Annotated in this window: 48 protein-coding genes, 2 tRNA genes and 3 rRNA genes (2 of these 53 cut by a window edge); 20 read left to right on the top strand and 33 right to left on the bottom strand. The window is 66.7% G+C overall.

The genetic code is table 11. The features are described from left to right. Nucleotides 1-994, bottom strand: the 5' portion of a protein-coding gene (locus FFF93_RS02930; RefSeq protein ID WP_138770237.1) for a maltose ABC transporter substrate-binding protein. 305 nt of this gene lie to the left of the window's left edge; 994 of the gene's 1299 nt are visible here — the first part of the coding sequence; its start codon is at nt 992-994; its stop codon lies beyond the left edge, outside the window. A 324-nt stretch (nt 995-1318) separates the two neighbouring features. On the opposite strand from FFF93_RS02930, the gene FFF93_RS02925 reads away from it, so the two are divergent. Together FFF93_RS02925 and FFF93_RS02920 are read left to right on the top strand one after the other, a co-directional pair. After that, entirely contained in the window at nt 1319-3055 is a 1737-nt protein-coding gene (locus FFF93_RS02925) for an alpha-amylase family glycosyl hydrolase (RefSeq protein ID WP_138770238.1), read from the top strand. A 2-nt stretch (nt 3056-3057) separates the two neighbouring features. Beyond that, nucleotides 3058-4089: a LacI family DNA-binding transcriptional regulator gene (locus FFF93_RS02920; RefSeq protein WP_138770239.1), complete on the top strand. Its 1032-nt coding sequence runs from the start codon at nt 3058-3060 to the stop codon at nt 4087-4089. Between the two features lie 159 nt (nt 4090-4248). Here FFF93_RS02920 and FFF93_RS02915 read toward each other — a convergent pair whose 3' ends face one another. The 7 genes from FFF93_RS02915 to FFF93_RS02885 all read right to left on the bottom strand — a co-directional run bounded on the left by FFF93_RS02915 (nt 4249) and on the right by FFF93_RS02885 (nt 18508). Continuing rightward, nucleotides 4249-4746 (bottom strand): hypothetical protein, encoded by a 498-nt coding sequence (locus FFF93_RS02915; RefSeq protein ID WP_138770240.1) that lies wholly within the window; start codon nt 4744-4746, stop codon nt 4249-4251. Nucleotides 4747-4891: 145 nt separating this feature from the next. Beyond that, nucleotides 4892-5008 (bottom strand): 5S ribosomal RNA (gene rrf / locus FFF93_RS02910). Between the two features lie 228 nt (nt 5009-5236). Further along, nucleotides 5237-8360 (bottom strand): 23S ribosomal RNA (locus FFF93_RS02905). A 493-nt stretch (nt 8361-8853) separates the two neighbouring features. Beyond that, nucleotides 8854-10380 (bottom strand): 16S ribosomal RNA (locus FFF93_RS02900). The 16S, 23S and 5S rRNA genes sit together here, the layout of an rRNA operon. Nucleotides 10381-10909: 529 nt before the next feature. Further along, nucleotides 10910-14632: a 1,4-alpha-glucan branching enzyme gene (locus FFF93_RS02895; protein ID WP_138767406.1), complete on the bottom strand. Its 3723-nt coding sequence runs from the start codon at nt 14630-14632 to the stop codon at nt 10910-10912. Between the two features lies 1 nt (nt 14633). Further along, nucleotides 14634-16430 (bottom strand): maltose alpha-D-glucosyltransferase, encoded by a 1797-nt coding sequence (gene treS, locus FFF93_RS02890; protein ID WP_138767407.1) that lies wholly within the window; start codon nt 16428-16430, stop codon nt 14634-14636. Then, nucleotides 16427-18508: an alpha-1,4-glucan--maltose-1-phosphate maltosyltransferase gene (locus FFF93_RS02885; protein WP_315851470.1), complete on the bottom strand. Its 2082-nt coding sequence runs from the start codon at nt 18506-18508 to the stop codon at nt 16427-16429. The genes treS and FFF93_RS02885 overlap by 4 nt, the downstream gene beginning before the upstream one ends. A 141-nt stretch (nt 18509-18649) precedes the next feature. Between FFF93_RS02885 and glgP the strand changes: the two genes are divergently transcribed. Then, entirely contained in the window at nt 18650-21268 is a 2619-nt protein-coding gene (gene glgP / locus FFF93_RS02880; RefSeq protein WP_186372216.1) for an alpha-glucan family phosphorylase, read from the top strand. Here glgP and FFF93_RS02875 read toward each other — a convergent pair. From FFF93_RS02875 to glgX, 3 genes are read right to left on the bottom strand one after another with little or no spacing between them, the layout of a single operon-like run. After that, the gene (locus FFF93_RS02875) at nt 21265-21621 is read right to left on the bottom strand and encodes a barstar family protein (protein WP_138767410.1); all 357 of its coding nucleotides are present in this window, start codon (nt 21619-21621) and stop codon (nt 21265-21267) included. The genes glgP and FFF93_RS02875 overlap by 4 nt on opposite strands. 6 nt (nt 21622-21627) lie before the next feature. Further along, the gene (locus tag FFF93_RS02870) at nt 21628-22089 is read right to left on the bottom strand and encodes a ribonuclease domain-containing protein (protein WP_138767411.1); all 462 of its coding nucleotides are present in this window, start codon (nt 22087-22089) and stop codon (nt 21628-21630) included. A gap of 36 nt (nt 22090-22125) precedes the next feature. Then, nucleotides 22126-24234 carry a glycogen debranching protein GlgX gene (gene glgX / locus FFF93_RS02865; protein ID WP_138767412.1) on the bottom strand — a complete coding sequence of 703 codons (2109 nt, stop codon included), beginning with the start codon at nt 24232-24234 and terminating at the stop codon, nt 22126-22128. Nucleotides 24235-24347: 113 nt separating this feature from the next. On the opposite strand from glgX, the gene FFF93_RS02860 reads away from it, so the two are divergent. Continuing rightward, entirely contained in the window at nt 24348-25145 is a 798-nt protein-coding gene (locus FFF93_RS02860; protein WP_138767413.1) for a carbon-nitrogen hydrolase family protein, read from the top strand. Nucleotides 25146-25272: 127 nt separating this feature from the next. On the opposite strand, the gene rlmB is transcribed toward FFF93_RS02860, so the two are convergent. The 6 genes from rlmB to FFF93_RS02830 form a co-directional block, all read right to left on the bottom strand. Further along, entirely contained in the window at nt 25273-26265 is a 993-nt protein-coding gene (gene rlmB, locus FFF93_RS02855; protein ID WP_138767414.1) for a 23S rRNA (guanosine(2251)-2'-O)-methyltransferase RlmB, read from the bottom strand. 123 nt (nt 26266-26388) lie between these two features. Continuing rightward, nucleotides 26389-27846: a cysteine--tRNA ligase gene (gene cysS, locus FFF93_RS02850; RefSeq protein ID WP_138767415.1), complete on the bottom strand. Its 1458-nt coding sequence runs from the start codon at nt 27844-27846 to the stop codon at nt 26389-26391. Between the two features lie 43 nt (nt 27847-27889). After that, entirely contained in the window at nt 27890-28237 is a 348-nt protein-coding gene (locus FFF93_RS02845) for a hypothetical protein (protein ID WP_138767416.1), read from the bottom strand. A 66-nt stretch (nt 28238-28303) separates the two neighbouring features. Then, nucleotides 28304-28789: a 2-C-methyl-D-erythritol 2,4-cyclodiphosphate synthase gene (gene ispF / locus FFF93_RS02840; RefSeq protein ID WP_138770241.1), complete on the bottom strand. Its 486-nt coding sequence runs from the start codon at nt 28787-28789 to the stop codon at nt 28304-28306. Between the two features lie 24 nt (nt 28790-28813). Beyond that, entirely contained in the window at nt 28814-29632 is an 819-nt protein-coding gene (ispD, locus tag FFF93_RS02835) for a 2-C-methyl-D-erythritol 4-phosphate cytidylyltransferase (protein WP_138767417.1), read from the bottom strand. A 114-nt stretch (nt 29633-29746) separates the two neighbouring features. After that, nucleotides 29747-30229 carry a CarD family transcriptional regulator gene (locus tag FFF93_RS02830; RefSeq protein WP_026266570.1) on the bottom strand — a complete coding sequence of 161 codons (483 nt, stop codon included), beginning with the start codon at nt 30227-30229 and terminating at the stop codon, nt 29747-29749. A 267-nt stretch (nt 30230-30496) separates the two neighbouring features. On the opposite strand from FFF93_RS02830, the gene FFF93_RS02825 reads away from it, so the two are divergent. Beyond that, the gene (locus tag FFF93_RS02825) at nt 30497-31093 is read left to right on the top strand and encodes a hypothetical protein (RefSeq protein WP_395858408.1); all 597 of its coding nucleotides are present in this window, start codon (nt 30497-30499) and stop codon (nt 31091-31093) included. A 100-nt stretch (nt 31094-31193) separates the two neighbouring features. On the opposite strand, the gene FFF93_RS02820 is transcribed toward FFF93_RS02825, so the two are convergent. After that, nucleotides 31194-31874: a response regulator transcription factor gene (locus FFF93_RS02820; protein ID WP_138767418.1), complete on the bottom strand. Its 681-nt coding sequence runs from the start codon at nt 31872-31874 to the stop codon at nt 31194-31196. Next, nucleotides 31871-33085, bottom strand: a complete 1215-nt coding sequence (locus tag FFF93_RS02815) for a cell wall metabolism sensor histidine kinase WalK (RefSeq protein ID WP_138770243.1) — start codon at nt 33083-33085, stop codon at nt 31871-31873. The genes FFF93_RS02820 and FFF93_RS02815 overlap by 4 nt, the downstream gene beginning before the upstream one ends. A gap of 206 nt (nt 33086-33291) precedes the next feature. Between FFF93_RS02815 and phoU the strand changes: the two genes are divergently transcribed. Continuing rightward, entirely contained in the window at nt 33292-33954 is a 663-nt protein-coding gene (gene phoU / locus FFF93_RS02810) for a phosphate signaling complex protein PhoU (protein ID WP_138767419.1), read from the top strand. A gap of 93 nt (nt 33955-34047) precedes the next feature. Here phoU and FFF93_RS02805 read toward each other — a convergent pair whose 3' ends face one another. After that, entirely contained in the window at nt 34048-34794 is a 747-nt protein-coding gene (locus FFF93_RS02805) for a phosphoglyceromutase (protein ID WP_138767420.1), read from the bottom strand. A gap of 86 nt (nt 34795-34880) precedes the next feature. Here FFF93_RS02805 and FFF93_RS02800 point away from each other — a divergent pair, with 86 nt between their 5' ends. Beyond that, complete coding sequence (locus FFF93_RS02800) at nt 34881-35717, top strand: class I SAM-dependent methyltransferase (RefSeq protein WP_186372215.1); 837 nt, start codon at nt 34881-34883, stop codon at nt 35715-35717. 81 nt (nt 35718-35798) lie between these two features. Here the strand turns inward: FFF93_RS02800 and FFF93_RS02795 are convergent, their stop codons facing one another. Continuing rightward, nucleotides 35799-36152 (bottom strand): DUF2516 family protein, encoded by a 354-nt coding sequence (locus tag FFF93_RS02795; RefSeq protein WP_138767421.1) that lies wholly within the window; start codon nt 36150-36152, stop codon nt 35799-35801. 9 nt (nt 36153-36161) lie between these two features. Beyond that, nucleotides 36162-37352, bottom strand: a complete 1191-nt coding sequence (locus FFF93_RS02790; RefSeq protein WP_138767422.1) for a PLP-dependent aspartate aminotransferase family protein — start codon at nt 37350-37352, stop codon at nt 36162-36164. Between the two features lie 89 nt (nt 37353-37441). Here FFF93_RS02790 and tmk point away from each other — a divergent pair, with 89 nt between their 5' ends. The 4 genes from tmk (at nt 37442) to FFF93_RS02770 (ending at nt 41079) form a co-directional block, all read left to right on the top strand. Continuing rightward, nucleotides 37442-38110, top strand: a complete 669-nt coding sequence (gene tmk / locus FFF93_RS02785) for a dTMP kinase (protein ID WP_138767423.1) — start codon at nt 37442-37444, stop codon at nt 38108-38110. Further along, complete coding sequence (locus FFF93_RS02780; protein WP_138767424.1) at nt 38107-39249, top strand: DNA polymerase III subunit delta'; 1143 nt, start codon at nt 38107-38109, stop codon at nt 39247-39249. Before tmk ends, FFF93_RS02780 begins: the two co-directional genes overlap by 4 nt. A gap of 60 nt (nt 39250-39309) precedes the next feature. Then, a complete protein-coding gene (locus FFF93_RS02775) occupies nt 39310-40893 on the top strand; it encodes an alpha/beta hydrolase (RefSeq protein ID WP_138767425.1) in 1584 nt (527 codons plus the stop codon). A gap of 113 nt (nt 40894-41006) precedes the next feature. Next, nucleotides 41007-41079, top strand: a tRNA-Thr gene (locus FFF93_RS02770). 125 nt (nt 41080-41204) lie between these two features. On the opposite strand, the gene FFF93_RS02765 is transcribed toward FFF93_RS02770, so the two are convergent. Then, on the bottom strand, nt 41205-41711 hold the full coding sequence (locus FFF93_RS02765) for a hypothetical protein (protein WP_138767426.1): 507 nt from the start codon (nt 41709-41711) through the stop codon (nt 41205-41207). A gap of 316 nt (nt 41712-42027) precedes the next feature. Between FFF93_RS02765 and FFF93_RS02760 the strand changes: the two genes are divergently transcribed. Continuing rightward, nucleotides 42028-43395, top strand: coding sequence for an MFS transporter (locus FFF93_RS02760; RefSeq protein ID WP_138767427.1), 1368 nt, complete (start codon nt 42028-42030; stop codon nt 43393-43395). Here FFF93_RS02760 and FFF93_RS02755 read toward each other — a convergent pair. After that, on the bottom strand, nt 43392-43865 hold the full coding sequence (locus FFF93_RS02755; RefSeq protein ID WP_138767428.1) for a DUF2231 domain-containing protein: 474 nt from the start codon (nt 43863-43865) through the stop codon (nt 43392-43394). The genes FFF93_RS02760 and FFF93_RS02755 overlap by 4 nt on opposite strands. A 70-nt stretch (nt 43866-43935) precedes the next feature. On the opposite strand from FFF93_RS02755, the gene FFF93_RS02750 reads away from it, so the two are divergent. Both FFF93_RS02750 and FFF93_RS02745 read left to right on the top strand, forming a co-directional pair. Beyond that, entirely contained in the window at nt 43936-44919 is a 984-nt protein-coding gene (locus tag FFF93_RS02750; RefSeq protein WP_138767429.1) for a hypothetical protein, read from the top strand. 36 nt (nt 44920-44955) lie between these two features. Beyond that, entirely contained in the window at nt 44956-45228 is a 273-nt protein-coding gene (locus tag FFF93_RS02745) for a hypothetical protein (RefSeq protein ID WP_138767430.1), read from the top strand. Nucleotides 45229-45282: 54 nt separating this feature from the next. Here FFF93_RS02745 and FFF93_RS02740 read toward each other — a convergent pair whose 3' ends face one another. The 7 genes from FFF93_RS02740 to FFF93_RS02710 all read right to left on the bottom strand — a co-directional run bounded on the left by FFF93_RS02740 (nt 45283) and on the right by FFF93_RS02710 (nt 51880). Further along, entirely contained in the window at nt 45283-46128 is an 846-nt protein-coding gene (locus FFF93_RS02740) for an aldo/keto reductase (RefSeq protein WP_138767431.1), read from the bottom strand. A gap of 83 nt (nt 46129-46211) precedes the next feature. Beyond that, nucleotides 46212-46667 (bottom strand): hypothetical protein, encoded by a 456-nt coding sequence (locus tag FFF93_RS02735; RefSeq protein ID WP_138767432.1) that lies wholly within the window; start codon nt 46665-46667, stop codon nt 46212-46214. Between the two features lie 7 nt (nt 46668-46674). After that, nucleotides 46675-47352, bottom strand: a complete 678-nt coding sequence (locus FFF93_RS02730) for a bacterial proteasome activator family protein (protein ID WP_138767433.1) — start codon at nt 47350-47352, stop codon at nt 46675-46677. Nucleotides 47353-47528: 176 nt separating this feature from the next. Then, nucleotides 47529-47720 carry a YbdD/YjiX family protein gene (locus FFF93_RS02725; RefSeq protein WP_138767434.1) on the bottom strand — a complete coding sequence of 64 codons (192 nt, stop codon included), beginning with the start codon at nt 47718-47720 and terminating at the stop codon, nt 47529-47531. Nucleotides 47721-47731: 11 nt separating this feature from the next. Next, the gene (locus tag FFF93_RS02720; RefSeq protein WP_138767435.1) at nt 47732-50041 is read right to left on the bottom strand and encodes a carbon starvation CstA family protein; all 2310 of its coding nucleotides are present in this window, start codon (nt 50039-50041) and stop codon (nt 47732-47734) included. Nucleotides 50042-50206: 165 nt separating this feature from the next. Beyond that, a complete protein-coding gene (locus FFF93_RS02715) occupies nt 50207-50740 on the bottom strand; it encodes a PadR family transcriptional regulator (RefSeq protein WP_138767436.1) in 534 nt (177 codons plus the stop codon). A gap of 156 nt (nt 50741-50896) precedes the next feature. Then, nucleotides 50897-51880: an NAD(P)H-quinone oxidoreductase gene (locus FFF93_RS02710; protein WP_138767437.1), complete on the bottom strand. Its 984-nt coding sequence runs from the start codon at nt 51878-51880 to the stop codon at nt 50897-50899. Between the two features lie 161 nt (nt 51881-52041). Here FFF93_RS02710 and FFF93_RS02705 point away from each other — a divergent pair. After that, nucleotides 52042-52129: transfer RNA gene (locus FFF93_RS02705), tRNA-Ser, on the top strand. Nucleotides 52130-52195: 66 nt separating this feature from the next. Here the strand turns inward: FFF93_RS02705 and FFF93_RS02700 are convergent. Together FFF93_RS02700 and FFF93_RS02695 are read right to left on the bottom strand one after the other, a co-directional pair. Then, nucleotides 52196-52459 (bottom strand): hypothetical protein, encoded by a 264-nt coding sequence (locus FFF93_RS02700; protein ID WP_138767438.1) that lies wholly within the window; start codon nt 52457-52459, stop codon nt 52196-52198. 5 nt (nt 52460-52464) lie between these two features. Continuing rightward, entirely contained in the window at nt 52465-52722 is a 258-nt protein-coding gene (locus FFF93_RS02695; protein ID WP_138767439.1) for a hypothetical protein, read from the bottom strand. 262 nt (nt 52723-52984) lie between these two features. On the opposite strand from FFF93_RS02695, the gene FFF93_RS02690 reads away from it, so the two are divergent. The 5 genes from FFF93_RS02690 to FFF93_RS02670 form a co-directional block, all read left to right on the top strand. Next, nucleotides 52985-53716 (top strand): TetR/AcrR family transcriptional regulator C-terminal domain-containing protein, encoded by a 732-nt coding sequence (locus tag FFF93_RS02690; protein WP_138767440.1) that lies wholly within the window; start codon nt 52985-52987, stop codon nt 53714-53716. A 104-nt stretch (nt 53717-53820) separates the two neighbouring features. After that, nucleotides 53821-54282, top strand: a complete 462-nt coding sequence (locus tag FFF93_RS02685) for a universal stress protein (RefSeq protein WP_138767441.1) — start codon at nt 53821-53823, stop codon at nt 54280-54282. An 83-nt stretch (nt 54283-54365) separates the two neighbouring features. Continuing rightward, nucleotides 54366-54803 (top strand): helix-turn-helix transcriptional regulator, encoded by a 438-nt coding sequence (locus tag FFF93_RS02680; protein WP_138767442.1) that lies wholly within the window; start codon nt 54366-54368, stop codon nt 54801-54803. A 10-nt stretch (nt 54804-54813) separates the two neighbouring features. Further along, nucleotides 54814-55215 (top strand): VOC family protein, encoded by a 402-nt coding sequence (locus FFF93_RS02675; RefSeq protein WP_138767443.1) that lies wholly within the window; start codon nt 54814-54816, stop codon nt 55213-55215. Between the two features lie 413 nt (nt 55216-55628). Next, nucleotides 55629-57671, top strand: partial view of an ExeM/NucH family extracellular endonuclease gene (locus FFF93_RS02670; protein ID WP_138767444.1) — the beginning only. It continues 2499 nt past the right edge of the window; 2043 of the gene's 4542 nt are visible here — the first part of the coding sequence; it begins with the start codon at nt 55629-55631; its stop codon lies beyond the right edge, outside the window.

Genomic DNA, 57671 nt, shown 5'->3' with positions numbered 1-57671 from the left:
CGTTGGCGCTCTTGGCACTGATGAAGAAGCCGTTGACACCGATGAACGGCTGCGCCGGCTGGCTGCCCGTGGTGGGCAGTGCGTCGACGGCGAACTTGATGCCCTTCTTCTGCACGTCCGGGACATTCCACGGGCCGGTCAGGAAGTACGGGGACTCGCCGGCCAGGAACTTCTCCTTGGCGATGTCACCGGTGATGTTGGAGTTGATGATCTTCTCGCCGGCGTCGCCCCAGGCGGCCAGCTTCTTGGCGAACTCAACGCCGGCGGCATCGCCGATGAGGAGCTGCTTCGGATCGTAGCCGCCGTCGGAAGCCTTGCCGAAGACCTGCGAGCCCATCGAGGACTGCAACGGATACAGGTGGTAGGGGTCGCCCTGCTTCGGGTCCATACCGACGAGGAACGGGAACTTGGCCTTGCCATCGGCGACGGCCTTCTTGCCGTTGGCGATGACCTCGTCCATGGTCTTGGCCGCGTCGGACACGATCGCGGTGTTGCGCAGCAGCGCGATGTTCTCGATCGCGTAGGGAACGCCGTAGACCGAACCGTTGTAGGTCATGGCCTTGATGGAGGAATCCTGGAAGGCGGCCTTCTTGTCGCCGAGTTCGACGGGGGCGATCACGCCGTTCTGGACGAACTTGCCTACCCAGTCGTGCGGGCCGACGATGAGGTCCGGGCCCTTGCCGGTGGGGACCTGGGTGATGAAGTCGTCGCGGACTGCCGCGAAGTCCTTGACCACGAGCTTTACTTCGATTCCGGTGTCAGCCTGGAACTTGGCGGTGATGTCCTTCAGCGCGGGCGAGCGCTCGGCGTCGACCCACATGGTGATCGTGGCTGCGCCGGCGGACTTGAGATCCGGCTTCGCGGTGGCCGTGGCCGGGGCGGTGGCTGCCGCGCCGCCGCAGGCACTCAGTGCCAGCGCCGCGGCCACGGAGAGCGCGCCGGCCGTGAAGACCCGGCGGCTGGTCCCGGTTGTGAGGGTGTTCTGCACCTTCATTGGTGTCCCTTTCATGAAATCCTGCATCCACGCGTTGGGCCCGATCGGTTGGATTCGGGCCCGGTGGCATCGTCGGTGATGTGGCTCACAGCTGCAAGCGCTTCCAAGCTACACGGTGATGCACGCTTTGGAAAGTCATTCTAGCGGGGCGTGTCGCCCCCTGCCGACCACGACCGCGTTCCCAAAGATTCCGAGAACCCGCGCAGACAGGGACCGGATGCCGTCTTTGGCCGGGGATTCGGCGGGGAGCGTGAATTCGGCACGGCGGCGCGCGGCAACTGGAAGCGTTTTCAATTTCGGCGTGCGGGCCTTACGATTACCGGCATGTCCGTTGATTCAGTCCTCTCCGCCCTGGCCAGCCCCTTGACCCTGGTGCATGCCGCAGACCACACCCCCGGGTGGTGGCGTTCCGCCGTCATTTACCAGGTGTACCCGCGTTCGTTCCGGGACCTGAACGGCGACGGCGTCGGCGACCTTGCCGGCATCACCGCCGAACTGCCCCAGCTCGCGGAGCTGGACATCGACGCCGTCTGGCTCTCGCCGTTCTACCGCTCCCCGCAGCGCGACGCCGGCTACGACGTCAGCGACTACTGCGACGTCGATCCGCTGTTTGGCACCCTGGCCGACTTCGACGCGATGATGGCCGAGGCCACCCGCCTCGGCCTGCGGCTGATCGTGGACCTGGTGCCCAACCACTGCTCGGACCAGCACACCGCGTTCCAGGCGGCGCTGGCCGCCCCCGCGGGCAGCCCGGAACGGGACATGTTCATCTTCCGTGACGGCCGCGGCGAGTCCGGCGACGAGCCGCCGAACAACTGGCAGTCACACTTCGGCGGACCGGCCTGGACCCGGATCACCGAACCGGACGGAACCCCCGGCCAGTGGTACCTGCACCTGTTCGACACCTCCCAGCCGGACTTCAACTGGGACAACGACGCCGTCCACGCCGAGTTCGAGCGCGTCCTGCGTTTCTGGCTGGACCGCGGGGTCTCCGGCTTCCGCGTCGACGTGGCGCACGCGCTCGTCAAGGCCCCGGGCCTGCCGGAGTGGGGCGGGCGCGCCGACGGCAACAGCTCGCACGGCTTCCCCGGGCACGAGGCCCCGATGTTCGGCCAGCCGGCGCTGCACGACATCTACCGCACCTGGCGCCGGATCCTGGCCGAATACGGCCCCGACCGGATCCTCTGCGCCGAGGCCAACGTGGACCCGCTCCCCCGGCTGGCCGACTGGGTCCGCCCGGACGAGATGCACCAGGCCTTCAACTTCCCGTACCTGCACGCCGGCCTGGACGCGCACCGCATGCGCGGAGTCATCACGGACTCGCTGACCGCCCTGGACGCCGTCGGAGCCCCCAGCACCTGGGTGCTGTCCAACCACGACGTCGTCCGCCACGCCACCCGTTTCGGCTACGACGGTCCGGCGCCCCGCGACGGCGACGGCATCGGCCCGGCCGATGTGCAGCCGGACGAGGAGCTCGGTCGCTCCCGCGCGGCCGCAGCCTCGATGTTCATGCTGGGCCTGCCCGGCGGCGCCTACCTGTACCAGGGCGAGGAGCTCGGGCTGCCCGACGGCATCGACATCCCCGACCACCAGCGCCAGGACCCTACCTTCGGGCGCACCGACGGCGAGCGGCTGGGCCGGGACGGCTGCCGGGTTCCGCTGCCGTGGCGTTCCGCCGAAGCCCACGCGGGTTTCGGCGCCGGAGCCGACCCCTGGCTGCCCCAGCCCGCGAGCTTCGCGGCGCTGGCCCGCGACGCGCAGGCCGCGTCGCCGGCGTCGCACCTGAACCTGTACCGGCGGATGCTGGGACTCCGGCGCGAGCTCGGCCTGGGCGAGGGCTCCCTCGCCTGGCTCGAAGACTGGTGCACGGACACGTCGCTGGCCTACCTGAACGGCACCACTGCGGTGCTGATGAACGTCGGGCCGGATTCCGTCGAACTGCCCGCCGGCGAGGTGCTGCTGCGCAGCGCAGCGTCGTCCGAACCTGACGGGGCTACCCATCGGTTAAGCTCAGGTGAAACTGTTTGGCTGGATATCTACATCGAGGACACGGAGAGCTGAAAATGCCCGGCATCAAGGACGTCGCGGAACGGGCCGGCCTCTCCATCGCCACCGTTTCGCGCGCCTTGAGCGGCAAGGGCAACGTCTCAACCCAGAGCCGCGAGCGTGCCCAGGCAGCCGCGGCCGAACTGGGGTTTGTGCTCTCCTACCACGCCTCCAGCCTGGCGTCCGGGCGGAACCACAACGTTGGCGTCGTGGTTCCCTCCGTGCACCGCTGGTTCTTCTCCTCGGTAGTGGAAGGCGTCTCCGCCACCCTGCTGGACGCCGGCTACGACCTCACGCTCTACAACGTCAGTGAGGGCGAGGAGCGCCGGCACAGCGTCCTCAACGACTTCCTGCTGCGCAAGCGCGTGGACGCGGTCATCGCCGTGTCTTTGGAGCTCAGCGAGGCCGAGATCCAGCAACTGCTTGCCATCCACCGGCCCATCGTCGGGATCGGCGGGCCCCTGCCGGGGGCCTCGACGATCCGGATCAACGATTCAGGCATCGCCGAAGCCGCGGCCCGGCACCTGATCCAGCTCGGCCACAGCAGGATCGCGCATATGACCGGCGATGCGGCGTACGAGAAGGACTTCCGGCTGCCGGGCACCCGCCAGGGTGGTTTCACCAAGGCCATGCGGGACGCCGGCCTGCCCATCCGTCCGGAATGGCTGGTCTCCGCCGACTTCACCATCCAGGGCGCCTACGCCAGTGCGCGGCAGCTGCTGGGCAGTTCCCCGGAGCGGCCCACCGCGGTGTTCGCCGCGTCCGACGAGATGGCGATCGGCACCATCCTCGCCGCCCGCGACTTCGGCCTCCGCGTTCCCTACGACCTGTCGGTCATCGGCATCGACGGCCACGAACTGGGTGAGCTGTTCGGCCTGACGACCATCGACCAGGATCCCCGGGGCCAGGGCGCCATGGCGGTCCGACGGCTACTGGCAGGGCTCGACGGCGGCACGGACACCGCGGCGGCCGACACCGAGTATCCGACCAGTTTCGTGATCCGCTCCAGCACTGCCGTTCCCCCGGTCGACGCCGCTCCGCTGCGCTAGCTGTACTGCAGTTCCAGGCTTCCAGGACGGCGGGCAATGCCGTTCCAGACCGGTTGCCCCTTCGCCGGGTGGTTCCGGCCGCCCGCAAACGGCCTAAACTCAGCTGACCGTCGGGGCCCGGTAAGCTTCAGCCGCTACGAACCGGGCTGGAGCGCCGCGTTACAGGAGTTCCGGCGCCTGTCCGCCCATGAAACGGACGAACCTCTGCAGCACGCCGGGCCAGCGGGCCTGGTACTCCGCACGCGCGGCTGCCGGGTCCTGGGCGCCCTCCCAGCCACTCTGTACCAAACGCAGCTCCGTGCCACCCTCCACGGCCCGGAAGGCGACGCGCAGCTCGGTGGACCACAGGGCCTGTGTGCCGGGGTGCCAGCTGGCGTGGAAGGACAGCGGGGGCTGCCAGTCATCGATCGTGCCCCAGATGGCGGTCCGGCCGTCTTCCGCCGTTTCAAGAATCAGGTTCTCCTCGAACTCCACGTAGGAGCCCGTTCCGTACACACTGTGGTCCTCGAGCGGCCACCAGAGATGTGTGTGCTCGGTAAACCCGACAAAGGCCCTCGCGACCGCGCCGGGGACGACGACGGTGCACACCACCGGCTCCAGGCCCCCTGCCGGCTCGGGTTCCGGGGTTGCCGCGGCGTGACTGAAGAGGTTTTCCATGGGAACCAACTCTACAAGGCCCGGCGCTCCGCCCTGGATGCCAGTGCCGCTCCCGACGCTCCGTGGGCTCGGACGGGATGGTGTTTTGGTGGTTAAAGGGGGAGAGCCTCCAACCTGGTGGTTGGAGGCTCTCGACCTAATGTATGTCCGGCGGTGACCTACTCTCCCACACCCTCCCGGGTGCAGTACCATCGGCGCTGTGGGTCTTAGCTTCCGGGTTCGGAATGGGACCGGGCGTTTCCCCCACGCTATGACCGCCGTAACCCTGTGTCCGCACCCGCGGGCCCCCGTGACGGGGGTTTCCCTGGGTGGGAAATCTGTGGTTACAACATTTGTGGTGTTGTTATTTTGTTGTCGGTTCCTGTGCAACGTTTCGTCTGGTGACGGGTTTGTTGTTTGGGAACCACATAGTGGACGCAAGCAGTCTTGTTTCTTTGTCCCCTCTTCCATGGTGTGAACGTCTTTTGAATCCGTTCACGGAAGGGGGTGTGTGGTGTAAGTTATCGGCCTATTAGTACCGGTCAGCTTCACGAGTCGTTAGTCCTCGCTTCCACATCCGGCCTATCAACCCAGTGGTCTGGCTGGGGGCCTCTCACACACAAGGTGTATGGAAATCTCATCTCGAAGCGAGCTTCCCGCTTAGATGCTTTCAGCGGTTATCCCATCCGAACGTAGCTAATCAGCGGTGCACTTGGCAGTACAACTGACACACCAGAGGTTCGTCCGTCCCGGTCCTCTCGTACTAAGGACAGCCCTTCTCAAATTTCCTGCGCGCGCAGCGGATAGGGACCGAACTGTCTCACGACGTTCTAAACCCAGCTCGCGTACCGCTTTAATGGGCGAACAGCCCAACCCTTGGGACCTACTCCAGCCCCAGGATGCGACGAGCCGACATCGAGGTGCCAAACCATGCCGTCGATATGGACTCTTGGGCAAGATCAGCCTGTTATCCCCGAGGTACCTTTTATCCGTTGAGCGACGGCCATTCCACAATGTACCGCCGGATCACTAGTCCCGACTTTCGTCCCTGCTCGAGATGTCTCTCTCACAGTCAAGCTCCCTTGTGCACTTACACTCGACACCTGATTGCCAACCAGGCTGAGGGAACCTTTGGGCGCCTCCGTTACTTTTTAGGAGGCAACCGCCCCAGTTAAACTACCCATCAGGCACTGTCCCTGACCCGGATTACGGGCCGAAGTTAGATGTCCAAAGTGACCAGAGTGGTATTTCAACGATGACTCCACCCGAACTGGCGTCCGGGCTTCAACGTCTCCCACCTATCCTACACAAGCCACTCCGAACACCAATACCAAACTATAGTAAAGGTCTCGGGGTCTTTCCGTCCTGCTGCGCGTAACGAGCATCTTTACTCGTACTGCAATTTCGCCGAGTTTATGGTTGAGACAGCGGGGAAGTCGTTACTCCATTCGTGCAGGTCGGAACTTACCCGACAAGGAATTTCGCTACCTTAGGATGGTTATAGTTACCACCGCCGTTTACTGGGGCTTAAATTCTCAGCTTCGCCTTGCGGCTAACCGGTCCTCTTAACCTTCCAGCACCGGGCAGGAGTCAGTCCGTATACATCGTCTTGCGACTTCGCACGGACCTGTGTTTTTAGTAAACAGTCGCTTCCCCCTGGTCTCTGCGGCCCCTGCACGCTCCGGACAGCTAGTGTCCATCACGATAGGGGCCCCCCTTCTCCCGAAGTTACGGGGGCATTTTGCCGAGTTCCTTAACCATAATTCTCTCGATCGCCTTAGTATTCTCTACCTGATCACCTGTGTCGGTTTGGGGTACGGGCGGCTAAAACCTCGCGTCGATGCTTTTCTAGGCAGCATAGGATCACCGAATCCCCCCATACGGGGGTCCCGTCGGGTCTCAGGCATCATGAACGGCGGATTTGCCTACCGTTCGCCCTACATCCTTAGACCGGGACAACCATCGCCCGGCTCGGCTACCTTCCTGCGTCACACCTGTTAATACGCTTGCCTCCCAGGATCAGGTCCCGCGCTCCACCAAAACCCTCACACCACAAGGGTGATCGGGCAGGTCTCGGGCGGTTAGTATCCCCTGTTCAGCATGGGCGGTTTTTCGCCGGTACGGGAATATCAACCCGTTGTCCATCGACTACGCCTGTCGGCCTCGCCTTAGGTCCCGACTTACCCAGGGCAGATTAGCTTGACCCTGGAACCCTTGATCATTCGGCGGACGGGTTTCTCACCCGTCTTTCGCTACTCATGCCTGCATTCTCACTCGTGTAGGCTCCACCGCTGGTTTCCACCGCGACTTCACTGCCCACACGACGCTCCCCTACCCATCCAGACGCCTGAACCACAAGGGCTTAGCTAATATCTGAATGCCACAACTTCGGCGGTGTACTTGAGCCCCGCTACATTGTCGGCGCGGAATCACTTGACCAGTGAGCTATTACGCACTCTTTTAAGGATGGCTGCTTCTAAGCCAACCTCCTGGTTGTCTTCGCAACTCCACATCCTTTCCCACTTAGCACACGCTTAGGGGCCTTAGTTGGTGGTCTGGGCTGTTTCCCTCTCGACTATGAAGCTTATCCCCCACAGTCTCACTGCTGCGCTCTCACTTACCGGCATTCGGAGTTTGGCTGACGTCAGTAACCTTGTAGGGCCCATTAGCCATCCAGTAGCTCTACCTCCGGTAAGAAACACGCAACGCTGCACCTAAATGCATTTCGGGGAGAACCAGCTATCACGAAGTTTGATTGGCCTTTCACCCCTACCCACAGCTCATCCCCTCCATTTTCAACTGAAGTGGGTTCGGTCCTCCACGACGTCTTACCGTCGCTTCAACCTGGCCATGGGTAGATCACTTCGCTTCGGGTCTAGATCACGCCACTGCAACGCCCTGTTCAGACTCGCTTTCGCTACGGCTTCCCCACACGGGTTAACCTCGCGACGTAACACTAACTCGCAGGCTCATTCTTCAAAAGGCACGCCGTCACAACTACAAGGCTGCTCCGACGGATTGTAAGCACACGGTTTCAGGTACTGTTTCACTCCCCTCCCGGGGTACTTTTCACCTTTCCCTCACGGTACTGGTCCGCTATCGGTCATTAGGGAGTATTTAGGCTTATCAGGTGGTCCTGACAGATTCGCACGGGATTTCTCGGGCCCCGTGCTACTTGGGATACTTCCCAGGCGGCACACTACATTTCGGTTACGGGGCTCACACCCTCTCTGGCCGGCCTTTCAAGACCGTTCACCTATGCACATGCTCTCACCCCACTGTCCCGGCAGAGACAGAACGGAAAGTCCCACAACCCCGACCATGCAACGCCCGCCGGCTATCACACATGGAACGGTTTAGCCTGATCCGCGTTCGCTCGCCACTACTGACGGAATCACTATTGTTTTCTCTTCCTGCGGGTACTGAGATGTTTCACTTCCCCGCGTTCCCTCCACGCACCCTATGTGTTCAGATGCGGGTCACCAGATCACTCGCGCGTCTGGCGGGGTTTCCCCATTCGGACACCCTGGGATCACAGTCCGGTTATCGACTCCCCCAGGCTTATCGCAGATTCCTACGTCCTTCTTCGGCTCCTAATGCCAAGGCATCCACCGTGTGCTCTTAAAAACTTGACCACAAAAGATCAAGGAGTAATTTCGAGAGAACCATGAAAACCACCCCCACACCCAAAGGCGCAAGGACAGATCCAGGTTCATATTCTTGGAAATTGCTTCTTATAAAAGATGCTCGCGTCCACTATGTAGTTCTCAAACAACAACCCCGTACCACACACCCCACACGCACCCACAAAAGGGCAAACCGTGTGCTCGCTGCAGCCGGGAAACCAGAAACACAAGTCCCGGGGAAAACCCCGGTCCTGTTGTCTCAGGACCCAACAGTGTGCCAAACACTAAACCGCTTATCCCCCGTCCGCACCGTTCCAGGACACGCCCCCTCAAGAGGGAACAGCATCCGTACTGGGTGCCGGCAGGAAACCGGCGGCCGCTATTTGTTGATATTCCACCCGTGAGCACCCGCCGCAGAACAATCGTCTGCGCAACGGGCGTACTCCTGACAACACCACCACACCCGCATACACGGGGTGAGGTTGTTGTAGGTGCTCCTTAGAAAGGAGGTGATCCAGCCGCACCTTCCGGTACGGCTACCTTGTTACGACTTAGTCCCAATCGCCAGTCCCACCTTCGACAGCTCCCTCCCACAAGGGGTTAGGCCACCGGCTTCGGGTGTTACCAACTTTCGTGACTTGACGGGCGGTGTGTACAAGGCCCGGGAACGTATTCACCGCAGCGTTGCTGATCTGCGATTACTAGCGACTCCGACTTCATGGGGTCGAGTTGCAGACCCCAATCCGAACTGAGACCGGCTTTTTGGGATTAGCTCCACCTCACAGTATCGCAACCCTTTGTACCGGCCATTGTAGCATGCGTGAAGCCCAAGACATAAGGGGCATGATGATTTGACGTCGTCCCCACCTTCCTCCGAGTTGACCCCGGCAGTCTCCCATGAGTCCCCGCCATTACGCGCTGGCAACATGGAACGAGGGTTGCGCTCGTTGCGGGACTTAACCCAACATCTCACGACACGAGCTGACGACAACCATGCACCACCTGTGAACCGGCCCCAAAGGGGAAGGACTGTTTCCAGCCCGGTCCGGCCCATGTCAAGCCTTGGTAAGGTTCTTCGCGTTGCATCGAATTAATCCGCATGCTCCGCCGCTTGTGCGGGCCCCCGTCAATTCCTTTGAGTTTTAGCCTTGCGGCCGTACTCCCCAGGCGGGGCACTTAATGCGTTAGCTACGGCGCGGAAAACGTGGAATGTCCCCCACACCTAGTGCCCAACGTTTACGGCATGGACTACCAGGGTATCTAATCCTGTTCGCTCCCCATGCTTTCGCTCCTCAGCGTCAGTTAATGCCCAGAGACCTGCCTTCGCCATCGGTGTTCCTCCTGATATCTGCGCATTTCACCGCTACACCAGGAATTCCAGTCTCCCCTACATCACTCTAGTCTGCCCGTACCCACCGCAGATCCGGAGTTGAGCCCCGGACTTTCACGGCAGACGCGACAAACCGCCTACGAGCTCTTTACGCCCAATAATTCCGGATAACGCTTGCGCCCTACGTATTACCGCGGCTGCTGGCACGTAGTTAGCCGGCGCTTCTTCTGCAGGTACCGTCACTTTCGCTTCTTCCCTACTGAAAGAGGTTTACAACCCGAAGGCCGTCATCCCTCACGCGGCGTCGCTGCATCAGGCTTGCGCCCATTGTGCAATATTCCCCACTGCTGCCTCCCGTAGGAGTCTGGGCCGTGTCTCAGTCCCAGTGTGGCCGGTCACCCTCTCAGGCCGGCTACCCGTCGTCGCCTTGGTGAGCCATTACCTCACCAACAAGCTGATAGGCCGCGAGTCCATCCAAAACCACAATAAAGCTTTCCACCCCCCACCATGCGATGAGGAGTCATATCCGGTATTAGACCCAGTTTCCCAGGCTTATCCCAGAGTTAAGGGCAGGTTACTCACGTGTTACTCACCCGTTCGCCACTAATCCCCGGTGCAAGCACCGGATCATCGTTCGACTTGCATGTGTTAAGCACGCCGCCAGCGTTCATCCTGAGCCAGGATCAAACTCTCCGTTGAAGTAAAACAGACACACCATGCGCCCCCGGGAAAACGGGATGCACACAATGCACAAAATTTGAAACCAGCTAAAAACACCGGACCCATCCACGGGGTGGCGGATCCGGCACAATCAACCAATTCAATACAATAAATTGGTATCAACAAACTTGGCACACTATTGAGTTCTCAAACAACAGACACACCCGGCACCACCACAACCACAAAACCAGTCGAGGATCGCTCCGGAGCAACTTTTCAAACTTACCGGGCCGCTTCACCCTAGTCAAATCAGCGTTCCGACTCAGTCTTGCCATAGGCTTCTTGGTCTTCTTAGCGGATCAACTCCGGGGAGCAGCGCGGAAATAAACTCTACCACCACTTGGGCCAGCTGACAAAGCCGCTCCAGAGCACCCTCCTCTCCCCCTCAACCGGGGCTCCCCGGAGGGCAAGGAAAAGCCCGGAATCCCAAGGACTCCGGGCTCTTCCCCGACTCCAGCCCGGGCGCTCTCTTGCCGGGAGTGCCAGCCGCGCTCGTCCCGGGAAGCTCCTAGCCCAGCGCCCTGAAGTACGCGGCGCCCAGCGGCGGCAGCGTCACGGCGAGGGTGGCCGGCTGCCCGTCGATGCCGTCGGCGGATGCCGTCAGCGCGCCTTCGTTCAGGACCCCCGAACCGCCGTAGGAAGCGGCGTCGGTGTTCAAGACTTCCTCCCACTGGCCCGCGGCCGGGACACCCAAGCGGAAGTCCTGGTGCGGGGCACCGGAGAAGTTCATGGCGCAGACCAGCGGATTGCCGGCGGCGTCCCGGCGGATGAACGTCAGCACGTTCCGGTCGGCGTCGCCGCCGTTGATCCACTGGAAGCCGTCGGGATCGTTGTCCCGTTGGTACAGGGCCGGCGTCGAGCTGTAGAGCTCGTTGAGGTCCTTGGTCAGGAGCTGCACACCGCGGTGCGCGGGGATGTCCGCCAGCCACCAGTCGAGGCCGTGCTGTTCGGACCATTCCGCTTCCTGGCCAAACTCGGTGCCCATGAAGATCAGCTGCTTGCCGGGGTGCGCCCACTGGTAGGCCAGGAAGGCCCGCAGGTTGGCAAGCTGCTGCCAGCGGTCGCCGGGCATCTTGCGCAGCATCGAGCCCTTGCCGTGCACCACCTCGTCGTGGCTGATGGGGAGCAGGAAGTTCTCCGTGTAGGCGTAGACCATCGAGAAGGTGATGGTGCCGTGGTGCCATTTGCGGTTGTACGGGTCCTCAGCCATGTACTTGAGCGAGTCGTGCATCCAGCCCATGTTCCATTTGATCCCGAAGCCCAAGCCGCCCTGGCTGGTGGGGGCGGTGACGCCGGGGAACGCGGTGGACTCCTCGGCGATCATGACCGCGCCCGGGTGCGTTTTGTAGACCGTGGCGTTGACCTCCTGCAGGAAGGAGATCGCCTCAAGGTTTTCGCGGCCGCCGAAGCGGTTCGGCTGCCACTGGCCCTCCTCGCGGGAGTAGTCGAGGTACAGCATCGAGGCCACGGCGTCGACGCGGAGGCCGTCGATGTGGAATTCGTCCAGCCAGTAGAGCGCGTTGGCGACCAGGAAGTTGCGGACCTCGCTGCGGCCGAAGTCGAAGATCAGGGTGCCCCAGTCGGGGTGTTCACCCAGGTTCGGGTCCGAGTGCTCGTACAGCGGATCCCCGTCGAAGCGGGCAAGCGCCCACTCGTCCTTGGGGAAGTGGGCCGGGACCCAGTCCAGCAGCACGCCGATACCTGCCTGGTGCAGTTCGTCCACGAGGTGCCGGAACTCGTCCGGGTGCCCGAAACGCGAGGTCGGCGCGAAGTAGGACGTGACCTGGTAGCCCCAGGACCCGCCGAAGGGGTGCTCGGCGACCGGCATGAATTCAACGTGGGTAAAGCCAAGCCACTTCACGTATTCGACCAGGTCCTTGGCCAGCTGGCGGTAGTCCAGCCCCACCCGCCAGGATCCCAGGTGCACTTCGTAGACGCTCATCGGGGCGTTGTGCGGATCCCGGGCCGCGCGGGCCTTCATCCACTCGTCGTCCTTGAAGGCGTAGGAGGGCTCCACGACGCGGGACGCCGTCAGCGGCGGGATTTCCGTGCCGAAGGCCAGCGGATCGGCCTTTTCCACCCAGTGGCCGTGCTTGGTCTTGATTTCAAACTTGTAGCACGCCCCTGCCACGACGCCGGGAATGAACAGCTCCCAGATGCCTGAGGACCCGAGCGAGCGCATGGAAAATTCGCGGCCGTCCCAGCCGTTGAAGTCGCCCTTCACCCGCACGGCCTGGGCGTTCGGGGCCCACACCGCGAAGGACACGCCGTCGACGTCGCCGAGGGCGGACTTGTAGTGCCGCACGTGGGCGCCCAGTACATCCCAGAGGCGCTCGTGGCGGCCCTCACCGATCAGGTGCAGGTCGATTTCCCCCACGGTCGGAAGGTAGCGGTAGGGCTCGTCCGCCGTCTGCGGTTCCCGGCCCTCGTAGCTGACTTCGAGCCGGTAGTCCGGCACATGCCCCTCGTCGACGGGTTCCAGCACGGCTACCCACACGCCACCGGATTCATGCGACATCGGGAAGCTGCCGGCCGAGGTCACCACGGAGACGGCTTCCGCCAGGTGCTTCACGGTGCGGATGGTGACGTGGCCGTAGTCGTCGAGGTGGGCGCCGAGGACTGAGTGCGGCGCATGGTGCTCGCCGGCTGCGATCCTCGCAAGGGTCTCGGCGTCCACGGGGAGTGGTACGCCGGGTCGTTCGGTACGTGCTGGACCTGTCATTTTGATACCTTCCGCTGCGGCTTCGGCGGGAGCGCCGGAGCCTGTACTGCCGAGGAGACGACGGGATGCGTTCACCGGGATGGCGAGCCAGTCGGGCCTGTTCCGAAGTTCGTAGACCACTTCGTAAAGTGCTTTGTCGAGCCACAACGCCACGAACAAGGGCGAGTCGCGGTCGATGGTGCCGGGCGTGACTTCCGCGTAGCCGGCCAGGAAGGCCTCGGCGCAGTCATCCACCCAGTCGGCGGGGACAATGGCATCGTCGTACTCGCGGACCGCTGCGCCGGCGGCGTAGTCAAAGGACCGCAGCATGCCGACGACGTCGCGCAGCGGCACGTCCGGAAAATTGCGTTCGGAGATCGGCCGCAGCGGCTCACCCTCGAAGTCCAGGATCGCCCAGCGCGCCGGCATTCCCGCCGCGCCGGGGACCTGCAGGATCTGGCCAAGGTGCAGGTCGCCGTGGATCCGCTGCAAGGGGCCAGCGCTGCTGCCTTCGAGCCGCGCCAGCAGGGCTTCCAGTTGGTCGTCGAAGGGTCCGACGGCGGCGCCGGCTTCCGCCCAGGACTGCCTGACCCGCTGCGCGACGCCGGGCGCGATGTCCCCGCCAGGCACTCCCTCGGCGGCGGTACCCAGCGCCTCGGCCAGGCGGCGGTGCACCGTGGCCGTGGCGACGCCGAGGGCGCGGGCCTCAGCGGTGAAGTCGGTTCCGGTGCTGGCCGCATCGACGGCGAGACGCCAGGCGTCCAGGCCGCCGGCGAGGAATTCGTGGGCGACGGCGAGCTCGCCGCGGGCAGTGCGCCCTCCGCCGTCCGGGCCGGTGCCCTCCGTGGCGCCGACGAAGCCGTCGCCCGGGATTTCCCATTCGCCGGTGACCCAGCCCAGGGTGGCCGGAACCTCCGCTGTACGGCCAGCGGTCAGCGCCGCGCCGATCTCGACCTCGGGGTTCTGCCCCTCGGACAGCACTCGGAAGAACTTAAGGATCGCCGCAGAGTCGCCGTCGTCGACGATCACCGAACTGTTGGACTGCTCGCCGGAGAGCACCCGGACCTTGCCGGTGGCGAAGGGCAGCCGGTGGCCCGACTCCACAAGGTGGCCGGCGGCCGTGCCGTCAGGCGTGGCCGCGCGGGCCCGCATCAGGTCCAGCCAAGCTGCGACGAACGCCGGGTCGTGGACGCCGTCGTAGATCCAGCCGCGGTCCGGGCCCGCGCCGGCCCCGGGGATCTCTCCCAGCAGGGCGGCTCCGGCGCCGGCCAGCGGCAGCGCACGGAAACTGAGCGGAACCTGGACGACGTCGGTGCGGTTGCCGTCCGCCGTCGGATACGTCACGGCGAGCAGCAGAACTTCAAGCTCCGCGCCGTCCTCCGGCTGTCCGGCATCCGCGCCGCCGCTGAGGCGCACGCGGCCTGCCGGTTCGAAGCTGAAGTGCGCGCTTTTGACGGGGAACCAGCGCTGGCGCGGCAGCCAGCTGCGGAGCAGCGCGTCGAGCGCGGTGGACAGAGTGGGTCGGGTCATTTCAGCCTTCGATGGACAGGATAGGCATCGCCTGGGTGTGCGGCGAGGCCGGGTTGGACGCGGACGAGCGGATCCGCAGCCAGAAGAAATCGTGGCTGCCCAGGGTAAGGGTCAGCGTTCCGTCGTCGGAGATGGCGGGGAACGCCTGGCCGCCAAAGACGTCGCGGAGGCCTCGTCCGGCGTACTGCGGCACCTTCAGCGTGGTCGCCACCGGGTGCTGGGACAGGTTGAAGGCGCAGAGGATGGTTTCCGGGTCCTCGCCGGCGGCGTTGCCCGCCGGGAGCTCGCGCAGGTAGGACAGGACGACGTCGTGGTCCGCCTCGACGTGCTGGAACGAGCCGAGCCCGAAGGCGGGGTGGTTCTTGCGGACGCTCAGGATCTGCCGGGTCCAGCGCAACAACGAACCCGAGTGCGCCGCCTCCGCTTCCACATTGGCCATGCTGTAGTTATAGACCAGCGACTGGATCACCGGGAGGTAGAGCTTGCCCGGGTCCGCATGCGAGAACCCGGCGTTGCGGTCCGGGTTCCACTGCATCGGGGTGCGGACCGCGTCGCGGTCCTCGAGCCAGATGTTGTCGCCCATGCCGATCTCGTCGCCGTAGTACAGGAACGGGCTCCCCGGCAGCGAGAGCAGCAGGGCGTTGATGAGTTCGATTTCGGAGCGGGAGTTATCCAGCAGCGGGGCAAGCCGGCGGCGGATGCCGATGTTGGCTCGCATGCGCGGATCCGGTGCGTACCAGCCGAGCATTGCGGCGCGTTCGTCCGCGGTGACCATTTCCAGGGTCAGCTCGTCGTGGTTGCGCAGGAAGGTGCCCCACTGTGCGCCCTCGGGAATGTCCGGGGTGTCCTTCATGGTCTCGATGATCGGCGCGGCCTTCTGGTCCCGCAGCGCGTAGTAAAGCCGGGGCATGATCGGGAAGTGGAAGGCCATGTGGCATTCCGGTTCCTCTTCGGTGCCGAAGTACTCCACCACTTCGGCGGGCGGCTGGTTGGCTTCGGCGATGATCACGCGTCCCGGGTAGCTCTCGTCGACCATCCGGCGCAACTGGCGCAGGAACTCGTGGGTGGCCGGCAGGTTCTCGCAGTTGGTGCCTTCCTCCTCGAAGAGGTACGGGATGGCGTCGGCGCGGAAGCCGTCAATGCCCTGGTCCAGCCAGAACCGCACGACGTCGAAGAGGGCGTCGATCACCTTGGGGTTCTCGAAGTTCAGGTCCGGCTGGTGGCTGAAGAAGCGGTGCCAGAAGAACTGGCGGCGGATCGGGTCGAAGGTCCAGTTGGACTCCTCCGTGTCCACAAAGATGATGCGGGCGTCCTGGTATTTCTCGTCTGTGTCACTCCACACGTAGAAATCGCCGAACGGTCCGTCCGGGTCCTTGCGCGACTCCTGGAACCAGGGGTGCTGGTCCGAGGTGTGGTTCAGCGGCAGGTCGATGATGACCCGGACGCCGCGGGCGTGGGCCTCAGCGACAAGCCGCTTGAAGTCGCTGATGGTGCCGAATTCGTCCAGCACAGAGTTGTAGTCGGAGATGTCGTAGCCGCCGTCGCGCAGCGGGGACTGGAAGAAGGGCGGCAGCCAGAGGCAGTCGACGCCGAGCCACTGCAAATAGTCCAGTTTGTCGATCAGGCCGTGGAAGTCGCCGGATCCGTCGCCGTTCCCGTCCGCGAAACCCCGGACCAGGACCTCGTAGAAGACCGCCTTCCGGTACCAATGCGGATCGTGTTGGAGGCCGGGCGCGTTCAGTTCGAACGATCCCTTCGGGGTGAAGTGCTGGTTGGGGTTGCTCGGGCTGAAACTCACGGGCGCTGCCTCCGGATGCTCAGGATGTGGGCGGGTTCGACGTGTGCGTCAAGGCGTACGTAGTTGTACTCGCCCCATTCCCAGCTTTCGCCGGTCAGCAGGTCATCGACGACGAAGCGGCCGTTGTGCGTCAGGTCCTCCGGGTCTAGCTCCAGTGCCGCCAGGTCCAGCGTCACCGTGCTCTCCCGGATGCCATGCGGATCCACGTTGACCACGACGATCAACGTGTCCTTGCCGCCGTCCGGGAGGGTCTTGTGCTTTGAGTAGACCACGGTGGCGTTGTCCGTGCTCTGGTGCACCGTGAGGTTCTGCAGGTCGCCGAGGGCGGGGTGGGAGTGCCGGATCTCGTTGAGCCGGGTCAAGTACGGGGCCAGGGTGCGGCCGGATTCCGTGGCCGCGTCCCAGTCGCGGGCCTTGTACTCGAACTTCTCGTTATCGATGTATTCCTCGGCCCCGGGCCGGGCGACGTGCTCGTAAAGCTCGTAGCCGGCATAGACGCCCCAGATCGGGCTGGCCGTGGCGGCCAGGGCGGCACGGATCTTGAACGCCGGCGGTCCGCCGAACTGCAGGTACTCGGTGAGGATGTCCGGGGTGTTGACGAAGAAGTTCGGCCGGAAGTACGCCGGGGATTCGTGGCTGACCTCCTGGAAGTACTCCTCCAGCTCCTCCTTGGTGTTGCGCCAGGTGAAATAGGTGTAGGACTGCTGGAAGCCGGCGCGGCCCAGGGCGTGCATCATGGCCGGTCGGGTGAATGCCTCGGCGAGGAAGACGACGTCGGGGTGCTTCTTGTTGACCTTGGCGATCAGCCATTCCCAGAACCACACCGGTTTGGTATGCGGGTTGTCCACGCGGAAGATCTTCACGCCGTGGCTGACCCACAACAGAACGATCCGCAGGATCTCGTTGGACAAGCCGGCGGGGTCGTTGTCGAAGTTGAGCGGGAAGATGTCCTGGTACTTCTTCGGCGGGTTTTCGGCGTATGCTATGCTGCCGTCCACGCGGGTGGTGAACCACTCGGGGTGGCTCTGCACCCAGGGGTGGTCCGGGGCGGCCTGCAGCGCGAGGTCCAGGGCCACCTCCAGGCCCAGCTCGCCGGCGCGCGCTACAAATGCGTCAAAGTCCTCGAAGGTCCCAAGGTCCGGGTGGATGGCGTCGTGGCCGCCCTCCTTCGCCCCGATCGCCCACGGCGACCCCGGGTCATGCGGGCCGGCCAGCAGGGTGTTGTTCGGGCCCTTGCGGTGCTGGGTGCCGATCGGGTGGATCGGTGGCATGTAGATGATGTCGAAGCCCATCGCGGCCACGGCGTCTAAGCGCTGCGCGGCGGTGCGGAACGTTCCGGAGGTCCATTCGCCGGTTTCGGGGTTGCGGACAGCGCCCTCGGAGCGGGGGAAGAACTCGTACCACGCGCCGCGGCCGGCCAGTTCGCGCTCCACCAGCAGCGGATACGGCTCGGAAACGGTGACCAGTTCCCGGATCGGCTGGCGTGCAACGACGGCGGCCACCTCGGCGCTGAAGCCGGCGGCGAGGCGCTCTTCCGGGGTCTTGGAGACGTCGGACAGGCCCACGACGGCGATCCGCAGCGTGCGCCGGTCCGCGGAGGGGCGGGTGGCGTCCTCGGAGGCCTCGGTCAGCAGGGCGGCGCCCTCGGCCAGCATCAGGTCGACGTCGATGCCCGCCTCGACCTTGACCTCGGCGTTGTGGTGCCAGGTGCCGTAGCGGTCGTGCCAGGCCTCGATGACGAACGACCACTGGCCGGTTCCCGACGGCGTGAGCAGGCCTTCCCAGCGGTCGGTGCCCTTGCCCCGGTCCCCCCGCGGCGGCGCCAGCCGGACTCGCTGCCGCTCCTTCCCGCGCGGGTCAAGCAGCACGGCGCTGACGCCGAGCATGTCGTGGCCCTCCCGGAATGCGGTGGCTCCGACGACGATGCTCTCGCCCACGACGGCCTTGGCGGGGAACTTTCCGCCCTCGACCGCAGGCTGTACGGCAGTGATCGGAAACCTGCCGAATTTCAGCCCCTCCGTGATCAGGGCCTTCGGCTTTTGCTTGGACACGGCACTGGTTCGCGAGTTAGTCGTCACAGCCTCGACGTTATCTACAAATCGCTCAGAATGCTAAGGCTGCTCAGTTTTTCCCAGCGAATCCTGGAGGCAATCCGACATTTACCGGAAAGAAACCCAAAGCTGTTCCGGGGCCCTAAGTTGTCCGTTAGTGTTTCGCTGGTGAAGGCTATCCGCAGATTTACCGTCCGAACTGTTCTTCCTGAATCGATCCGGCCTTTGGCGCGGCTCGCCACCAACCTTCGCTGGTCGTGGCACTTGCCCACCAGGGAGCTCTTCGAGCAGCTGAACCCGGCGATCTGGGCCGAGAGCGCGCACGATCCGGTGACCTTCCTGGGCTTGGTCAGCCGGGAGGAACTGCAGCGCCTCGCCGCGGACCAGGAGGTGGTCCGCCGCGTCCATGCGGCCGCCGCGGACCTGGACCATTACCTGGAACAGCCCCGCTGGTACCAGAGCCTGGGCGAGGACGCGCCCCGCTGCATTGCGTACTTCTCCCCCGAGTTCGGAATCACCGAAGTCCTGCCGCAGTACTCCGGTGGCCTCGGCATCCTGGCCGGCGACCACCTGAAAGCGGCATCGGACCTCGGCGTCCCGCTGATCGGCGTCGGGCTGCTCTACCAGGCCGGCTACTTCAAGCAGTCGCTGTCCCGCGACGCCTGGCAGCAGGAGACCTACCCGGTCCTCGACCCGGACGGCCTGCCGCTGACCCTGCTCCGCGAGGCCTCCCCGGACGGCAACGGCCGGCCCATCCAGATTTCGCTCCCGCTCCCCCACGGACGCCGGCTGCTGGCACACGTGTGGCGGGCCGACGTCGGGCGCGTCCCGCTGCTGCTGCTGGATTCCAATGTGGCCGGCAACGACGACGCGGCGCGCGGCATCACCGACCGTCTCTACGGCGGCGGCGGCGACCACCGGCTCCAGCAGGAGCTCCTGCTGGGCATGGGCGGGGTCAAGGCGCTGCGGGCCTACCAGCGGCTGACGGGCGCCCCTGCGCCGGAGGTGTTCCACACAAACGAGGGCCACGCCGGCTTCCTTGGCATCGAGCGCATCCAGGAGCTGATGTCCGGGGACAACCCGCTGAGCTGGGACGAAGCCCTGACTGCGGGCCGCGCCTCCACCGTGTTCACCACCCACACCCCGGTTCCGGCCGGCATCGACCGCTTTGAGACCTCGCAGATCGAGCACTTCTTTACCGCCGGGCTGGCCCCGGACGTCCCCATCGCGAAGATCCTCGACCTGGGCCGGGAGGACTTCGCCGACGGCAACCCGTTTGTCTTCAACATGGCCGTGATGGGGCTGCGGCTGGCCCAGCGCGCCAATGGCGTCGCGAAGCTGCACGGCGTCGTCTCCCGCGGCATGTTCTCCGCGCTCTGGCCGGGCTTCGACCACTCGGAGGTCCCCATCACCTCGGTCACCAACGGCGTCCACGTGCCCACCTGGGTGGACCCCCGGGTCTCGCAGCTGGCGCGCGAGCAGTTCGGCTCCGACGCCGAGACCCAGGGCCGCTGGGACCTGGCCTACAACGTCAGCGACGAGGCGCTGTGGGCGCTGCGGCGCGAAATGCGGGTCTCCTTGGTCGAGGACGTCCGCCGCCGTCTCCGGGCCGCCTGGAAGAAGCGCGGGGCGGCCGACGCCGAGTTGTCCTGGACCGACTCGGTGCTGGACCCGGACATCCTGACCATCGGCTTCGCCCGCCGCGTGCCCACCTACAAGCGCCTGACGCTCATGCTGCGCGACCCGGAGCGGCTCAAGGCCCTGCTGCTGCACAAGACCCACCCGATCCAGCTGGTGATCGCGGGCAAGTCCCACCCGGCCGACGACGCCGGCAAGAAGATGATCCAGGACCTGGTCCGCTTCACCGACGACCCCGAGGTCAGGCACCGGATTGCCTTCCTGCCCAACTACGACATCGCCATGGCCCGGACCCTGTTCCCGGGCTGCGATGTCTGGCTCAACAACCCGCTCCGCCCGCTGGAGGCGTGCGGCACCTCGGGAATGAAGGCCGCCCTCAATGGCTCGCTCAACCTCTCCGTGCTGGACGGCTGGTGGGACGAGATGTACGACGGCGAGAACGGCTGGGCCATCCCGACGGCCAACAACGACGCGTCCCCCGAGGAGCGCGACGACATCGAGGCGGCGGCGCTGTACGAACTGCTGGAAACCCAGGTGGCGCCGAAGTTCTACGGCCTCACGGTCTCCGACGGCGCGGGCGCAGCGGGCCCCTCGCAGTCCGGGCCGCAGAAGGTCCCCACGCACTGGGTCTCGATGATCAAGCACACGATGGCGCACCTGGGCCCGGCCGTGTCCGCGGACCGGATGCTCCAGGACTATGTCAACGTCCTCTACCGGCCCGCCGCGATCTCCGGGCGGCATGCCTCGGCGGACAACTTTGCCGAGGCAAAGGCCCTCGCCGCCTGGTGCTCGCGGATCCGTGCCGCGTGGCCCCAGATCCAGGTGGAACACGTGGATTCGGTGGGGGTGTCCGAGGACCCACAGATCGGCGACGACCTGCAAGTGAATGCCTACGTGGCGCTCCATTCGCTGCCGCCGCAGGACGTGTCGGTCGAGGTGGCCTACGGCCGCGCCGAGGACAGCGACGAACTCGCGGACGTGACCGTGGCGGAGCTGAAGTCCGTCGAGGACCTCGGCAAGGGACGGTACCTGTTCAGCGGCACCCTCGTGATCGACCGTTCCGGTTCGTTCGGCTACACCGTCCGGGTGCTGCCGAAGCACGAGGGGCTCGCGTCCAAGGCGGAACTGGGCCTGATCGTCAACGCCTAGAGGCAGACCGCTATGACGGCGAGGTCCTTGCCGGCGTAACGTTCGGCGTCCTGGAGGATTTCGCAGACGATGCCGAAGGATCGGTCGCCGCGGAAGACGGCGGGAACCTGCCAGATGACGGTGACCGGCCGCTGGCCGTCCTCGGCCACGGCGTCGGCGAAGTCGTGCAACGAGTCGTTGAGGGCGTCGAGGTTCACGCCGTAGTGCTCGGGGAAGTCCAGGGCCTCGCCGAAGGTCTCCAGAACGGCTTTCTTGGAGTCCGCGGCGGGGATCACGAGGGCCCTGCGGCCGGCGTCGTGGACCTGCGCCCGCAATTCCTCGAGGGTCCAGGTATCGGCGGAAAAAATCTTCATGGTCCCCTACTTGCCTTCGGCGATGAATTTGAACGATTCGTAATGATCGGCGGTGTAGTATTTTTCGCCGGCTTCCCCGGCCACGATCCGGCGGGCGCCCCGGTCCGACTCCCCCGGGGTGCGCACAGTGAATTCCCGGTAATAACCGGAGGCTTTGCGCGGGAGGATCCGTTCGAAATTCCCGAACGGGACATTATCCCGGGAATACGGGTACGGGCCGCCCCTGGTGATCAGATCGAGGGTCTGCCGGGCCTCGGGCGGCAGCTCCGAAGCCTTGATCACCGGCAGCCCCGAGGGATTGGCGACGCCGGCCGTCGGGGTCCGGGACGCAGAGGTACTTTGGGAGGGTGCGGCCGGGCCGGCGTCCGTCGGAACGCTCCCGGTCTGCGGAAGGCCGCCCAGCACGAAGGCCAGCACCACCAGCCCCAGCAATACGGCGAGGAGGGCGGCGAGCCGCCGTACCCTCACTGGGGGCTCCTCGGTGACGGGGGATGGGACAGGCTGCTAGACACGGTAGATGCTGATGCTGTTGGCCTGGACCACGTCCCGTTCGCCCGAGGAAATGCGGACTCCCTGGCGGCGGTCGTGCAGTTCCGAGGTGGTCAGTCGCAGCTCATAGAGCCGGCCGCCGCCGTCGTCGCTGGGGATGACCGGCAGCGTGACCTTGACGTCCTCGGCGCCGCCGTTGACCACCACCAGGCCGTCCACGCGGCCGTCGTCGGATCCCAGCAGGAGCTGGACCACGCGGTGGCCGGGGTCCTGCCAACGGTCGCCGGACATCGGCTCGCCATGGACGTCGAACCAGTGGAAGTAGGACTGCTGGTCCCGGGCCGGATAGTCGTGCGGCTGACCGGCGAGGAACTCCTTGCGCAGCCGGATCACGCGCTTGGTGCTGCGCAGCATGGAGTGTGATTCTGGCGTGCTGGTCCAGTCGATCCAGGTGATCGGGTTGTCCTGGCAGTAGGCGTTGTTGTTCCCCTGCTGGCTACGGCCGATTTCGTCGCCGGCGGTGATCATCGGGACGCCCTGGGAGATCATCAGCGAGGCCATCAGGTTCCGGCTGGTCTGCGCGCGCCGGGCGAGGACTTCCTCGTCTTCAGTGCGCCCTTCAAAACCGTGGTTGTAGCTGCGGTTGTCTCCGTGGCCGTCGCGGTTCTGTTCGCCGTTCGCCTCGTTGTGCTTGCGGTCGTAGGAGACCAGGTCGGCCAGGGTGAAGCCGTCGTGGGCGGTGATGAGGTTGACGGAGGCCAGCCGGCTCCGTCCCGAGGCCGCGAACAGGCCCGCGGACCCGGACAAGGCGTCCGCCAGCCGCGCCACCGAACCGCCTTGGCCGCCGGCGTCGATCGCGGCCCGGTCTGCCAGCCAGAACGTGCGGACTGCGTCGCGGAAATGGTCGTTCCAGTCCACCCAGCCGGTGGGGAAGCGGCCCGTCTGCCAGCCGCCGTAGCCGACGTCCCAGGGTTCGGCGATGAGCTTCGTCTCGGACAGCACCGGGTCTGCGGCGATGGCGACCAGGAAGGGGTGCCTCGGGTCGAACTCGTTGGCGGCATTGCGGCACAGCGTGACGGCCAGGTCGAAACGGAACCCGTCAATGTGGAACTCGTTCACCCAGTAGCGCAGCGAATCCAGCACCAGCTGGACTACCCGGGGCTCGCCGAAGTTCAGGGAGTTGCCGCAGCCGGTAGTGTCCACATACTTACCGTGGCCGTCGTGACGGTAGTACTCCAGCTCGCCGAGGCCGCGGAAGCTCAGGGTGGGCCAGTCCGCGCCGCCCTCGGCAGTGTGGTTGTAGACGACGTCGAGGATGACTTCGAGCCCGGCTGCGTGCAGGAGCTTGACCATGCCTTTGAACTCGTCCTGCACGGCCTGCGGGCCGGCGTCCTGGGCCGCCTGGGTGGCGTAGCCGGGGTGCGGTGCGAAGAACGCGGCCGTGTTGTAGCCCCAGTAGTTGGTCAGTCCCAGGTCCTGCAGGTGCAGCTCGTCCATGTGGAAGTGCACCGGCAGGAGCTGGATGGCTGTGACGCCGAGCGAGATGAGGTGCTCGACCGTGGCCGGGTGGGCCATCCCGGCGTAAGTGCCCTGGAGATGCTCGGGGATGTCCGGGTGCAGCATCGTCTGGCCGCGGACATGGGCCTCGTAGATGATGGTGTTCCGCCACGGCGTACGCGGCCCGGAGTCGACGCCCCAGTCGAAGTCGCCGGCCATCCGGACGTTGGTGATGAAGCCGTCGCGTTCGTCCACGCCGCGGCCGTACGGATCGAGCAGCAGCGGCTGCTCGCCGTCGTCGTCGAAGTCCATGGCCGGCACGGGGAGGGGAAGGGCATCCTCCGGCGAGGCGCGCAGCCCGTAGCGCGATCCGACCGGCAGCCCTTCGACGATGCCATGGTGCACCCCGTCCGTGACGTTCGGCAGGGTCTTGAGCTGCCAGCTGCCGCCGGGGGCCTGGTAGGCGATGTCCAGGGTGGCGACCCCGGGGGCGTAGACAGCCACATTGGCGAAGGCACCCCGAGGATCGTCCGTCGCCGGGGAACCCGTGCGGGGGACGCTGACGCCGAGCGGAAACGGCCGCGAGGCGTCTACGGTGGTAGCTGGCTCTACTAAGGACTTGACCATCGCTTAAAGCTTAGCCGGGGATGACAAATGGGCGTCGTTTCGATGGCGCACGGCGCGCGCTGTGCGCGGACCGGCCGCGCATACTTGGACTAAGCGCTGAATTGGAGGTAAATGTGCGGGTTGCTATTGCTCAAATCATCACCGGCCGCGAGCTCGACCGGAATCTGGATCTGGTGCGGAATTCCGCCCGGGAGGCCAAAGAAGGCGGCGCGCAGCTGATCGTCTTCCCCGAGGCGACCATGCGCGCGTTCGGCAACTCACTGCTGGACATCGCCGAACCGCTTGACGGCCCGTGGGCCTCGCAGGTCCGAGCCATCGCCGCGGAAGAAGGCATCGTGATCGTCGCGGGAATGTTTACCCCCGGGAGCGGCGGGCAAAAGGTCCGCAATACCCTTCTGGTCACCGGGCTCGGCGTCCACACGAGCTACGACAAGATCCACCTCTACGACGCCTTCGGCTTCGCCGAGTCGGACACCGTGGACGCCGGCACCCAGCCGGTGACGTTCGACGTCGACGGCGTCACCTTCGGCCTGGCCACCTGCTACGACGTCCGGTTCCCGGACCTTTTCACCGAAAACGCGGAGCGCGGCGCCCAGGTCAACATCGTCTGTGCCTCGTGGGGTGCCGGCCCGGGCAAGGTCGAGCAGTGGAAGCTGTTGTCCCGTGCCCGCGCGGCGGACTCCACCACCTTTGTGCTGGCGTGCGGCCAGGGAGATCCTGCCAGCGTTGGTGTCGCGACCAAGGGATCCGCGCCCACCGGCGTGGGGCACTCCGCCGTCGTCTCCCCCTTTGGTGAGGTCCTCCAGGAGCTCGACGGCGCCCCGGGACTGCTCTTCGCCGACCTGGACCCCACCGTTGTCGACGACGCCCGCACCAAACTCCCAGTCCTCGCCAACCGCCACAAGTTTTAGACGACCCTCCCGCACCGCCGGCGGCACGACAAGAAACGCTCCCTCACCAAAGGCGAGGGAGCGTTTGCCGTGCACCCGTCAAAGGTGAGGGAGCGTCCGAGCCGGCGGAAACCACCCACCGCGCCTCTTACTTGGTGGCGCGCTGGCGGGAGATCTCGTAGAGGGAGATGCCGACCGCCATCGAGGCGTTGAGCGATTCCATCGCGGAATCGATCGGGATGGAGACGATCTGGTCGCAGTTTTCGCGGACCAGGCGGCTCAGGCCCTTGCCTTCGGACCCAACGACGATGCAGACCGGTTCGGTGGCCAAGGCGAGGTCCGGCAGCGAGACGTCGCCGTCGCCGTCCAGGCCCAGCACGTAGATGCCCATGTTCTTGAAAGCCTTGAGCGTGCTGTTCAGGTTCGCGGCGCGGGCCACGGGGACGCGGACGGCGGCGCCGGCGCTGGTCTTCCAGGCCGAGGCGGTGACGCCGACGGAGCGGCGTTCCGGCACGATGACGCCGTGGCCGCTGAAGGCGGAGACCGAGCGGATGATCGCGCCGAGGTTGCGCGGGTCGGTGATGCCGTCAAGGGCGACGAAGAGCGGCGCGTTGGCGATGTGGCCCTTCTTCCACCCCTCGATGGTCTCCTCGGCCAGTTCGTACGCGTCCTGGTACTCGTACGGCGGGATCTGGAGCACGAGGCCCTGGTGGATGGCGTCGTCGGTCATCCGGTCCAGCTCGGGCTTGCCGGTCTCGAGCAGCGGGATGCCGCGTTCGGCCGCGAGCTTCAGCGACTCCTTGACGCGGTCGTCCATCTCGATCCGGATCGCGACGTGCAGGGCCTTGGCGGGGATGCCGGCGCGGAGCGCCTCGACCACGGAGTTGCGGCCGGTGACAACCTCCTCGGTGGCACGGCCCTTGGGGCCCGAGCGGGCACCGGCGCCGGCACTGCGCGCACCCGTCCCGCGCTTGGCGGCCGAGCGTTCCGCGAGCTGCTTGCTCTTGTGGGCCTTGTGGTACGGACGGTCTTCCGCCTTGGGAGTGGGGCCCTTGCCCTCAAGGGCCTTGCGGCCGTGGCCGCCGGTCCCGACGGTGGGGCCCTTCTTCATTTTGACCGAGCGGCGACCGTTGTTGGCCATGAGTTTCACCCTTTTAACTACGCGATTCGTTGATAAGTCTGAACTCCAGTCTACTGACTCGAGTTAAATCTTCGACCGCGGGGGCCGCCGTCGGCCCGCTTCGGGCTACCGCGGCGCACGGCGTCAGCCGCGCTTCAGGCTCCAGCTGGCGCCGTCCGCGCCATCCTCGACGACGACGCCGGCAGCCGCCAGCGTGTCCCGGATCGCGTCAGACGCGGCCCAGTCCTTGCCGGCACGGGCCTGCGCGCGGGCCGCGAGCTGGGCTTCGACCAGGACTCCGAGGGCGGTGGTGGCCTGCTCGTCCACTGCCGGGGCCGCCGTGTCGTTGAGACCAAGGACACGCATCATGTCCGTGACGCCCGCCAGGGCCTGCCGGGCATCATCGAGCTGGCCGGCGGTGAGCGAGGTGTTGCCGGCGCGGACGGTGTCGTGCAGGACGGCGAGGGCCTGCGGCACGTTCAGGTCGTCATCCATGGCGGCGGCGAAGGCATCCGGGACGCTGCCATGGCCGGCGTCGGCAGCGCCGGCGTCGGCTCCGGAAAGAGCCCGGGCGGCGCGGCTGATGAAGCCTTCAATCCGCTCCACCGCTGCCGAGGCCTCCTGCAGCGAGGTGGGCTGGTAGTCCAGCACCGAGCGGTAGTGGGCCTGGCCGAGGTAGTAGCGAACCACGCGGGGCGGAGCCAGCTCCAGCATTTCGGCGGGGCTGATGGTGTTGCCGATGGACTTGGACATCTTCTCGCCCGCGTAGGTGACCATGCCGTTGTGCATCCAGAAGTTCGCGAAGCCGTGGCCCGCGGCCTGCGACTGGGCCATCTCGTTCTCGTGGTGCGGGAAGCGCAGGTCCAGGCCACCGCCGTGGATGTCGAATTCGGCCCCAAGGTATTTGGTGACCATCGCGGAGCACTCCAGGTGCCAGCCCGGCCGGCCGGCGCCCCACGGCGAGGCCCAGCTCGCCGTCGTCGGCTCGCCGTCCTTGTGGCCCTTCCAGAGGGCGAAGTCGCGGGGGTCCTTCTTGCCGCGCGGGTCGGCATCCGCCGCGCCCTGCATGTCGTCGATGTTCTGCCGCGTCAGGGAGCCGTACTTGGACCAGGAGCGTACGTCGAAGTAGACGTCGCCGGAGCCGTCGAGGGCAGGGTAGGCGTGGCCGCGGTCGATGAGTTGCTGGATCAGGGCGTGCATCTCGGGAATGTGGCCGGTGGCGCGCGGCTCGTAGGTGGGGCGCGAGACGCCCAAGGCGTCGTAGGCCTTGAGGAATTCCTGCTCGTAGCGGTAGGCCAAGGCCCACCATTCCTCATTCCGGACCGTGCCCGGCTCGGCGGCGAAGTCCGCGGCGAACGACTCCGCGGACTTGGCAAGGATCTTGTCGTCGATGTCGGTGACGTTGCGGACCACCGTGACCCGGTAGTCCCGGTACTGCAGCCAGCGGGTGAGCTGGTCAAAGGCGATCGCGGAGCGGATGTGCCCGACGTGCGGCATTCCCTGCACCGTGGCGCCGCAGTAGTACAGGCTCACATTGCCTGGAACCAGGGGGACGAAGTCGCGGACTTCGGCGGAGGCGGTGTCGTAAAAGCGCAGGGTCACCGCTCCAGATTAGCCGATGCCCTTAGAGCGCAGGTCCGCCGACCTACTTGCAGTGCTGGCCGATCTGGTCCATCTGCTGCCTGAGCTGCGTCAGCTGCTCGGAGGTCTGGATCCCGGTCGAGCTGTTGCCCACCTGCTTCATAATGTCCGCCATCTTCTGGATCGGTTCGGCGACTTCCGGCGCCACCTTGTCCGCGACCTCCTGGTAGTGCTGGCCGATCTGGCCGGCCTTCTCCTTATCGCTCCCCTTGGGGACGAAGGTATCGGTGTTGAGGAACTTGCAGCTTTCCTCGACACTCATCCGGGGCGTGGCCGACGGGGCCGGGGAGCCGGAGCACCCGGCCAGCAGCGTTCCTGCAACAAGGACGACGGCGGGCAGCAGCTTTTTCACGGGAGGTCTCCTGACGGTTCCGGAGGGGGTTGTCCCTTAAGCGTAGGGCAGTTCGCCTGCTCCGGCTCAGCCGGCCGGGTAGACCAGGGCGGTGGCCGTGGCCGCGATGCCTTCGCCGCGGCCGGTGAACCCGAGGCCGTCACTGGTGGTGGCCGAGACACTCACGGGTGCGCCGGCGGCTTCGCTGAGGACCCGCTGGGATTCCTCCCGGCGCGGGCCGAACTTCGGGCGGTTCGCTACGAACTGCACCGCAATGTTGCCGATCTCGAAGCCGCCGGCGCGGACGATCCGGGCCGCTTCGGCAAGCAGCGTGACGCCCGAGGCCCCCGCGTATTCCGGGCGGTCGGTGCCGAAGTGCGTCCCGAGGTCCCCGAGGCCGCTGGCGGAGAAGAGCGCGTCTGCGGCGGCGTGGGCCACCGGGTCGCCGTCGGAATGGCCCGCCAGGCCCCGCTCGCCGTCCCAGTGCAGGCCCCCGAGCCACAGCGGCTGCGGGGCGTGCGCTGGGGCGTAGGCGTGGACGTCGATGCCGATCCCTGTCCGCGGGAGCAGCATCCGGGGCTGCTGGTTTCCGCCCATTTAGCCCTCCACCCAACGCGCGCCGAGCGGGCCTTCAAGGAGACCCTCGGCGAGGATGAGATCCAACGGTGTGGTGATCTTCAGTGACTGACTCGCCCCGCGCACGGCGTACACCGGGACGCCGAGCTGCTCCACCAGCATGGCGTCGTCCGTGACTGCAGCCTCTCGGGCGTTGTCGTATTCCGCCGCAGCCTCGTGGGCCCGCCGCAGGGTGGCGAGGTCGAAGCCTTGCGGGGTCTGGACGGCACGCAGCATTTCCCGGGGCGCGGTGCCGGTGACGACCTCGGGGGCGATGTCGGCGTCGGCGCCCAAGCTGGGGTCCACGGTCTTGATCGTGTCCACGACCGGCATCACGGGGATCACCGCCACCGCACCGGCGGCGAGGGCGGCAGCCACGCGATGGAAGACGGCTTCGGGGGCCAGCGCCCGGGCAGCATCGTGGACGAGGACGGCCTGCATGCCCGGCAAGAGGGCGGACAGCGCGGCCCGCACCGACTCGGCGCGGCTGGAACCGCCGTCGACGACGGTCACAGCCGGCAGCTGCACCCCCTCCCCCGACCCGGCGGTTCGCCGGTGCTCGGCCTGCAGTTCCGCTTCGAAGGCCTCGCACTGGGCTCTCAGTTCCGGGTCACCGGGCGGGATGGCAACGCAGATCTGCCGGGCGATGCCGGCGGCGGCCACGCCGCGCAGGGCGTGGGTGAGGATGCTGTCGCCGCCGAGGGGCACCTTGGCCTTCGGCATGCCGTAGCCCAGGCGCTGGCCGGATCCCGCGGCGACGAGAATGACCGCGGTGACGTCGGCTCTCGATGCAGTGTTCATGCGGACAAGACTACGTCCCGGGGCGAGACATCAGCCCAGGCAGCCCGCAGTTGGGCCGGTTTTTGGGCAAAAAGAAGCCCGGCGGCCGTTACGCCACCGGGGTTCGATTCTTAGTTAGGAAGCCAGGACTTCGTCGAGAACGCTTGCGGCCTTCTCTTCATCAGTCTTCTCAGCCAGTGCCAGTTCTGAAATCAGGATCTGGCGGGCCTTGGCCAGCATGCGCTTCTCCCCTGCGGAGAGACCCCGGTCGTGGTCTCGGCGCCACAGGTCGCGGACGACCTCTGCCACCTTGATGACGTCACCGGAAGCAAGCTTCTCCAGGTTTGCCTTGTAACGACGCGACCAGTTGGTGGGCTCTTCAGTGAACTCGGCCCGCAGCACGTCGAATACGTGCTCCAGGCCTTCCTTGCCCACTACGTCCCGGACCCCAACAAGGTCAACGTTTTCTGCTGGAACTTCAATGGTCAGATCACCCTGAGCCACCTTGAGCTTGAGATACATCTTCTCTTCGCCCTTGACAGTGCGCATCTTGATTTCTTCAATTTTGGCTGCACCGTGGTGAGGGTAAACTACTGTCTCGCCGACCTCAAAAACCATGTGGACATTCCCCTTTCCCGCAGACCAGTTTATCACGATTAAGGCATACAACTGCCATGGATCCTGCTCCGAAACCGCATGAATCCGCGGAAAACAGCCCGAATCGACCCCTTAAACCCCTTGACGAACGCGGATAATAGTGCATTGGGCATCCGCTGCCAAGGGCCTGCTGGTCCGATGGCCGGCTGTCACCGAGTCCGCGTTTGAGCGCCATTGCGGATAGGCTATGGCTGAATAATGTTTCAAGACTCTCAAGGAGTGCGTGACGTGCGTTTCACTGCGATGACTCGGGGCCGGCGCGGCAAGCTGGCAATGGCAACGGCTGCACTTGGCATTGGCCTGCTGTCGGTGACCGGTTGCGGCTACATCAACCCCCAGCAGACCTCCGTGCAGTATTCGGCGTCGGACGGAACCCGGACCGACCTCGGCCCGCTGCAGCTCCGCAACATGATGATCATCTCCGACGGCGAGAGCAAGCCGGGCCGGGTGATCGGTGCCGTGTACAACACCTCGTCCAACGACGTGAAGCTGACCATTAACGGCGCCAGCGGTTCCCAGACCCAGGTCTCGGTCAAGAAAAACTCCTACGTCCTGCTGAACGACAGCACCGACGCGGCGATCCTCAGCACCTCCGGCGGCAAGCCCGGTTCCTTGGTCGAGGTGACCATCCGCGAGGACGGCACCAACGCGGACGCCAAGTTCAAGATGCCGGTCCTGGACGCTTCGATCACCGATTACAAGAAGTACCTGCCGATTGCCGAGCCCACGAGCTCCGGCACGGCCTCCGGAACTGCGACGCCGACGCCGTCGGCCACGACGTCGGCTACGGCAACGGCGACCCCGTCGCCGACCAGCACCCGCTAGCCTCCGGCGCCGCACGCGGCGCGGCGGAACGCACAAAGGAGGGGCACCCACACCGGGTGCCCCTCCTTTGTGCATTAAGCGCCCGGCCGGCGCCGGCCGGCTAGGGCTCGAACTTGTAGCCCAGCCCGCGGACGGTGATCAGGTACCGCGGCGCGGAGGGGTCCGGTTCGATCTTGCTGCGCAGCCGCTTGACGTGCACGTCCAGGGTCTTGGTGTCGCCCACGTAGTCGGAGCCCCAGACCCGGTCGATCAGCTGCCCCCGGGTCAGCACCCGGCCGGAGTTGCGCAGCAGCATCTCGAGCAACTCGAATTCCTTCAGCGGCAGCGACACCTGGTCGCCCTGGACGCTGACGACGTGCCGCTCGATGTCCATCCGGACCGGGCCGGCCTGGACGGTGCTGGAGACCAGCTCCTCGGGCTCGCCGTGGCGGCGCAGCACGGCCCGGACCCGGGCCACCAGCTCCCGCGAGGAATAGGGCTTGGTGACGTAGTCGTCGGCACCGAGTTCCAGCCCCACCACCTTGTCGATTTCAGCGTCCTTGGCGGTCAGCATGATCACCGGGACGGAGGAGCGCTGGCGCAGCTGGCGGCACACCTCGGTCCCGGACTGCCCGGGCAACTGCAGGTCCAGGAGGACCAGGTCGGCGCCGTTGCGGTCGAATTCGGTGATGGCGTCGAGGCCGTTGTCCACGACTTCCACCTCGAATCCTTCCTTGCCCAGCAGGTAAGAGAGGGGGTCACTGAACGATTCCTCGTCCTCGACAATAAGAATCCGGCTCAAGCGCTAGCTCCTTGTTCATGGACGCCGGCGGCGTCGCGTCGTTCTGGTCGTGCGGTGTGCGAGGTCCGGCGGGGATCCGTCGCGGGCTGGTCCTGGCCCTCCATCTCGGGAAGGCGGATGGTGAAGGTGGAGCCCTGTCCGGGCTGGGACCAGAGCGTCACCTCGCCGCCGTGGTTGGCCATCACGTGCTTGACGATGCTGAGGCCCAGTCCGGTGCCCCCGGTGTGGCGGGAGCGGGCGGAGTCCACGCGGTAGAAGCGTTCAAAGACGCGCTCCTGGTCCTCGGCACTGAGTCCCTCGCCCTGGTCCGTCACGGAGACCGCCACCAGGCCGTCCCGGGCGCGCACACCGACGCCCACCCTGGTGTTCTCCGGTGAATACCGGATGGCGTTGTCGATCAGGTTCCGCAGCGCCGTGACCAGCAGGTCCTGGTCGCCATAGACCATCGCGTTGGTCCGGCCGCCCACCACAATCTCGATGTTCTTGCTCTCGGCGGGGAGCTGGGACCGGTCCACGGCCTCGGCGACGACGGTGTTGATGTCCACAGGGTGCGCCTGCTGGGCCACATTGGCCCCCTGCAGCCGGGAAAGTTCGATGATGTCCTGCACGAGGGCGGCCAACCGGGTGGATTCCTTGTGCATGCGCTTGGCGAACCGGCGGACGGCTTCCTCGTCGTCGGGCGAGGCTTCCAGCGCCTCGGCCAGCAGCGAGATGGCGCCGACGGGGGTCTTCAGCTCGTGCGAGACGTTCGCCACGAAGTCGTTGCGGATTTCCTCGGTGCGGGTGATCTCGGTGCGGTCGTCCGCAAGCAGCAGGATATATTCCTCGCCGAGCATGGCCGCGCGGACCTGCACCACGATAGTTCCCTGGCCCAGCGGGCCGCGGGGCAGTTCAAGCTGCTTCTCGAGGATCACGCCGTCGCGCCGGACCTTGGCCGTCATTTCCAGCAACTGCTGGTGCACCACGGTGTGCCCCCGCACGAGGCCGTACGCGTAGGCGGCGGGGCTGGCCCGCACCACGCCGTCGATCGCGTCAACCACGACGAACGCTCGGCCGACGACGGCGAGCACCTCCGCGGCGCCGTCCGGAAGCGAGGGGTCGCCGGTCTCCACGTCGCTGATTTTGCGCTGCTGCTCACTGACCCGGAAGGCGAGCACGCCGAAGATGCCGAGCGACAGGCCGACCAGGCCCGCGATCACACCGATGAGCATTGGATCCACGGCTCCAGCTTATGCTCTGCGCCCCGCCGGAAATCGAAAACTTGTGCGATTGGGGGGCTGGTTCAGCTAACGTTCACCTATTGAGGCGTAACAGTTCACCGGAGAGTGGAAGGGTGGCAGGTTGAACGCCGCTACGGTGAAACGAAACGGACCGGCCACAGCGTGCCCGGCCATGTTTCCGAGGAAAGGACGCACCCGTGCGTAAGGTTTTTCAGGAAGAGCTCGCCCAGGTGGGCGAGCAGCTCGTCGAAATTTCGAAGCTGGTCAGCGAGGCCTTCGAGAAGGCAACGACGGCCTTCGAGGGTGCCGACATCGACCTTGCCGAGGACGTCATCGCGGCCGACGCCCGGATCGATTTCCTGCAGAACAGCCTCGACGAGCGTGCCATCGACATCCTCGCCCTGCAGGGCCCCGTGGCCAGCGACCTGCGAATGATCGTGGGTTCGTTGCGGATGAGCGCCTCGCTGGAGCGGATGGGCGACCTCGCCCGGCACATCGCCCAGCTCGCCCGCCTGCGCTACCCGGCAAACGTTATCCCGGAGCCGCTGCAGGAGACCTTTAAGAGCTTCGCCAAGTTCGACCTCGAGATCGCCGAGAAGCTCACCGTGCTGCTGGAGACGCGGGACCTTGAGGTTGCCCGCGACATCCTCAAGGCCAACAGCGCCGTCAACGACCTGCACCTGAGCGTCTTCAAGTCGATCGCGCGCAGCGACTGGACCGAATCCGCGGCCACCACCGTCGACGTTGCCCTGGCGAGCCGCTACTTTGAGCGTTTTGCCGACCACGGCGTCTCCGTCGCGCAGAAGGTCACCTACCTGGTCACCGGCGCCTGGCACCCGAACAGCATCGAACACAGCTGACGCCTCCGCCGTTTCCACGGCAGACAGTACGACGGCGGCCGGTCACCTTGGGGGTGACCGGCCGCCGTCGTTGTCTCCGGGGTGCGGAAGGTGCTACTTCTTGCCCTGGTTCGCCACTGCCTTGATGGACTCCGCGGCGGCTTCCGGGTCGAGGTAGGTGCCGCCCGGGTTCAGCGGTTTGAAGTTTTCGTCCAGTTCGTACACGAGCGGGATGCCGGTGGGGATGTTCAGCCCGGCGATGTCCTCGTCGCTGATGCCGTCAAGGTGCTTGACCAGCGCACGCAGGGAGTTGCCGTGGGCCGTGACCAAGACGGTCTTCCCGGCCCTGAGGTCCTCCTTGATCTCCGATTCCCAGTAGGGCAGCAGCCGGACCAGGACGTCCTTGAGGCACTCGGTGCGCGGCATGGCGTCGCCGAGATCCTTGTAGCGCGGGTCCCCCACCTGCGAAAACTCGGAGTCGTCCGCGAGGGGCGGCGGCGGGGTGTCGTACGAGCGGCGCCAGGTCATGAACTGCTCCTCGCCGTATTCGGCCAGGGTCTGGGCCTTGTCCTTGCCCTGCAGCGCGCCGTAGTGGCGTTCGTTGAGGCGCCAGTCGCGCTTGACGTCGATCCAGCCGCGGTCCGCTTTCTCCAGCGCGAGGTTCGCGGTGTTGATGGCCCGCTTCAGGCGCGAGGTGTAGAGGATGTCCGGGAGGATGTTGTTCTCCACCAGCAGCTCGCCACCGCGCACCGCCTCGGCCCGGCCCTGGTCGTTCAGGTCAACGTCCACCCAGCCGGTGAACAGGTTCTTGGCGTTCCATTCGCTGTGGCCGTGGCGCAGCAGAATCAGCTTGTAAGTCATGCTTTTCATCCTAACCGAGCGCCCGCGCGCCGTGCCCTGCGTTACACCGCAGCGGGAACACCACTACGCGGGGATAGGGTTGGCGTGTGGTGCAGAAGGCTGAGCGGGTGGCGTCCCCCCGGAACCAGGGTGGGACCCGGACTGGACGGCCGGTGGGGAACGTGACTCGCGGGACCACCAACCCCAACCGGATGCGGCGGGTCGACCGCTGGCTCACCGGCCCGCAGGCCTGGCGCCTGCGAAGCGCGGAGGATCCGCTCGTCGTCGACCTCGGCTACGGCGCGTCCCCGGCCACCGCCGTCGAACTCTTCGAACGCCTCTCCGCCCTCCGGGCCGACGTCCGCGTGGTCGGAATCGAGATCGAACCGGAGCGGGTCCGGCAGGCAAAGGCGCTGGAACGCCCCGGGCTGAGCTTCCAACTGGGCGGTTTCGAACTCCCGATGCCGGTCCGTCCGGTGCTGGTGCGGGCGTTCAACGTGCTGCGGCAATACGAGGAGGTGGACGTCCCGGCCATCTGGCGGCTGGTGCAGGGCCGGCTGGCCCCCGGCGGCCTGTTTATCGACGGCACCTGCGACGAGATCGGACGCCGGGTCACGTGGGTGGCGCTCGACGCCGACCGTCCCCTCAGCCTGGGGCTGTCCATGCGCTTCGGCGCTTTCGAGCTGCCCTCGGAGATCGCCGAACGGCTGCCCAAGGCGCTCATCCACCGGAACCTGCCGGGTGAAAGAATTCATTCCTACCTGCAGGCGCTGGACAAGGCCTGGCTGGAGGCGGCGCCGCTGGCTTCGTTCGGGAACCGGCAGCGCTGGACGGCCATGTGCCGGGCACTGCGCGCCGGCGGCTGGCCCGTGCAGGATGGCCCGGCGCGGTGGCGCCTCGGCGAGCTGACCGTGGACTGGGATGCCGTGGCCCCGGAAGGCTAAGAGCTTAGGGAGCCGGTGGTGGGGCCACGCCGGCAGGGTTCCCTGGGCGAGCTTGCGAGCTTAGGGAGCCGGTGGTGGGGATTACCAGGGCCCGTAGGGCCCCATGTTCCTGCTGCCGCCGCGGCCGACGTCCTTCACCGCGGGGCGGACGTCGGCGAGATAGACGGAGGCTGCCGTCACGGCCGCGAGCCCGAAGAGCCCCAGCGGGCCGAAGAACCCTCCGCCGCCGCCAACGATGGACAGCAGGCCGATGGCCAGGGCGCCGCCGGTCAGCGCGAGCCAGAAGGTCTTGGTCCGCTTGGACACCGCCTCGAAGGCGTTGGCCTTGTGCCGCAGGCAGTCGAAGAACGCCCACACCTCAAGGCCCAGGGCCACGAGGGCAAGGAGGAAATAGATTCCCCTGTCGGCAATTTCAATCAGCGCTCTTCCGTCCATGCCCCCAGCCTAGTCGTCCAGTGTGGCCAAAGCCTGCTGCAAATCGGCCCACAGGTCCTCGACGTTTTCAATTCCGACGCTCAGCCGGACCAGGTTGTCCGGCACGCTGGCAGGCTCCGCAGTGTGCCGGCGCCGGCGCTCGATCAGCGATTCCACTCCGCCCAGCGACGTGGCCGGCAGCCACAGCTGCAGGGCCCGGATCATCCGGTCGGCGGCGTCCGCGCCGCTCAGGCCGGCCTCAGCCACCGGCGCCATTTCGATGCACAGCACGGAGCCGAAGCCCCGCATCTGGGCCTTGGCCCGCTCGTGGCCGGGGTCTGTGGGGAGTCCCGGGTAACGGATGGCCCCGACCCGCGGGTGCCCGCTCAGTTGTTCAGCGAGGAACGCCGCGGAGGCCTGCGAGCGCTCAACCCGCAAGGCAAGGGTGCGCAGACCCCGCAGGGCCAGCCACGCCTCGAACGGCCCGGCGATCCCGCCGTGGATCGTGCGGTGGTGCAGCAGACTCGCGTGCACTTCGGCGTCGGAGGTCACCAGGGCGCCCAACACGACGTCGGAGTGGCCGGACAGGTATTTGGTGACCGAGTGCAGGACGACGTCGGAGCCCAGGCTGAGCGGCTGCTGCACGAGCGGGGTGGAGAAGGTGTTGTCGGTGACCACCAGGGCCCCGGCCGCGTGCGCCGCCGCGGTGAGCGCACGGATGTCGGCCACGCCGAGCATCGGGTTCGTGGGGCTCTCCAGCCACAGCATGCTGGCCGGTTTGCCCCCGACGGGCGCCAACTGCTCGAGCACGGCGTCGGTGTCAGCGATGTCCACGGTGCGCAGCTCTAGCGCGCCCTTCTGCGCCAACTCCGTCGCCATCACCAGCGACCCGGCGTAGCTGTGGGACGGCATCACCAGCACCCCCTGCGCCGGGACCAGGGACAGCGCGGAACTGACGGCGGCGAGACCCGAGGCATACAGCAGTCCCGGGAGCGCCGCGCCTTCCAGCTGCGCCAGGGCCTGCTCGAACGGGTCCCAGGTGGGGTTGGAGTAGCGTCCGTAGCCTCGGTCGCCCGGGCCCAGCGGGCCGGTGCCGAAATAGGTCGAGGAGAGCACGATCGGCGGGTTGACCGGGGCGTCGCGTTCGCGCGGCGGCCTGCCTGCGGCCACCACAAGGGTTTCGGCGGAGAGCGTGGCGACCTGTTCTTCGGAGAGACTCATGGACACAGGGTACTTTGGAGCCGCGCCGGGCCGGAAAGGCGTTACTCGCAGGCCGCCATAGTGTCGGTGATTGTCGGTACGCTAGAGCAGTGACTATCGAGACTCCCGGCCCGTTCCCCGGACTGTTCATTGCCTTCGAGGGCGGCGACGGAGCCGGCAAGTCCACCCAGGCCGCGGAACTCGCCCGGGCGCTGGAGTCACGCGGGTTGACGGTGCTGCGGACCAGGGAACCTGGGGGCACCCCGATTGGCGAGAAGCTCCGGTCCCTCGTGTTGGACCATGGCCACGGCCACATCGACGCGCGCACCGAGGCCTTGATCTTCGCGGCCTCCCGCGCCGCCCATGCCGCCCAAGTCATCCGGCCCGCGCTGGAACGGGGCGAGGTGGTTTTGACCGACCGGTATATCGACTCCTCGGTGGCCTACCAGGGCGCCGGCCGCGACCTCGGCACGGACGCGGTCCGCGAAGTCAACGACTGGGCCACCTCCGGCCTGCAGCCGGACCTCACGGTGCTGCTCGACGTCGACCCGGCCGACGGACGACGGCGGCGCACCGCCGGGGACACCCCGGAGGACCGCCTCGAATCGGAGGCCGACGAATTCCACGCCAAGATCCGCACCGCCTTCCTGGCGCTGGCGGCGGCCCGGCCGGAGCAGTACCTGGTCCTCGAGGCGCACCTGCCCGTGCCGGAGCTGGCCGCCCGGATCCTGGAACGCGTCGAGGCCTTGCTCGCGCTCCGCCAAGGCAGCTCGGCATGAGTGTCTGGGACGACCTCCAGGGCCAGCCCGCCGTCGTCGCCCAGCTGCGCCAGGCCGCCGAGGGTGACGGGCTGACGCACGCCTGGCTGTTCACCGGGCCACCGGGCTCCGGCCGCTCCAACGCCGCGAAGGCGTTTGCCGCGGCCCTGAACTGCGATCAGGAAGACGTGGCCCGGCGGGGCTGCGGCGTGTGCCCGGCGTGCCGGACCATCGTGGGCGAAACGCACTCCGACGTCACATTTGTGCGGACCGAGAAAGTCACGATCACCATCGACGAGGCCCGCGAACTGGTCTCAACCGCGGGCAACCGGCCCTCCTCCGCGCGCTGGCGCATCATCGTCGTCGAGGACGCGGACCGCATGGCGGAGCGCACCACCAACGTGCTGCTCAAGGCCATCGAGGAACCCACGCCCCGGACCATCTGGATGCTCTGCGCCCCCTCCCCCGCGGACGTTCTTGTCACCATCCGCTCCCGTTGCCGACCGGTGGCGCTGCGCCTCCCGCCGGCCGCCGACGTCGCGGCCCTCCTGGTCAAGCGCGACGGCGTGGACCAGGACGTCGCCGAACGCGCGGCCCGGGCCGCGCAAAGCCACGTGGGAATCGCGCGCAGGCTGGCCCGGGACCCGGAGGCCCGAGAGCGCCGGCTGGAGACCGTGCGGTTCCCGCTGCAGCTGCGCGGCATCACCGCGGCCGTGATGATGGCGGACAAACTGGTCAAAATCGCCACCGAGGAGGCCAACAGCTCCAACGACGAGCGCGACGCCGCGGAGAAGGCCGCGCTGCTCGCCACGCTAGGCGCCCCGGAAAGCGGCCCGCTCCCGCCGGCCATGCGCGGCCAGGTCAAGCAGCTGGAGGATGACCAGAAGCGGCGCGCCAAGCGTTCCGTCACCGACTCGCTTGACCGCACCCTGACCGACCTGTTGTCCTTTTACCGGGATGTGCTGATCATCCAGATGGGGAACGCCGTCGAACTGGTCAACGTTGAGCTGAGGAGCGAACTGCAGGACTTTGCCGAACGTTCCACGGCCGAGGTAACGCTTGCCCGCATGGACGCCATCAACAAGGCCCGCAAGCGGATTACGACCACCAACGTGGCCCCGCTGCTGGCGATAGAGTCCATGGCCGCCAGCCTGATCTGACCCGACACCAACGCTCGACCCGCCTCGCTTCGCACAGTTCCACATCCCAAGGAGAACCGCATGACGTCACCAGCACCACGGCCCGCAGGCCACCGACCCGTGGACCGCGGGGTGCGGGCGGCCGGCGCCCTGGCCCTGGGCCTGGTGCTGGCCCTGGTGTTGTCGTCCTGCACCCTCTTCGGCTCCGGTGACGGCGGCTCCAAGAGCGCTCCGGCCACGTCCGACCCCGCGATCGCCGCCGCCGCCCCCGCCGAGCTCCGGAAGTTCTACTCCCAGCAACTCAGCTGGACGCGCTGCGAGGGCAGCTTCCAGTGCGCCAAGGTCAAGGTGCCGCTGGACTACAGCAAGCCCGACGGCGACACGATCGAAATCGCGGCCATCAAGCTGGCCTCGAAGGGCGGCAACAAGAAGGGCAGCCTGCTGGTCAACCCGGGCGGCCCGGGCGGCTCCGGCTACGACTTCGTCAAAGACGCCGGCACCACAAACATCTCCGAAAAGGTACGTGCGAACTACGACGTCGTCGGCTTCGACCCGCGCGGCGTGAAGCGATCAGCGCCCGTCACCTGCCTCACCGACCAGGAGCGCGACGCCTCCCGCGCCAAGGTCTACAAGCTGGACACCGACGCCGGGCTGGCCGAAACCCTCAAGGACAACAAAGTCATTGCCGCCAAGTGCGCGGAGAAGACCGGGCCCGTCCTGGCCCACGTGGACACCGCCAGCGCCGCCAAGGACCTGGACGTCCTCCGCGGCGTCCTCAACGACGCGAAGCTCAACTACCTCGGGTACTCCTACGGCACCTTCCTCGGCTCCACCTACGCATCCCTGTTCCCGGACAACGTGGGCCGGATGGTCCTGGATGGCGCGATGGACCCTTCGCTGAGCAATGAGGAGTTGACCGCAGGCCAGGCGAGGGCTTTCGAGAAGGCCATCCACGCCTATGTGACCCAGTGCCTCCAAAACAGCGGCTGCCCGTTCAGCGGCACCCCGGACGACGCCGTCAAACAGATCCAGGACATCATCGCTTCCGTCGAAGCGAACCCCAAGCCCGCCAAAGACGGCCGGGTGGTGAACGCGTCCATGTTCGTCAGCGGCTTCATCCTGCCGTTCTACAACTCCGACAACTGGCCCGTGCTGACCCAGGCCCTGGACAGCGCGATGAAGGGCGACCTGTCCCCGATGCTCCGGCTGTCCGACTTCGGCGCGGACCGGGAGCCGAACGGCACCTACTCGGCCAACTCCACGTTCGCCTTCACCGCCGTCAACTGCCTCGACTACCCGATGTCCTCCGACACGGCCGCGATGCGCGCCGAGGAACAGCACCTCCGCCAGCTCTCCCCCACCCTGGGCTACTACTTCGCCTACGGCGGCACGAGCTGCAAGGACTGGCCTTACAAGAACGTGCGCACCCCGGCGCCGGTCGAGTACAAGGGCTCGACCGAGATCGTCGTGGTGGGCACCACCGGCGACCCGGCAACGCCGGTCGAGTGGGCCAGCGCCCTGCGCAAGCAACTGGGCACGGCCTCCCTGCTGACGTGGAAGGGCGAGGGCCACACCGCCTACGGGCGGTCCAACAGCTGCATCGAGAACGCCGTGGACGGCTACCTCGTGGACGGAAAGACCCCGGCGGACAACACCGTCTGCTGACCGACGACTCACCTCCGGAGGCCGCCCCGCGGCCCATTTTGACCCGGGCGCGGGGACTCCATTACAGTTGTCTCTTGCATGATCCGCCCGGTTCGCCGGGGTTTCACGCGGTTGCTTCCTTAGCTCAGTCGGTAGAGCGTCTCACTCGTAATGAGAAGGTCATCAGTTCGATTCTGATAGGAAGCTCGAGAAGAACCCCGTGTTTTCGCTGATACAGCGGCTATGCGGGGTTTTTTGTTGGTTGCAGCGAGTATGGACGAATGAGACCGGGGTCTACGGCCGGCCTCGACGAAGCCCGGCGCGAGATCGGGCTACGGCGCCAGCAGTGCACAGACATCCGTCACCGATCCCGGGCCGGTGATTCCCCCGTTCGGGTAGTCCGGAGCGTTCAAGGACCAGCTCACCTTGCCGACGGTGAGGAACAGGCCGCCTGGATAGTCGCCGTGCTGTGGATCGCTGATCAGGTTTCGACCGGTCCCTGTGATGACAATGTCGAACTCAGGACTAAGAACAATCGACCAACTGATACTGCCGTTCAGCGAAAGACTTATGACCTTCGATGTCGGTGCTGGGCCTGTCAGGGTGGCAGTAGAAGCAGCGGCCACGCCGGTGAAGAGCTTCAGACGCTTCTTTGTGCCGGAAGCAACTGGAGCGTCGATCCACTTAGCCTTGCCCGTGTAAACGGCGTCGACCTGGAAGCCCGGGCAGTCGAGAGTTTCCGTCGTCGGCTCGACTGGGATCGGTGGCGCGGCGGCGGCCGAGCCCGATCCTGCGAAAAGGGCGAACAAAAAGGCAACGGGTATCAGTACGCGTTTCATGAGGATGCTCCTTCGTGGATGGCGAAAAAGTCCCCCCATGGGAACGGGAAAATCCCTGACAAATGTCCGCGCATCATAGGCCTGCGGCGCGGGGCCGGCAAGGGTGGGCGCTACCTGCCCGAGGAATCCTGTGGCAGGCAGACACGCGCGGTAGGCCCGGGGCAGCGGCCGTGCGGGGGCACTTCGACACGGACACGCCGTGTTCTGAGTGGCAATCGGCCGGAAACGGACCCAAAGGCGCCCCGGACGGCTGCGAAGGACCGCCAGCCAGTCGCCCGCCCTTGTCAATCCCCGCGACGTCCGCGACTCTTGGGACATGGACCGGCCTGAGCGAGAGGTGCCCGTACCCTCCGGGCCGCGCACATCCCCGGCCCAGGCCACAACGCCGGGGCGGGCCCGCCGTCCCTGGGGCGCGGTGGTTGGTTTCGGGCTGGTCAGCCTTGCCACCGACGTCGTCTCCGACGGCGCCCGGCCCCTAGCGGGGCCGCTGCTGGCCCAACTTGGCGCCTCCGCGCTGCTGGTGGGGCTCGTCACGGGCGGGGCCGAGGCCGCGGCGCAGGGCTTGCGGGTGATTTTCGGGCCGTGGGCGGACCGCACCGGTAAGTATTGGACGTTCACGCTGGCCGGTTATGCCCTGACGGCCCTCTGCGTCCCGCTCCTTGCCTTCGCCCCGGCCGCCGGCGCCGCCGGGCTCGGAGCGGCCTCGGTGCTGATCATCGGCGACCGTGTGGGCAAGGCAGTGCGGAGTCCGGCAAAGACGGTGCTGCTGGCCTCAGCCGCCAAACACGTCGGGCGGGGCCGGGGGTTCGCCGTACACAAGTCCCTGGACCTCACCGGCGCGCTGCTCGGACCGGTGATAGTCGCGGCCGTGCTGGCGGCCACCGGTCTTATCTCCGCCGCGTTCGCGGTGCTGGCCGTGCCGGCCGCGGCAGCGCTGGCGCTGCTACTCTGGCTGCGTCGCCGGCTCGCGGCGCCCGACGGCGAGGGTTCCGTTTCCGCCCCCGGCGGCCGGCTCGCGGCGCCCGACGGCGAGGGTTCCGGCGGCAGCGATGGCAGCGACGGCGCCCGCGCCCCGACCGCACCGGCCGGCAGGCCGGCGTCATTGCTATCCGGAGTATTCCTGCCCTTTGCGGTGTGCGCCTTTTTCTGGAGCGCGGGGCTGGTGGCGTTCGGCGTCATCTCCTACCACCTGACCACCGCGGCGGCAGTCGCGGCTCCGGTGGTGCCGTTGCTCTACGCCGCGGCCATGGGCGCGGCGGCGCTCGGCGCCCTCGGCAGCGGCTTCCTCTATGACCGGGCGGGGCCGGCCGTGCTGCTCTCCCTGCCCGTGCTGATCGCCGCCGTCCCCGTGCTGGCGTTCTCCACGGGCATCGGCCTGGTGCTGGCCGGCGTGGCCATCTGGGGCGCCGCGACCGGGATCCAGGACTCCACCGTCAAGGCGCTGGTCGCTGACCTCGTACCGGAGGCACGGCAGGGATCAGCCTACGGAGTCTTCGCGGCTTTCGAGGGAGCCGGTGCGCTGGCCGGGGGCGCCCTCTACGGTGCCCTCTACGAGGCGCGCCCCGCCCTGATCGCCGCGGTCGCGGCGTTGCAGGCCGTTGCCTTGATCCTGCTGCTGATGACGGTGCGGCGGGCGCGTCCAGCTTGGCAGCGGAACGCGCCGGCTCGGTCAGGGCAGCGCTAGCGCGCCCAGACGGAGGCCGCGCCGGAATGCCCGGTGATGACGCTCTGATAGAGGAAGAACGCCCCGGCCAGGGCTCCGGCAACCAGCAGTGCCACCCGGAGGACGCGGTTTTCCCGCAGCGGCCCCAGGAAGGCGAAACGCCGCCCGATCGGTTCAAAGCTGACGATTATCATCGCCGCGACGATCACGAAGAAGATGACCGAGACGACCTTCAGCACGTCACCCTGCTCCGCATGTTCCCGGACCAGTTGCGTAGCCGGACGGGCCTTCTGCAGCTGCTCGCCCGCCTGCGCAGTGACGAGCGCGACCGGGACCAGCCCCAGCGAGAGAACACCCAGCGGCCAGGCCAGGTACCTCCGCCAGCGGGTTACGGCCGCGTAGGCGATGGCGGCGAGGCCGGCGATCGGGCCAAGCACCACAACGGCGTGGACCAGAAGGATGTGGGCCGGGAGGCCGCCTATTTCAATCACGTGGAATCTCCTACGGTGGACGTGTGCTGCGCGCCCCCGGCGCGGGGGCCGGAGCTTCTATGATTCTTGCATGGCAAACCGTGAGCTGGCGGGCATCGCGGCACAGCTCTATGCGCTGCCGTTCGATGATTTCATCGCGGCCCGCACCGGGGAGGCCAAGTCGCTGCTCGGCGAGCAGCGCGCGACGCCCGAGCTGCGCTCCCGCGCCGCGGAGGTGCGCGCCCTCCCGAAGCCCTCGGTGAGCGCCTGGGCCGTCAACATGCTCGCCTGGCACCGGCCCGAAGCGCTCCGGGAAGTGGCGGAGCTGGGGCTCGCCATGCGCCAGGCGCAGGCAGCCCTCGACGCCGCAACGCTCCGCCGCCTCGCCGGGGAACGGCGGACGCTGCTGGCCGGCGCGGTCGAGGAGGCCCGCGCGGTGGCGGAGCAGCAGGGCCGGAAGATCAGCGCTGCCATCGCGACGGAAGTGGAACAGACCCTGCGTGCCGCCACGGCCGACGAGGGCGCTGCCGCGGCCGTCCGGAGCGGGTGCCTGCTCCGGGCGCTCACCGCCGACGGGGTCGACGTTGTGGACCTCGACGGCGCCGTCGCCCTCCCGGATGTCCCCGGACCCGCCGTTCCAGCCGGGCCTCCGACGACGCCGGCTCCGGCAGGGGCGGTGCCGTCGCAGGGATCGGTCCGTCCGCCTTCGGCGCCCCAGCCGCGGTTGCGGGCCGTCGGGCAGGAGCGGCCGGAGCCCGGTCCCTCCATGCGGGAGCGTGCCCGAGCCGCCCTGGAGCAGGCGTCCGAGGCCGCCCGCTCCAGCACGGCGGAAGCTGACCGAGCGGCCGGTGAGCTGGGCGAGGCCGCCGCCGCTGCCGAGGCCCTGGCGGAGGAGGCTGCCGGGCTCAGGGAACGGTTGGCGCAGGCCGAGACGGGGCTGCGGCAGGCCCGGAAGCGCTTGGAGCAGGCCTCCGCGGCAGCACAGCAGGCCGCCCGGGCCGCGGACAAAGACCGGCGCCGGGAAGACCTGGCCCGGGAACGGGTGCTGCGGCTGGGCAACACGCCGGGCGGCTGACCGCTGACTGTCAGAGGCCGGTTGCAGACTTGAAGTATGGAACAGCATCAGGATGTCCCGGCAGTCCATCAGCCAGCAGTCCATCAGCCAGCAGTCCATCAGCCAGCAGCTAAGCAGCCACCGACCCAGCAGCCGGCAGCCCAGTACTGGGAAGTCACCTATCTGGACACCGAGTGCGGCCGGGTGCGCACCGAATCGTTCGACGACGCCGCGGCGGCGGAACGCTTCGCCAGCCACCGGGTCCGGGACGAACACGGCTGGGCCGTCGTCGACGTCGTGCGCCCGCGGGAGGGCCGGGCAGCCGCCTGAAGATGCAAACAGGGCCCCCACCCGAGGGTGGAGGCCCTGCCACAACGAGGCTGCTTAGGCGAAGTCGGAGACCGCCGGGTCCGGACCGATGCGGCCGGCGCCCTCTGCGCTGCGGTCGAGGCCGTTGATGGCCTGCACGTCGGTCTCGTCCAGGGTGACATCCAGGGCCGCGTAGTTTTCACGGATCCGCGACTCGGTGACCGACTTGGGGATCACGACGTTGCCGATCGCGAGGTGCCAGGCGATGACCACCTGCGCGGGCGTGGCGTTGTGCTTAGCCGCGATCTGGGAGATGACCGGGCTCTCGAGCAGCTCCCCGCCCTGGCCCAGCGGCGACCAAGCTTCGGTGAGGATGCCCTTGGAGGCGTTGAACTCGCGGAGCTCGGCCTGGTTGAAGAACGGGTGGAGCTCCACCTGGTTGATCGCCGGCACAACACCGGTTTCGTCGATCAGGCGCTGCAGCCCTTCCTTGGTGAAGTTCGAGACGCCGATCGTCTTCACCCGGCCCTGCTTCTGGAGCTCGATGAGCGCCTTCCAGGTGTCAACGTACTTGTCCTGCTTCGGCTGCATCCAGTGGATCAGGTACAGGTCCAAGGTCTCGAGGCCGAGACGCTCCATGGATTCCTCAAAGGCCTGGAGGGTGGACTCATAGCTCTGGTCCGCGTTCCAGAGCTTGGTGGTGATGAAAATTTCCTCCGGCTTGAGGCCCGAGCGCTCGATCGCGCGGCCCACCCCGGCCTCGTTTCCGTAGATCTTGGCGGTGTCGACGTGCCGGAAGCCAGCCTCGAAGGCTTGGACAACCACCTTCTCGGCGACGTCGTCCTCTACCTGCCAGACGCCGTAACCGAGCTGCGGAATGGTGTTGCCGTCATTGAATGTCAGTTCAGGTGAAGAAGTCATCCATCCATCCTGCCAACGGGAGGCCGGTCAGGCCAGTGTTTTCCGCCCGGCTAAGCTAGGCGCTTAACCCGGAATACGCAGCCTCAGCTGCCCGCGGCCGCCTCGGCTAGGCGCCGTTCCGCGTCGCCGACGTGCTCCACGACGGACTCCGCTCGGCGTCGAACGGAGGCTGCACCGACCGGAACCGGCCCGACGGCGAGGCGGAGCATGGCCGCCGCCTCCGCCGTCATGGCCAGTAAGTTGCCCGCCGTCGAGAGCGAGCGGTGCACGCCGGCCAGGGCGCCGGGGATGTCGAGGCCGTCGCTGGGCGAGCGGCGCTGGGCTTCCATGCAAATCTGCCGGACCCGACCGGCAAGATCGGAGAGTTCGTTGGCGATCTCGACCAGTTCGGCGTACAGCGCCTCGTCCTCGACGCCTTCGAGCACCTGGTGGTAGCGGTCCAGCCCGCGCAGGAACCGGTCGTGGGCGCGACGCCACAGGCCCTTGCCGAGTTCGGCGTCGTCCTTGCGTCCCTGCCGTGCGGCGCTGAAGAATCCCAACGGTGTCCTAGAGGTACTGGCCGGGACCGTGGTCCGGATCGGCGGGCTTGGCGGGCTGCGAGGGATCGTCGCCGGGCTGCGGCTCAGCGGCACGCTGGGGCTCGCCGTTTTCGCCGATGATGACGCCCGGCGCGATCATGGTGCCGGGCGGCAGCTGGCGGAGCTGCAGCTGGGCGGCCGCGTGCTCGCGGGCGGCGTGCTGGGCCGCGATGGCTGTCTGGATGCCGTGGAAGAGCCCCTCGAGCCAGCCCACGAGCTGGGCCTGGGCGATGCGCAGTTCGGCGTCGGAAGGGGTGCCATCCTCGGGGAACGGCAAATGGATCCGCTCGAGTTCCTGGACCAGCTCGGGCGCCAGCCCGTCCTCCAGTTCCTTGATCGAGCGCTCGTGGATTTCCGCCAGCCGGGCCCGGGCCGCGTCGTCCAGCGGGGCGGACTTCACTTCGTCCAAGAGCTGTTTCATCATGGTGCCAATCCGCATCACCTTGGCCGGTTCGTCCACCAGATCCTGGAGGTGGCTCGCCCGGCTGCGCGGGGCCGGACCGCGGGAATCGAGCAGCCGCGGACTTTGTCCCCCGCTAAACGCTCCGGCCTCGTCCTGCGGCGCAGCGGTCGTCGTAACGCCCTCCACCGGGGCGCCATCCGGGGCCGTGTCGCGGCCGGGCTGAGTGTCTTTCGGATCGCTCATGGCTTCATACTCTCACGCGTCGGCGGTAAGTGACGGGGTGCGTGACGCCCGGGTCCAGGCCCGCATCCTGCCCGGAAACAGCAGGGGGCGCCGCCGGGAACGGGTGTTCCCGGCGGCGCCCCCTGCAGGGAGTTAGCCACTCGGCGCTGGTGCCAGATGCGGTCCGGTGCCGGCACCTAGCAGCAGCGGCCTTGCGGATTGTTGTCCTGGCGGTCCGTGTGGTCCCGCCAGAAGTCCCGTTCGCACATCGGCGGGCCGTCATGGCCCGAGGCCCGGTGGTGCTCCAGATACTTCTTGTAGGCATCGGCTCCGAGAACCCCGCTGAAGTAGTCGGCAAAGCCCCGGAATCCCGCGAGGAACGCGTTCATGGCGGCGATCCTCAGTGCCGGGCGGAGTGTTCGAGCCGCTGCTCTGCAGGCAGTTTCTTCCACTCCGCGTCCAGCTCACGCTCCGCCGCGGTGGGGAAGACGCCGGCCGGTGCGAAGACACGGGACGGCTGGGCCGGATCCTCGAACTCCACATTGGCGATGCCTGCGGCGGCGTTGCGGTACGCCTTGATGGCCGCTATTACCGCCGTGATGATGACGATGATGCTCAGCACCACGAAGATCACCGAGAGCCAGCCCTGGATCATCGTGTTGCGGACCACAGCTTCCATCGCGGCCTGCGTCTTGGCCGTGCCGAAGGAGGTCTTGCCCTCGGCCAGCGCCTTGGCGAAAACCGCGTTGTTGGCGAAGTAGCCGACGGCGGGCACCGGAGAGAAGATCTTGTAGAAGCTCGCGGTGATGGTGACGACGGCCGCGAAGGCCAGCGGCAGCGCCACGATCCAGAGGTACTTGAAGGTGCCGCGCTTGGCCACGATGGCGAGGACCACCGCGAGGGCGATGGCCGCGAGCAGCTGGTTGGCGATGCCGAACAGCGGGAACAGCGTGTTGATGCCGCCCAGCGGGTCGGTGACGCCCATCAGCAGCACCGCTCCCCACGCCAGCACCATGACCGCGGTGGTCAGCCAGGCCCCCGGACGCCACGAGTGGTCCTTGAACTTCGGGACGAAGTTGCCGATCGAGTCCTGGAGCATAAAGCGGGCCACCCGGGTGCCGGCGTCGACCGCCGTGAGGATGAACAGCGCCTCGAACATGATGGCGAAGTGGTACCAGAACGCCATCATGGCGGTGCCGCCGATGAACTGCTGCATGATGTGGGCCAGGCCCACGGCGAGGGTGGGAGCGCCGCCGGAGCGGGAGATAATGCTTTGCTCGCCGACGTCCTTGGCGGTCTGGGCGAGTTCACCGGGGGTGATGTTGACCCCGGCGAGGCCCAGGCTGTTGACCCACTGGGCGGCCGATTCCACGGTGCCGCCGGTCAGTGCAACCGGGGCGTTCATGGCGAAGTAGATGCCACGGTCAATGGAGATGGCTGCCACGAGCGCCATGATGGCGACGAAGGACTCCATCAGCATGCCGCCGTAGCCGATGAGGCGGGTCTGGCGTTCCTTTTCGATGAGCTTCGGCGTCGTGCCGGAGGAGATCAGGGCGTGGAAGCCGGAGAGGGCGCCGCAGGCGATCGTGACGAACAGGAAGGGGAACACGGCGCCGGAGAAGACAGGGCCGTTGTCGCGGCTGGCGAACTCGCTGAAGGCCGGGACGTTGATTTCCGGACGGACCACGATGATGGCCAGTGCCAGCATCACGATCACGCCAATCTTCATGAAGGTGGAGAGGTAGTCCCGGGGCGCGAGCAGCAGCCAGACGGGGAGGATCGCCGCGATGAAACCGTAGATGATCAGTCCCCAGGCGATGGTGACCTTGTCCAGGTGGAAGACCGCGGCGCCCCATTCTGTGCCTGCCACGGCGCCGCCGCCGATGATGGCGGCCATCAGCAGCACGAAGCCGATGATCGAGACTTCCATGACCTTGCCGGGGCGGAGGTAGCGCAGGTAGACACCCATGAACAGTGCGATCGGGATGGTCATGCCGACGGAGAACACACCCCAGGGGCTTTCGCCGAGGGCGTTGACGACGACGAGGGCCAGGATGGCGACGATGATCACCATGATCAGGAGGGTGGCAACGAGGGCTGCGGTGCCGCCGATCACGCCGAGTTCTTCGCGGGCCATCTGGCCCAAGGACCGGCCGCCGCGGCGCATGGAGAAGAACAGCACCAGGTAGTCCTGGACTGCACCGGCGAGGACGACGCCGATGATGATCCAGATAGTGCCCGGCAGGTAGCCCATCTGGGCCGCAATGACCGGACCGACCAGCGGTCCGGCGCCGGCGATGGCGGCGAAGTGGTGGCCGAACAGGACGTTGCGGTCAGTCCGGACGTAGTCCTTGCCGTCGGCCTTGTATTCGGCCGGGGTGGCGCGGCGGTCGTTCGGCTTGGTGATGTAACGCTCGATTACCTTGGAGTAGAAGCGGTAGCCGATCAGGTAGGTGCAGACCGAGGCGAACACAAACCAGATCGCGTTTACCGTCTCGCCGCGGACGATCGCGAGCATAAACCAGGCGACGCCGCCCAGCAGCGCGATTGCCACCCAGAGGCCGATTTTCGCAGGTGTCCATTTGCGCTCTTCCGCTTCACGGACGGTCTCGTCGATGGCCGTGGCCGGAAGCCCCGGTACCGGTGTGATCCCGTCGTCGAGTTGTGCGGTGTTTAGCTTGTTTAGCCCGCCATCTGGCATTGTGCCCATGTCTCCTCCTTGAGAAACCCCATCTAACAGATCAGCAGTCAGACCTGCCCCATGGCACCCTACCAACAGGCGTTCGGATGGACACGGCCCAGCCGCCCGGCGCGCCTGTCCGCTCGCCGAGCGGTGTCCGATGCGCGGTGGGCGGCGTCACAGTGGGGCAGGCTGTCAGGCCGGTCCGGCCAGCTGCATCAGCCGGGCTTCGCAGAGGTCCAGCCAGCGGACCTCTGCCTCGGTCTGGAAAATGAGTGAATCCAGGACCAAGAGACGCGCCGTGTCGGTCGGGCGCGGATGCACGGCGGCTTCGCGCCGGGACTTGGTGTACTCCTGCAGGGCCCGGATGGAGACGGCGCGCTGAGCCTGGATAAGTCCGCCGACGTCGACGGCGGGGAGTGTGAGGGCGAGCGCCAGCTTGATGGCGAGTTCGTTGCGGGGCGGATTGGCGCGGCCCACAGGTGAGTGGAACCACTCCCGGACCTGGGCTTGGCCTGCCTCGGTAATGCTGTAGATGATGTGGCCCGAGCCGTCGCCGCCGTCTTTTTGCACAAGGCCGTCGCGTTCAAGGCGGTCCAGGGTGGTGTAGACCTGCCCGATGTTGAGGGGCCAGGACGATCCGGTGCGGTCCTCGAATTCGGTCCTGAGCTGGTACCCGTAGCGGGGCCGGTCCTGCAGCAGCGCGAGAAGGCTGTGGCGGATAGACATGGTGCTCCCGAGGGTAGCAGGACGACGGCATACACGCGCCCCAAGACGCGTGTATACCGCGCATGGAACTACATTATCGTCATTAGCACCGGGTCGCCGCCAAGCATATGCCAACCGGGGCATGTAATGCGTCACACCGGGGGAAGGTGCCTTGGACTAGGTGACGAGCAGGACCTTGCCCACGTGCTCGCCCGAATCGAAGTAGCGGTGGGCCGCCTGGACCTGGCCCAGCGGGAAGGTCTTGGCCACCAGCGCCCGGATCCGGCCATCGGCGAGCATCGGCCAGACGGCGTCGCGGACCGCGTTCATGATGACCGTTTTTTCCTCCACGGGGCGCGGACGGAGCGCGGTGGCGATGATGGCCGCGCGCTTGCGGAGCAGCACGCTCAGGTCCAGTTCCGCTGTGGTGCCGCCCTGCAGCCCGATCACGACGAGCCGGCCGTAGTCTGCGAGCGCGTCCACATTCTGCCGGAGGTACTTTGCCCCGACGACGTCGAGGATGACATCCGCGCCCTTGCCGCCGTTTTGGGCGCGCAGGCTCTCGGGGAAATCCTCCACGGTGTAGTTGATGGCGATGTCGGCACCGAGGAAGGCCTTCGCGGTACCAACCTTCTCGGCGGTGCCTGCTGTGGTGGCCACCCGCGCACCGAGGGCTTTCGCCAGCTGGATAGCCATGGTGCCGATACCGCCGGTGGCCCCGTGGATAAGTACGGTTTCCCCGGCCTGCAGCTGCGCCGTCATGACCAGGTTGGAATAGACAGTGGCCGCGACTTCCGGCAGCGCCGCGGCGGTAACCAGGTCCACGCCGTCGGGAATCCTCAGCACCTGGCCGGCTGGAACCGCCACCTGTTCGGCGTAGCCGCCGCCGGCGAGAAGGGCAACGACTTTGTCCCCGGCGGAGAAGGGCTTGGTGACGCCGGGGCCGAAGCCGGCGATCCGACCGGACACTTCGAGACCCGGGATCTCGGAGGCGCCGGGGGGCGGCGGGTAGAACCCCCGCCGCTGCTGGACGTCCGCCCGGTTAAGGCCTGCGGCCACCACGTCAATCAACACCTCGCCCGGGCCCGGAACGGGCGGCGGCACGTCGCGGAGCTCCAGGGCTTCCGGGCCGCCGGGCTCAGAGATGTAGACAGCCTTCATGGCGAACTCCCGATTCCTTACTGGTTTTCGTGCGGGCAGGGCGCCGCCCCGCACACGGTGCGGACAACGCCTGTCTCCAGAGTAGGTGCCCGAACCGGCGTCGTCTGCGAGCGCCGCCGGTTTTTGTGGCTCCTGACCGGCTATGAAAGACTACTCGTTAGGGAAGGTTGTCCGAGCGGCCGATGGAGCTGGTCTTGAAAACCAGTGTGCGGTAACCCCGTACCAAGAGTTCGAATCTCTTACCTTCCGCGGGCGCGCAGTGTTTGCGCGGTTTTGAGGCCGGTTGGGCCGATCGAAAGATCGGCCCCGCCGGCCTCACCTGTCTGCCGTGCCATCCGTCCCGCCCGTTTCCGCCCGGCCCATAACGGCGGCGGCAAACGCTGCGGTGGTCGCCATGACGCGGGATTCGCCGCAGCGGGTGCAGGTGATGGCGAGGGCAAGGGTCTTCTGCCGGGCGTCCAGAACCGCGACTGAGCCTGCCAGGAGGTGCCTGTCGCTGTGGCAGGACGCGCACCACGGCTGGCGGCCCCGGGGTTGGTGCGCGCCATCCGGCCGGTACGTGCCGGCGGTGATGGTCACCCGGCTCAGACCAGTCCCGGGTAACTGGACAGGATGTAGTCCGTGGCCGCGGGACCCTTGATGCGCAGGTGCGTGTGTCCGGGACGGATCTTCTTCTCTTTCATGGCCGCCCAGAAGGCATCTTCGGACCGGGGCACAGCCCGGGACAGGAAACACCAACTCGTGTACACGCCATAGAGGCAATCCCGTCCGAGGACGGAGCCGGAGACGCCGTCGATGGTGGTGGCTTCGTGAAGGAACTGGTCATACTGCGAATCTGCCATGGGAGGCTCGTTTCCGCTGGGTGCTTTGAATGCCGCCGAGGGCTACAGCAGCTGACGCTTGAACGCAGCGCACGGGGCGCCAAGCGGAACCCGGCCGCCGAAGCTCGGCAGACCGGGGATGAGGCATTGTGGAGAGGCGGACTCGGACCACCCTCTACAACGTAGACTGTAGGCGTAGACTTCGTTGTATGCAAGCTCGCTGAATCACCTTCCGAGGGTGGCCTCCCGTTATGGCCGGCCCCGGACCGACAGGATCGGAACCATGTCCTCCGCAGAAAAGCCGCCGCCCACCCCGGCCGCCGGCAGTAACCCGCCGCCCGGCACCAAAAAACGCCTCAGCCGGGAGCTTGTGCTGTCCGCGGCGTTGGCGCTGGTCGATGCCGAGGGACTCGACGCACTCACCATGCGCCGGCTCGGGCAGGAACTCGGCAGGGACCCAATGAGCCTGTACCGTTACGCCGAAAACCGCGCGGCCCTGCTCGACGGCGTCTCTGAGCTCGTACTGAACGAATTGGACATCGTCCCCGATGACCCGGACTGGCAGGCGCAGCTCCGGCGCATCGCCCACGGCTTGCGCGGCCTGGCGCTCCGGCACCCAAACGTCGTACCGCTGCTCGTCACCCGCCCGCTGTCCACCCCGCTGGGCCTGCGCCCCCTGGGCACGCTGCGACCGCTGGAACAGATTCTCTCCCTGCTGATCGAGGCCGGCTTCGCCCCGGCGGATGCGCTGCATGTCTATCGCGCCTACTACGGCTACCTGTACGGCCACATCCTCAACGAACTGCAGGAGTTCATCGTGGACCCCGAAGAGAACGAAGCCCTCCTCCGTCTTGGCCTGCACCGGTTGCCGCCGAAGGAATTTCCGCACATCCGGTCCCTCGCCCCCGTGCTCGCAGACTACGACGGGATGGCCGAATTAGACGAAGGCATCACGATCCTGCTCGCGGGTCTGGCGGCCCGCCTCTCCCCCGGGCGGGGACGGCCACAACCCTGAACCGGGTCTAACTGGCCCGGCCGCACTCCCGGAGAACCCCCGGCAGTGCAAAGATGAGGGATCACAGCACTTCTCACGGCGCTTTGAAGCGAAGGGGACGGCTCATGGCAGTGAACGACAGTTTCAGGATCGTTGTTGGAGTGGACGGTTCGGAGCAATCCCGGGCAGCCATGGACTGGGCGGTCGAGGAAGCCCGGCTGCGCCACGGCGAGATCCTGGCCCTTACGGCGTGGAACTTCCCCTACGTCACTGACGCCCTGGGCCAGGCCTGGGATTACGAGGTTTTCCAGTCAGATGCCCGGGCCATCCTCGAGGAGGAGCTTGCCCGCGTAGGAAACTCCGGGGTGAAGATCACGGGACGCCTGGTGCAAAGCAGTCCTGCCTCGGCGCTGGTGGAAGCCTCCCGGGACGCCGAGCTAGTGGCCGTGGGCTCGCGCGGCCATGGCGGATTCACCGGCATGATGCTCGGTTCCGTGTCGACTCAAACGGTCCACCACGCCCACTGCCCGGTGCTGGTGTTCCGCGAAGGAACCGCGGTTAGTGCCCAGCCGTCACCCGGCGGGTGACGGAGGCGGAGGCGGCGCGCTACGGCGTTCGTCGTCGGCGGCTCCCTGGTCAGCCCGTACCAGATCGGCGTTAGAATTCCTGCATGACACCGCAGGAGCTAGCCAACCTGGCCCACCTGCGCCGGGCGCGGGACCTGATCGACCGCGGCTACGCCCGGCCCCTCGACGTGCCCACCATGGCCGCCGGCGCGCTGATGTCCCCGGCGCACTTTTCCCGCCAGTTCAAGGCCGCCTACGGCGAGACGCCGTACAACTACCTCATGACGCGGCGGATCGAACGCGCCATGGCGCTGTTGCGGGCCGGCGCCAGCGTAACCGACGCCTGCATGGAAGTCGGCTGTACCTCACTGGGTTCGTTCAGTTCGCGGTTCACCGAAATCGTCGGAATGACTCCCAGCGCCTACCGGGACCGGGAGCACCGTGCGGTCAAGGCCATGCCGTCCTGCGTCGCCCGGCTGCACACGCGGCCGCCGCGCAAACCGAGCAGGATTGAAGAAGCACTGGCAGTGCCGCTCCCCTAGCGTGGGAGTCATGAACATTTCATTGCAGTACGCACAAATCACTGTCAACGACCTTGACGAGTCGCTCGCCTTCTACCGCGACGTACTCGGCCTGGAGGTACGCAACGACGTCGGCTCGGACGGGCACCGCTGGGTCACCCTTGGCAGCGCGGCCCAGCCGGATCTGGAGATCGTGCTTTCGCCCCCGCATGCGGGCCGCTCGCAGGACGACGGCGACGCGCTCCAGCAGCTGCTCACCAAGGGCGTCCTGCCCGTGATCGTGTTCCGCACCGACGACCTGGATGCCACCTTCGAGGCCGTCCGTTCCGCCGGCGCCGAAGTCCTCCAGGAGCCCATCGTCCAGCCGTGGGGGCCGCGCGACTGCGCCTTCCGCGACCCGTCCGGCAACATGGTCCGCTTCAACCAGGCCTGACAGGAAGCAACGACTCGGTGCCGGTCAGCCCATGCCCGGCAGTCTCCAACTAAGCTCGGGCACTTTCTAAATCCTTTGGAAAAATTGCTGTAAGAAATACCGGCCAACCGCTTCCCACGCGGCTACTGGCCGGTATTCTTTTTGAATGCCCGGGCCAGGGGAAAGGCCGGGGCGTCCAAAAATGCTCTACCAACACCGGCGCTGGGGCACCTTGTTGGGGTTCCGTGCCGGCTGTGAGTCGTTCCGCTGGGGGCCGTCTCGCCGAATGCACATGCAATCCATCCTGTGTTCATTCACCCCTGCTTTGCTGTGCCGGAATCTGCTTGACCAGGAGCAGACCGGCCGGTCCGGGGCCATCAACCCGGACATCGCACCCAGCCCTTACCCGGGCACCCTAATGAGAGTTAGAGCGGATGAAAATCACCTATTGGAAAACAGCGCTGGGCACAGCTCTGTCCGCGGGGCTCATCGCAGCGCCGCTGACAGCTGTGCCTGCCGTCGCACTGGAGGTCTCGCCGGCAGCCGCCGGAACTTCGCCGGTCGTCATCAATGAGGTCTATCTCAGCGGCGGCAGCGCCGGAGCGGCTTACAAGAACAAGTTCGTCGAGTTGTACAACACCTCGGACGCCCCCGTCGCCCTGGACGGCTGGTCCATCCAGTACCGCTCCGCGCCGGGCACCACCGCCCCGTCCACCACGGCTCCGCTTACCGGCACCATCGCCGGCAAGGGGTACTACCTGCTCAAGGGCGGCAGCAACGGTACCGTCGGACTGGACCTGCCCGCCGCCGACGCTTCCGCGACCGGGTTCAACCCGGCCGGCGCGGGCGGAACGATCGTCCTGGCTAAGCAGTCCACGGCCCTGAACCCGCTTGCCACCGGCTCCGTCGTCGAACCCGCCAACGTGGCCGACCTGCTCGGTTACGGGACCTCCAACACCTTCGAAACCCAGGCAGCAACGGCGCCGTCGGGCAACACGGACGTCAAGAGCATGAACCGCAGCGGCGGAGCGGACAGCAACAACAACTCTGCCGACTTCGCCCTGAACGCCGCCATCACCCCCAAGGCCGCCAACGGCGTCGCCGATCCGGGCCCCGTTGATCCGGGCCCCGTCACGCCGCCTGCCCTCAGGAGCATCGCCGAGATCCAGGGCACCGGCAACGCCAGCCCGCTCGCCGGAACGTCGGTGACTACCCGAGGCAAGGTCACCGCGGCCTTCCCAACCGGCGGTTTCGCCGGTTTCTATCTCCAGACGCCCGGCACCGGCGGCGATCTGACGCCCGCCAACCACACGGCGTCGGACGCCATCTTCGTCTACGCGCCGTCCGCCGTCGCCGCGGTGCAGATCGGCGACTACGTCGAGGTCACGGGCGATGTTGCCGAGTACTACGGCATGACCCAACTCAACGTCGCCGGCACGGCCGGGGTCACCAAGCTGACCGAGGCCGCCCCCGAGGTCAAGCCCACCGGCTTCTCCCTCCCGGCCGACGAGGCGTTCCGCGAATCCCTTGAGGCCATGCTGCTGACACCGCAGGGGCCGGTGACGGTTGCGGACAACTACTCGCTCAACCAGTACGGCGAAATCGGCCTGGCCGGCGGTACCACCCCGCTGGAGCAGCCCACCGCCGTCGCCCCTTACGGCTCCGCCGAATACACCGCCACCGTCGCGGCCAACGCCGCCCGCGGCATCAAGCTCGACGACGGCGCCAGCACCAACTTCCTCAAGGACGCCACCACCAAGGCCCTGACGCTGCCGTACCTGACCACCGCGGACCACGTCCGGGTCGGCGCGCCGGTGACGTTCAAGACCAATGTGGTGCTCAGCTACGCCAACAACTCCTGGAAGTTCCAGCCGTTGACCCAGCTGACCGCCGCCAATGCGGACACCGTCCAGCCGGCCGGCATCGGCGCCACCCGCGCTGAAGGCCCGGCAGCTGTGGGCGGCAACCTCAAGATCGCCTCGTTCAACGTGCTGAACTACTTCCCCACCACCGGCGACACGATCGCCGGCTGCAAGTTCTACACCGACCGGGCGGGGAACCCGATCACCGTCAGCGGCGGCTGCAACGTCCGCGGCGCCGCCAACGCGGAGAACTTCAAGCGCCAGCAGGACAAGATCGTCGCCGCCATCTCCAAGTCCGGCGCGGATGTCGTCACCCTGATGGAGGTCGAAAACTCGGCCCAGTTCGGCAAGAACCGCGACGACGCCCTGTCGAAGCTGGTTGACGCCCTGAACATCGCCACGCCCGGCATCTGGGACTACGTCCGCACCCCCGCGAACGCACCCCCGCTGACGGACGAGGACATGATCCGCACCGCGTTCATCTACAAAAAGGCCGCGGCCGAGCCGGTGGGCGAGTCCATCATCCACAACGACACGGTCGCCTTCGCCAGCGCCCGCAAGCCGCTGGCCCAGGTCTTCAAGCCCGTCGGCGCCGCCGATGACAAGAAGTTCATC

The sequence above is a fragment of the Arthrobacter sp. KBS0702 genome (assembly GCF_005937985.2).
Lineage (GTDB): Bacteria > Actinomycetota > Actinomycetes > Actinomycetales > Micrococcaceae > Arthrobacter.
This window is presented reverse-complemented; position numbering and strand designations above follow the sequence as displayed.

Coding starts and splice junctions, on each gene's coding strand:
- ispD (WP_138767417.1), bottom strand. CDS start 29,632: ATGAACACTGCATCGAGAGCCGACGTCACCGCGGTCATTCTCGTCGCC.
- FFF93_RS02895 (WP_138767406.1), bottom strand. CDS start 14,632: ATGACCCGACCCACTCTGTCCACCGCGCTCGACGCGCTGCTCCGCAGC.
- FFF93_RS02675 (WP_138767443.1), top strand. CDS start 54,814: ATGAACATTTCATTGCAGTACGCACAAATCACTGTCAACGACCTTGAC.
- FFF93_RS02685 (WP_138767441.1), top strand. CDS start 53,821: ATGGCAGTGAACGACAGTTTCAGGATCGTTGTTGGAGTGGACGGTTCG.
- rlmB (WP_138767414.1), bottom strand. CDS start 26,265: ATGGCCAACAACGGTCGCCGCTCGGTCAAAATGAAGAAGGGCCCCACC.
- FFF93_RS02775 (WP_138767425.1), top strand. CDS start 39,310: ATGACGTCACCAGCACCACGGCCCGCAGGCCACCGACCCGTGGACCGC.
- FFF93_RS02925 (WP_138770238.1), top strand. CDS start 1,319: ATGTCCGTTGATTCAGTCCTCTCCGCCCTGGCCAGCCCCTTGACCCTG.
- FFF93_RS02815 (WP_138770243.1), bottom strand. CDS start 33,085: ATGCTCATCGGTGTGATCGCGGGCCTGGTCGGCCTGTCGCTCGGCATC.
- FFF93_RS02780 (WP_138767424.1), top strand. CDS start 38,107: ATGAGTGTCTGGGACGACCTCCAGGGCCAGCCCGCCGTCGTCGCCCAG.
- FFF93_RS02830 (WP_026266570.1), bottom strand. CDS start 30,229: ATGGTTTTTGAGGTCGGCGAGACAGTAGTTTACCCTCACCACGGTGCA.
- ispF (WP_138770241.1), bottom strand. CDS start 28,789: ATGCTGCTCCCGCGGACAGGGATCGGCATCGACGTCCACGCCTACGCC.
- FFF93_RS02915 (WP_138770240.1), bottom strand. CDS start 4,746: ATGGAAAACCTCTTCAGTCACGCCGCGGCAACCCCGGAACCCGAGCCG.
- FFF93_RS02745 (WP_138767430.1), top strand. CDS start 44,956: ATGGAACAGCATCAGGATGTCCCGGCAGTCCATCAGCCAGCAGTCCAT.
- FFF93_RS02720 (WP_138767435.1), bottom strand. CDS start 50,041: ATGGGCACAATGCCAGATGGCGGGCTAAACAAGCTAAACACCGCACAA.
- FFF93_RS02725 (WP_138767434.1), bottom strand. CDS start 47,720: ATGAACGCGTTCCTCGCGGGATTCCGGGGCTTTGCCGACTACTTCAGC.
- FFF93_RS02710 (WP_138767437.1), bottom strand. CDS start 51,880: ATGAAGGCTGTCTACATCTCTGAGCCCGGCGGCCCGGAAGCCCTGGAG.
- FFF93_RS02760 (WP_138767427.1), top strand. CDS start 42,028: ATGGACCGGCCTGAGCGAGAGGTGCCCGTACCCTCCGGGCCGCGCACA.
- FFF93_RS02920 (WP_138770239.1), top strand. CDS start 3,058: ATGCCCGGCATCAAGGACGTCGCGGAACGGGCCGGCCTCTCCATCGCC.
- FFF93_RS02740 (WP_138767431.1), bottom strand. CDS start 46,128: ATGACTTCTTCACCTGAACTGACATTCAATGACGGCAACACCATTCCG.
- FFF93_RS02790 (WP_138767422.1), bottom strand. CDS start 37,352: ATGAGTCTCTCCGAAGAACAGGTCGCCACGCTCTCCGCCGAAACCCTT.
- FFF93_RS02765 (WP_138767426.1), bottom strand. CDS start 41,711: ATGAAACGCGTACTGATACCCGTTGCCTTTTTGTTCGCCCTTTTCGCA.
- FFF93_RS02750 (WP_138767429.1), top strand. CDS start 43,936: ATGGCAAACCGTGAGCTGGCGGGCATCGCGGCACAGCTCTATGCGCTG.
- FFF93_RS02805 (WP_138767420.1), bottom strand. CDS start 34,794: ATGACTTACAAGCTGATTCTGCTGCGCCACGGCCACAGCGAATGGAAC.
- FFF93_RS02680 (WP_138767442.1), top strand. CDS start 54,366: ATGACACCGCAGGAGCTAGCCAACCTGGCCCACCTGCGCCGGGCGCGG.
- glgX (WP_138767412.1), bottom strand. CDS start 24,234: ATGGTCAAGTCCTTAGTAGAGCCAGCTACCACCGTAGACGCCTCGCGG.
- FFF93_RS02690 (WP_138767440.1), top strand. CDS start 52,985: ATGTCCTCCGCAGAAAAGCCGCCGCCCACCCCGGCCGCCGGCAGTAAC.
- FFF93_RS02695 (WP_138767439.1), bottom strand. CDS start 52,722: ATGGCAGATTCGCAGTATGACCAGTTCCTTCACGAAGCCACCACCATC.
- FFF93_RS02730 (WP_138767433.1), bottom strand. CDS start 47,352: ATGAGCGATCCGAAAGACACTCAGCCCGGCCGCGACACGGCCCCGGAT.
- FFF93_RS02875 (WP_138767410.1), bottom strand. CDS start 21,621: ATGAAGATTTTTTCCGCCGATACCTGGACCCTCGAGGAATTGCGGGCG.
- FFF93_RS02715 (WP_138767436.1), bottom strand. CDS start 50,740: ATGTCTATCCGCCACAGCCTTCTCGCGCTGCTGCAGGACCGGCCCCGC.
- FFF93_RS02795 (WP_138767421.1), bottom strand. CDS start 36,152: ATGGACGGAAGAGCGCTGATTGAAATTGCCGACAGGGGAATCTATTTC.